This window comes from Nonomuraea sp. GTA35, from assembly GCF_041950525.1.
Taxonomy (GTDB): Bacteria; Actinomycetota; Actinomycetes; order Streptosporangiales; family Streptosporangiaceae; genus Nonomuraea.
The window spans coordinates 56,409-112,621 of sequence record NZ_JBGNUV010000023.1; the positions used below are offsets into that span (position 1 = coordinate 56,409).

At 72.0% G+C, this 56,213-nt stretch carries 49 protein-coding genes and 1 rRNA gene (1 of these 50 only partly in view); 27 read left to right on the forward strand and 23 right to left on the reverse strand.

What is annotated here, in order from left to right; genetic code table 11:
• The 3 genes in view from ACBJ32_RS54660 to ACBJ32_RS54670 are tightly spaced (each overlapping or abutting the next) and all read left to right on the forward strand, a layout consistent with a single transcriptional unit that may run on beyond the window.
• A protein-coding gene (locus ACBJ32_RS54660) for an ABC transporter substrate-binding protein (RefSeq protein ID WP_375133593.1) crosses the window boundary here: on the forward strand, positions 1-617 show its 3' portion. Its footprint begins 208 nt before the window's first position; only the last 617 of its 825 coding nucleotides appear in the window; its start codon lies off the left edge, out of view; the stop codon is at positions 615-617.
• A complete protein-coding gene (locus tag ACBJ32_RS54665; protein ID WP_375133594.1) occupies positions 614-1,192 on the forward strand; it encodes a carbohydrate ABC transporter permease in 579 nt (192 codons plus the stop codon). Before ACBJ32_RS54660 ends, ACBJ32_RS54665 begins: the two co-directional genes overlap by 4 nt.
• Positions 1,189-1,914 carry a carbohydrate ABC transporter permease gene (locus ACBJ32_RS54670; protein WP_375133595.1) on the forward strand — a complete coding sequence of 242 codons (726 nt, stop codon included), beginning with the start codon at positions 1,189-1,191 and terminating at the stop codon, positions 1,912-1,914. The genes ACBJ32_RS54665 and ACBJ32_RS54670 overlap by 4 nt, the downstream gene beginning before the upstream one ends.
• A 21-nt stretch (positions 1,915-1,935) precedes the next feature.
• Here the strand turns inward: ACBJ32_RS54670 and ACBJ32_RS54675 are convergent, their stop codons facing one another.
• On the reverse strand, positions 1,936-4,926 hold the full coding sequence (locus ACBJ32_RS54675) for an alpha-mannosidase (RefSeq protein WP_375133596.1): 2,991 nt from the start codon (positions 4,924-4,926) through the stop codon (positions 1,936-1,938).
• A 110-nt stretch (positions 4,927-5,036) separates the two neighbouring features.
• On the opposite strand from ACBJ32_RS54675, the gene ACBJ32_RS54680 reads away from it, so the two are divergent.
• Both ACBJ32_RS54680 and ACBJ32_RS54685 read left to right on the forward strand, forming a co-directional pair.
• The gene (locus ACBJ32_RS54680) at positions 5,037-5,642 is read left to right on the forward strand and encodes a VOC family protein (RefSeq protein WP_357876067.1); all 606 of its coding nucleotides are present in this window, start codon (positions 5,037-5,039) and stop codon (positions 5,640-5,642) included.
• 53 nt (positions 5,643-5,695) lie between these two features.
• Positions 5,696-6,085: a hypothetical protein gene (locus tag ACBJ32_RS54685; RefSeq protein ID WP_375133597.1), complete on the forward strand. Its 390-nt coding sequence runs from the start codon at positions 5,696-5,698 to the stop codon at positions 6,083-6,085.
• A 50-nt stretch (positions 6,086-6,135) separates the two neighbouring features.
• On the opposite strand, the gene ACBJ32_RS54690 is transcribed toward ACBJ32_RS54685, so the two are convergent.
• The gene (locus ACBJ32_RS54690; protein WP_375133598.1) at positions 6,136-6,942 is read right to left on the reverse strand and encodes an alpha/beta fold hydrolase; all 807 of its coding nucleotides are present in this window, start codon (positions 6,940-6,942) and stop codon (positions 6,136-6,138) included.
• 157 nt (positions 6,943-7,099) lie between these two features.
• Between ACBJ32_RS54690 and ACBJ32_RS54695 the strand changes: the two genes are divergently transcribed.
• Entirely contained in the window at positions 7,100-10,798 is a 3,699-nt protein-coding gene (locus tag ACBJ32_RS54695; protein ID WP_375133599.1) for a S8 family serine peptidase, read from the forward strand.
• On the opposite strand, the gene ACBJ32_RS54700 is transcribed toward ACBJ32_RS54695, so the two are convergent.
• Positions 10,783-11,331 (reverse strand): TetR/AcrR family transcriptional regulator, encoded by a 549-nt coding sequence (locus ACBJ32_RS54700; protein WP_375133600.1) that lies wholly within the window; start codon positions 11,329-11,331, stop codon positions 10,783-10,785. The genes ACBJ32_RS54695 and ACBJ32_RS54700 overlap by 16 nt on opposite strands.
• Before the next feature lie 71 nt (positions 11,332-11,402).
• Here ACBJ32_RS54700 and ACBJ32_RS54705 point away from each other — a divergent pair, with 71 nt between their 5' ends.
• The gene (locus ACBJ32_RS54705; protein ID WP_375133601.1) at positions 11,403-12,212 is read left to right on the forward strand and encodes an SDR family NAD(P)-dependent oxidoreductase; all 810 of its coding nucleotides are present in this window, start codon (positions 11,403-11,405) and stop codon (positions 12,210-12,212) included.
• A 121-nt stretch (positions 12,213-12,333) separates the two neighbouring features.
• Here the strand turns inward: ACBJ32_RS54705 and ACBJ32_RS54710 are convergent, their stop codons facing one another.
• The 9 genes from ACBJ32_RS54710 to ACBJ32_RS54750 form a co-directional block, all read right to left on the reverse strand.
• A complete protein-coding gene (locus tag ACBJ32_RS54710; RefSeq protein WP_375133602.1) occupies positions 12,334-12,990 on the reverse strand; it encodes a sensor domain-containing protein in 657 nt (218 codons plus the stop codon).
• Positions 12,991-13,065: 75 nt separating this feature from the next.
• Positions 13,066-13,797, reverse strand: coding sequence for a carbon-nitrogen hydrolase family protein (locus tag ACBJ32_RS54715; RefSeq protein WP_357876052.1), 732 nt, complete (start codon positions 13,795-13,797; stop codon positions 13,066-13,068).
• A 4-nt stretch (positions 13,798-13,801) separates the two neighbouring features.
• Positions 13,802-15,394, reverse strand: a complete 1,593-nt coding sequence (locus ACBJ32_RS54720; RefSeq protein ID WP_375133603.1) for an ABC transporter ATP-binding protein — start codon at positions 15,392-15,394, stop codon at positions 13,802-13,804.
• Positions 15,391-16,416, reverse strand: coding sequence for a serine hydrolase domain-containing protein (locus ACBJ32_RS54725; protein WP_375133604.1), 1,026 nt, complete (start codon positions 16,414-16,416; stop codon positions 15,391-15,393). The genes ACBJ32_RS54720 and ACBJ32_RS54725 overlap by 4 nt, the downstream gene beginning before the upstream one ends.
• Positions 16,413-17,573 (reverse strand): anhydro-N-acetylmuramic acid kinase, encoded by a 1,161-nt coding sequence (locus ACBJ32_RS54730; RefSeq protein ID WP_375133605.1) that lies wholly within the window; start codon positions 17,571-17,573, stop codon positions 16,413-16,415. The genes ACBJ32_RS54725 and ACBJ32_RS54730 overlap by 4 nt, the downstream gene beginning before the upstream one ends.
• Entirely contained in the window at positions 17,570-18,469 is a 900-nt protein-coding gene (gene murQ / locus ACBJ32_RS54735; protein ID WP_375133606.1) for an N-acetylmuramic acid 6-phosphate etherase, read from the reverse strand. Before murQ ends, ACBJ32_RS54730 begins: the two co-directional genes overlap by 4 nt.
• Positions 18,466-19,284, reverse strand: a complete 819-nt coding sequence (locus ACBJ32_RS54740) for an ABC transporter permease (protein WP_357876042.1) — start codon at positions 19,282-19,284, stop codon at positions 18,466-18,468. Before ACBJ32_RS54740 ends, murQ begins: the two co-directional genes overlap by 4 nt.
• Complete coding sequence (locus ACBJ32_RS54745; RefSeq protein WP_375133607.1) at positions 19,281-20,246, reverse strand: ABC transporter permease; 966 nt, start codon at positions 20,244-20,246, stop codon at positions 19,281-19,283. The genes ACBJ32_RS54740 and ACBJ32_RS54745 overlap by 4 nt, the downstream gene beginning before the upstream one ends.
• Entirely contained in the window at positions 20,243-21,790 is a 1,548-nt protein-coding gene (locus ACBJ32_RS54750) for an ABC transporter substrate-binding protein (protein ID WP_375133608.1), read from the reverse strand. Before ACBJ32_RS54750 ends, ACBJ32_RS54745 begins: the two co-directional genes overlap by 4 nt.
• A gap of 80 nt (positions 21,791-21,870) precedes the next feature.
• Here ACBJ32_RS54750 and ACBJ32_RS54755 point away from each other — a divergent pair, with 80 nt between their 5' ends.
• Positions 21,871-22,752, forward strand: coding sequence for a MurR/RpiR family transcriptional regulator (locus ACBJ32_RS54755; protein WP_375133609.1), 882 nt, complete (start codon positions 21,871-21,873; stop codon positions 22,750-22,752).
• On the opposite strand, the gene ACBJ32_RS54760 is transcribed toward ACBJ32_RS54755, so the two are convergent.
• Complete coding sequence (locus ACBJ32_RS54760; RefSeq protein WP_375133610.1) at positions 22,749-23,591, reverse strand: hypothetical protein; 843 nt, start codon at positions 23,589-23,591, stop codon at positions 22,749-22,751. The genes ACBJ32_RS54755 and ACBJ32_RS54760 overlap by 4 nt on opposite strands.
• 184 nt (positions 23,592-23,775) lie before the next feature.
• On the opposite strand from ACBJ32_RS54760, the gene ACBJ32_RS54765 reads away from it, so the two are divergent.
• Both ACBJ32_RS54765 and ACBJ32_RS54770 read left to right on the forward strand, forming a co-directional pair.
• Positions 23,776-24,669, forward strand: coding sequence for a sulfotransferase (locus ACBJ32_RS54765; protein WP_375133611.1), 894 nt, complete (start codon positions 23,776-23,778; stop codon positions 24,667-24,669).
• 91 nt (positions 24,670-24,760) lie between these two features.
• Positions 24,761-26,413, forward strand: a complete 1,653-nt coding sequence (locus ACBJ32_RS54770; protein ID WP_375133612.1) for an arylsulfatase — start codon at positions 24,761-24,763, stop codon at positions 26,411-26,413.
• 11 nt (positions 26,414-26,424) lie between these two features.
• Here the strand turns inward: ACBJ32_RS54770 and ACBJ32_RS54775 are convergent, their stop codons facing one another.
• Positions 26,425-26,547, reverse strand: coding sequence for a hypothetical protein (locus ACBJ32_RS54775; protein WP_375133613.1), 123 nt, complete (start codon positions 26,545-26,547; stop codon positions 26,425-26,427).
• Positions 26,548-26,707: 160 nt separating this feature from the next.
• Between ACBJ32_RS54775 and ACBJ32_RS54780 the strand changes: the two genes are divergently transcribed.
• Positions 26,708-27,226 carry a peptidoglycan recognition family protein gene (locus tag ACBJ32_RS54780; protein ID WP_357876026.1) on the forward strand — a complete coding sequence of 173 codons (519 nt, stop codon included), beginning with the start codon at positions 26,708-26,710 and terminating at the stop codon, positions 27,224-27,226.
• A 40-nt stretch (positions 27,227-27,266) separates the two neighbouring features.
• Here ACBJ32_RS54780 and ACBJ32_RS54785 read toward each other — a convergent pair whose 3' ends face one another.
• From ACBJ32_RS54785 to ACBJ32_RS54810, 6 genes are all read right to left on the reverse strand, one after another.
• Entirely contained in the window at positions 27,267-27,803 is a 537-nt protein-coding gene (locus tag ACBJ32_RS54785; protein ID WP_357876025.1) for an NUDIX hydrolase family protein, read from the reverse strand.
• 134 nt (positions 27,804-27,937) lie between these two features.
• A complete protein-coding gene (gene nrfD / locus ACBJ32_RS54790) occupies positions 27,938-28,939 on the reverse strand; it encodes an NrfD/PsrC family molybdoenzyme membrane anchor subunit (RefSeq protein WP_375133614.1) in 1,002 nt (333 codons plus the stop codon).
• A complete protein-coding gene (locus ACBJ32_RS54795) occupies positions 28,936-29,754 on the reverse strand; it encodes a 4Fe-4S dicluster domain-containing protein (RefSeq protein WP_375133615.1) in 819 nt (272 codons plus the stop codon). The genes nrfD and ACBJ32_RS54795 overlap by 4 nt, the downstream gene beginning before the upstream one ends.
• A complete protein-coding gene (gene fdh / locus ACBJ32_RS54800; RefSeq protein ID WP_375133616.1) occupies positions 29,754-32,981 on the reverse strand; it encodes a formate dehydrogenase in 3,228 nt (1,075 codons plus the stop codon). The genes ACBJ32_RS54795 and fdh overlap by 1 nt, the downstream gene beginning before the upstream one ends.
• Before the next feature lie 62 nt (positions 32,982-33,043).
• On the reverse strand, positions 33,044-34,459 hold the full coding sequence (locus tag ACBJ32_RS54805) for a rhamnulokinase family protein (RefSeq protein ID WP_375133617.1): 1,416 nt from the start codon (positions 34,457-34,459) through the stop codon (positions 33,044-33,046).
• Positions 34,456-35,457, reverse strand: a complete 1,002-nt coding sequence (locus ACBJ32_RS54810) for a LacI family DNA-binding transcriptional regulator (RefSeq protein ID WP_375133618.1) — start codon at positions 35,455-35,457, stop codon at positions 34,456-34,458. Before ACBJ32_RS54810 ends, ACBJ32_RS54805 begins: the two co-directional genes overlap by 4 nt.
• A gap of 139 nt (positions 35,458-35,596) precedes the next feature.
• Between ACBJ32_RS54810 and ACBJ32_RS54815 the strand changes: the two genes are divergently transcribed.
• The 5 genes from ACBJ32_RS54815 to ACBJ32_RS54835 all read left to right on the forward strand — a co-directional run bounded on the left by ACBJ32_RS54815 (position 35,597) and on the right by ACBJ32_RS54835 (position 42,486).
• Positions 35,597-36,649: a Gfo/Idh/MocA family protein gene (locus tag ACBJ32_RS54815; protein ID WP_375133619.1), complete on the forward strand. Its 1,053-nt coding sequence runs from the start codon at positions 35,597-35,599 to the stop codon at positions 36,647-36,649.
• A 171-nt stretch (positions 36,650-36,820) separates the two neighbouring features.
• On the forward strand, positions 36,821-38,749 hold the full coding sequence (locus ACBJ32_RS54820; RefSeq protein ID WP_375133620.1) for a beta-galactosidase: 1,929 nt from the start codon (positions 36,821-36,823) through the stop codon (positions 38,747-38,749).
• 196 nt (positions 38,750-38,945) lie between these two features.
• A complete protein-coding gene (locus ACBJ32_RS54825) occupies positions 38,946-39,263 on the forward strand; it encodes an L-rhamnose mutarotase (protein WP_357876010.1) in 318 nt (105 codons plus the stop codon).
• Between the two features lie 10 nt (positions 39,264-39,273).
• Positions 39,274-40,425 (forward strand): L-rhamnose isomerase, encoded by a 1,152-nt coding sequence (rhaI, locus tag ACBJ32_RS54830; RefSeq protein ID WP_375133621.1) that lies wholly within the window; start codon positions 39,274-39,276, stop codon positions 40,423-40,425.
• A gap of 18 nt (positions 40,426-40,443) precedes the next feature.
• A complete protein-coding gene (locus ACBJ32_RS54835) occupies positions 40,444-42,486 on the forward strand; it encodes a bifunctional aldolase/short-chain dehydrogenase (RefSeq protein ID WP_375133622.1) in 2,043 nt (680 codons plus the stop codon).
• A 6-nt stretch (positions 42,487-42,492) separates the two neighbouring features.
• Here ACBJ32_RS54835 and ACBJ32_RS54840 read toward each other — a convergent pair whose 3' ends face one another.
• Entirely contained in the window at positions 42,493-42,948 is a 456-nt protein-coding gene (locus ACBJ32_RS54840) for a hypothetical protein (protein ID WP_375133623.1), read from the reverse strand.
• Between the two features lie 241 nt (positions 42,949-43,189).
• On the opposite strand from ACBJ32_RS54840, the gene argC reads away from it, so the two are divergent.
• The 9 genes from argC to ACBJ32_RS54885 are packed head-to-tail and all read left to right on the forward strand — an operon-like array spanning position 43,190 to position 52,184.
• Positions 43,190-44,212: an N-acetyl-gamma-glutamyl-phosphate reductase gene (gene argC / locus ACBJ32_RS54845; RefSeq protein ID WP_375133624.1), complete on the forward strand. Its 1,023-nt coding sequence runs from the start codon at positions 43,190-43,192 to the stop codon at positions 44,210-44,212.
• Entirely contained in the window at positions 44,209-45,360 is a 1,152-nt protein-coding gene (argJ, locus tag ACBJ32_RS54850; protein ID WP_357876000.1) for a bifunctional glutamate N-acetyltransferase/amino-acid acetyltransferase ArgJ, read from the forward strand. The genes argC and argJ overlap by 4 nt, the downstream gene beginning before the upstream one ends.
• Complete coding sequence (gene argB / locus ACBJ32_RS54855) at positions 45,357-46,232, forward strand: acetylglutamate kinase (protein WP_375133625.1); 876 nt, start codon at positions 45,357-45,359, stop codon at positions 46,230-46,232. The genes argJ and argB overlap by 4 nt, the downstream gene beginning before the upstream one ends.
• Positions 46,229-47,395, forward strand: coding sequence for an acetylornithine transaminase (locus tag ACBJ32_RS54860; protein ID WP_375133626.1), 1,167 nt, complete (start codon positions 46,229-46,231; stop codon positions 47,393-47,395). Before argB ends, ACBJ32_RS54860 begins: the two co-directional genes overlap by 4 nt.
• Entirely contained in the window at positions 47,392-48,312 is a 921-nt protein-coding gene (gene argF / locus ACBJ32_RS54865) for an ornithine carbamoyltransferase (RefSeq protein ID WP_375133627.1), read from the forward strand. Before ACBJ32_RS54860 ends, argF begins: the two co-directional genes overlap by 4 nt.
• Positions 48,309-48,815 carry an arginine repressor gene (locus ACBJ32_RS54870; protein ID WP_357875992.1) on the forward strand — a complete coding sequence of 169 codons (507 nt, stop codon included), beginning with the start codon at positions 48,309-48,311 and terminating at the stop codon, positions 48,813-48,815. The genes argF and ACBJ32_RS54870 overlap by 4 nt, the downstream gene beginning before the upstream one ends.
• Positions 48,816-48,835: 20 nt before the next feature.
• Entirely contained in the window at positions 48,836-50,035 is a 1,200-nt protein-coding gene (locus ACBJ32_RS54875; protein ID WP_357875990.1) for an argininosuccinate synthase, read from the forward strand.
• Between the two features lie 32 nt (positions 50,036-50,067).
• Entirely contained in the window at positions 50,068-51,489 is a 1,422-nt protein-coding gene (gene argH / locus ACBJ32_RS54880; RefSeq protein ID WP_357875988.1) for an argininosuccinate lyase, read from the forward strand.
• A complete protein-coding gene (locus tag ACBJ32_RS54885; RefSeq protein ID WP_375133628.1) occupies positions 51,471-52,184 on the forward strand; it encodes a DNA-3-methyladenine glycosylase in 714 nt (237 codons plus the stop codon). The genes argH and ACBJ32_RS54885 overlap by 19 nt, the downstream gene beginning before the upstream one ends.
• Here the strand turns inward: ACBJ32_RS54885 and ACBJ32_RS54890 are convergent.
• A complete protein-coding gene (locus tag ACBJ32_RS54890; protein WP_357875984.1) occupies positions 52,124-52,525 on the reverse strand; it encodes a PH domain-containing protein in 402 nt (133 codons plus the stop codon). The genes ACBJ32_RS54885 and ACBJ32_RS54890 overlap by 61 nt on opposite strands.
• Before the next feature lie 87 nt (positions 52,526-52,612).
• Between ACBJ32_RS54890 and tyrS the strand changes: the two genes are divergently transcribed.
• The gene (tyrS, locus tag ACBJ32_RS54895; protein ID WP_357875982.1) at positions 52,613-53,881 is read left to right on the forward strand and encodes a tyrosine--tRNA ligase; all 1,269 of its coding nucleotides are present in this window, start codon (positions 52,613-52,615) and stop codon (positions 53,879-53,881) included.
• A 99-nt stretch (positions 53,882-53,980) separates the two neighbouring features.
• Here tyrS and ACBJ32_RS54900 read toward each other — a convergent pair whose 3' ends face one another.
• Positions 53,981-55,456, reverse strand: a complete 1,476-nt coding sequence (locus ACBJ32_RS54900; protein ID WP_375133629.1) for a glycosyltransferase family 39 protein — start codon at positions 55,454-55,456, stop codon at positions 53,981-53,983.
• Positions 55,457-56,152: 696 nt separating this feature from the next.
• Here ACBJ32_RS54900 and ACBJ32_RS54905 point away from each other — a divergent pair.
• A 16S ribosomal RNA gene (locus tag ACBJ32_RS54905) occupies positions 56,153-56,213 on the forward strand; the annotation flags it as partial.

A 56,213-nucleotide genomic window follows, 5' to 3' on the forward strand; every position in this document is an offset into this window, starting at 1 on the left:
CGCAGGCCGACCGGGCGGAATTCCAGCAGGGCACCTGGGACCTGGTGGCGTTCGAGGGCGGCACCTACGCGGTGCCCCAGGCGACCGGGCCCGTGGCGCTCTACAACCGGGAGGACTTGCTGAAGAAGTGGGACATCAAGGTTCCCACGACCTGGCAGGAATATCGCGAGGCGGCCATCAAGATCCGCAAGGCGGACCCGGGCGGCCAGGCCTCGGCCGGCTACGGCGGCTCGGCCACCTCGCTGCTGCGCGGCTGCGAGCACCCCGAGGAGGCGGTGGAGTTCGCGTTGTGGATCAACCGTGACCCGCGCAGCGTCGAGACGCTGATCAAGAGCGGCTACGGCTGGCCCGCGGCCATCTCCGGAATGTCGAACCCGCAGCTCACCAAGCCGTCGGCGTTCCTCGGCGGGCAGCAGACGGCCCAGCTCTTCACCGACTCCTCGAACCAGGTGCCCAAGGGCTGGGTGCGGTGGCCGACGTTCGACGACACGGTGAAGATCCTCAGCGACCGCTTCGAGAAGGCGCTCGGCGGCAGGAGCACGCTGGTGGACGCGCTGAAGGCGGCCGAGCGGCGCACCGTCGAGCAGATCAGGACGAAGGGGCTGAGAGCCGAATGAGCAAGCGTGCGGCGGCGGCGTTCCTCGCCCCGTTCCTGATCCTGTTCGCCGCGTTCTTCGTGGCGCCCATCGGCTACGCGCTGGTGCAGAGCCTGACCCGGGTGGAGCGCTCTGGCCTGCTCGGCCTGCGCGGCACCACCACCGAGTTCGCCGGGCCGGCCAACTACGTCGCCGCCCTGTCGGACGGCGACTACCTCGGCAGCATCGGCCGGATCCTGCTGTTCGCCCTGATCATCGTGCCGCTGATGGGGGTGCTGTCCACCGTGCTGGCGCTGGTGCTGGAGGCCGGCATGACGCGCCGGCCGCGGTTCTTCCGCACCTCGTTCTTCCTGCCGTACGGCATCCCCGGCGTGATCGCCTCGATCATGTGGGGCTTCCTGCACGCGCCCGGCACCTCGCCGTTCACGCCCGTCTTCACCGCGCTCGGCGCCGAGGCCGACCTTCTCGGCCCCGGCACCGTGTTCTGGTCGATCATGAACGTGGTGCCGCTGTTGACCGGCATGATCATCCTGGCGCTGGTGATCTCCGTGCTGTCGTTCGGATTCCTGCGGCTCGTGCAGAGGGGACGCCGATGAGAACCGCCATCAGAACGCGCCGGCTGGTCACGGTGCTGCCGGCCGTGCTGGCCGCGTCCTTCCTCATGCCGCTCTACTGGCTGGTCGTGGCCGCCACCAAGAGCACCGGCGACCTGATCAACTCCTCCCCGCTGTGGTTCGCGAACCCGCAGCTGTTCACCAACCCCGGCGAGCTCGTCTCCTTCGGCGACGGCATCTTCTGGCGGTGGGTGCTCAACTCCCTCGTCCACGCCGGCGTGGGCGCGCTCGGGGCCACGTTCATCTCGGCGTGCGCCGGGTACGCGCTCGCCAAGTGCCAGTTCCGGGGCAGGGAGGCATTGTTCAACGTCATCCTGGCCGGCGTGTACCTGTCGCGGGTCTACGCCACCACCGTGCCGGACGACGTGCTCGACGCGGCCCGCTCCGACGGCGCCGGCGAGTGGCGCATCTTCGTGCGGATCGTGCTGCGGATCATGTCGCCGGCCCTGGTGACGATCTTCCTGTTCCAGTTCGTGGCCATCTGGAACAACTGCTTCCTGCCCCTGGTGATGCTCTCCGACAACCACCTCTACCCGATCACGCTCGGGCTGACGAGCTGGCAGGGCTTCGCCGACCGCCAGCCGATCCTGCAGACGCTGACCGTGGTGGGCGCGCTGGTGTCGGTGATCCCGCTCATCGTGCTGTCCGGCGCGCTGCAGCGGTTCTGGCGCGCCGGACTCACGGAGGGCAGCGTGCGCGAGTAGGTTCACGCGCGCCCCTTCACCTCACGCGCGCTTCAGGCGGAGGGTGACCAGCTCGAACGGCCGCAGCGTCACCGGGATCTCGCCTCCCTGGCGCTGCGGCTCGCCCGTGGGCCGCTCCAGCAGATCCGTCGCGACCACCTCGGCGACGGGGAAGCCGGCCCGCAGGGTCGCCTTCGCCCGGCCGCCCCTGGACTCGTGGAAGCGTACGATCACGTCGCCGCTCTCGTCGTCGGCCAGCTTCACCGCCGTCACCACGACGGCGTCGTCGTCCACGGTGACCAGCGGCTCCACCGGGCCGGCGCCGGCCACGCGGCGCTCGGGCAGGTTGATGAAGTACCCCTCGCGCACCGCGTCACCGATCCCCGCGCCCGGCACCAGCGCGTGCCGGAAGCGGTGCGTCCCCTGGTCGGTCTCGGGGTCGGGGAAGCGCGGGGCGCGCAGCAGCGAGACGCGCAGCGTCGTGGTCGTGCCGTGCTCGTCCACCTCGCGGGTCACGTCGTGGCCGTAGGTGGAGTCGTTGACCACCGCCACGCCCCAGCCCGGCTCCTCCACGTGCAGGAAGCGGTGGTTGCAGGCCTCGAACTTGGCGGCCTCCCAGCTCGTGTTCGTGTGGGTGGCGCGGAAGGAGTGGCCGTACTGGCTCTCGGAGGCGTACCGGTCGGCGCGCACGTCCAGCGGGAAGGCCAGCTTGAGGAACTTCTCCGTCTCGTGCCAGTCGACCTCGGTGTCGATCTCCAGCCGCCCGCCGGCGAGGGTGAGCCGCTGGGTCACCGCCGACGCTCCGAACGAGCGCTTGACCACCACGCCGTCGCCGTCCAGCCGGACGTCCTCGGCCTCGGTGAGGTCGGTGACCGTGTGACGGTAGAACTCGTCCACGTCCCAGGCGTCCCACTTGTTGGGGAAGTCCTGGTGGAGCTGGAGCAGGTTGGCCGCGCGCCCCGGCGCGATCGTCTCCCTGCCGCCACGCAGGTCCCGGGCCGACACGACCAGCCCGCGCCCGTCGATCTCGACCCTGAGCAGCTCGTCCTCCAGCACGAAGCCGCCCTCCGCCGTGGGGCGCGCCCGCGTTCCCGGCGCGTGGCCGGCGGGCGCGGCACCGCCGGCGGGGACGCCGTGGCGGGCGTGCGGGGCGCCGTTGAAGATCAGCTCCTCCTGGCCCTCGCCCGCCAGCGCCCGCTGCGCGCCGTCGATGATCTCGTTCAGCTCCCGCGCCACCAGCTCGTACGTCCTGCGCGCCTCCCGGTGCACCCACGCGATCGACGACCCCGGCAGGATGTCGTGGAACTGGTGCAGCAGCACCGTCTTCCAGATCCGGTCGAGCCGCTCGTACGGGTAGGGCACGTCCGCCCGCACCGCCGCCGTGGCGGCCCACAGCTCGGCCTCCCGCAGCAGCGACTCGCTGCGCCGGTTGCCCTGCTTGGTCTTGGCCTGGCTGGTCAGCGTGGCGCGATGCAGCTCCAGGTAGAGCTCGCCGACCCACACGGGCGGCTGCGGGTACTCGGCCTCGGCCTTGGCGAAGAACTCCGACGGCGTCTCCCACGTGACCACCGGAGAGCCCTCCAGGTCGCGTACCCTGGCCGCCTTGGCCACCATCTCCCGCGTCGTGCCGCCGCCCCCGTCGCCCCAGCCCGTCGGGGCCAGCGAGTGCCGGGCCACGCCCTTGTCCTTGAAGTTGCGGGCCGCGTGCGCCAGCTCCCTGCCCTGCATCGAGCAGTTGTAGGTGTCGACCGGCGGGAAGTGCGTGAAGATCCGCGTCCCGTCGATGCCCTCCCACAGGAACGTGTGGTGCGGGAACGTGTTCGTCTGGCTCCACGAGATCTTCTGCGTGAGCAGCCGCTTCGATCCGGCCGCCTTGATGATCTGCGGCAGCCCCGCCGCGAACCCGAACGTGTCCGGCAGCCACACCTCCTCGTTGTCCACGCCGAACTCGTCGATGAAGAACCGCTTGCCGTGCACGAACTGCCTGGCCATGGCCTCCGAGCCGGGCATGTTCGTGTCGGACTCCACCCACATGCCGCCCGCCGGGACGAACCTGCCCGCCGCCACCGCCTTGGTCACCTTCGCCCACACCTCGGGCCGGTGCTCCTTCACCCACGCCCACTGCTGCGCCTGCGACATCGCGAACACGAAGTCCGGCTCGTCCTCCAGCAGCGCGGTCATGTTGGAGGTCGTGCGGGCCACCTTGCGCACGGTCTCGCGCAGCGGCCACAACCACGCCGAGTCGATGTGCGCGTGCCCGACCGCGCTGATCCGGTGCGCCGACGGCACCGCCGGCGAGGCCAGCACCCCGGCCAGCTCCGCCCTGGCCGCCGCCGCGGTGCCGCCGACGTCTTGCAGGTCGACCGCGTCCAGCGCCCGTTCCACGGCACGCAGCAGCTCCCAGCGGCGGGCGCTGTCGACCGGCAGCTCCAGCATGAGCTCGCCGAGCACCTCCAGGTCCATGACGAGCTCCCACACCGTCTTGTCGAAGACGGCCAGGTCCATGCGGGTCAGCAGGTACAGCGGGTCGCCGCCGGCCGTCTCCTTGTCGCCCATCGCCGTCGGCCGGAACGCGTCGTGGCCCAGGATGATCGGGTTGGAGGCGGCCTCGACGTGCAGCCGCACCTCCTCACCGCCCTCCGCGGACGAAGCGATGCGGACCCACTGGTTGCGCGGGTTGAGCCCCTTCACCGGCGTGCCGTCGGGCCGGTAGACCAGGCCCTCGCACTGGAAGCCCGGCTTGTCCGCGTCGAAGCCGAGATCCAGGATCGCCTCCACGATCCGGCCGCTCCACTGCCTGGGGACGGTGCCGGTGACGGTGAACCAGCTCGTCCCCCACGGCTTGCCCCACGCCTGGCCCACCGCGATCGGCTCGGCCTCGGCCGCCAGGCCCTCCGCCACCGGTACGGGCTCGTCGGGCGCGTGCCAGACGGCCACCTCCAGGGGGACGGACTCGGGATAGATCGCCGGGCGGATCCGCTCGTTCAGAACGCGCTTCAGCCGGGCTTCGACCAGATTGCGGTCGTCATGCATCAGGCGGGGCTCCTCATCAGTCAGGCAGTGGCCAACAGCACGTTAGGCATCCTGTTGCCGCCAGGGCAATGTCCCTTAACGGGGATAGTTGAAAGGCGTACGTTTGACGCATGGCTGCGACCCCGGAAACGGTGCACTGGCGCGGCGTGCACCACCTCGCCCTGGTGACCGCGGACATGGACGCCACCGTGCGCTTCTGGCACGGCGTGCTCGACGCCCGCCTCGTCACCACCCTCGCCGTCCCCGCGTTCAGGCACTACTTCTTCGAGGTGGGCACGGGCAACACCGTCGCCTTCTTCGAATACGCCGACCAGGAGCTCGACAGCTTCGCCAAGCCGGCCGGGGTGCCGTACGCGAAGGCGGCGCAGTTCGACCACCTGGCACTCCACCTGCCCGACGAGGACGCGCTGCTGCGGCTGCGCGACCGGCTCAAGGCGCACGGCTGCGAGGTGACCGACGTCATCGACCACGGCTTCCTGCGCTCGATCTACTTCAGCGACCCGAACGGCATCGCGCTGGAGGCCTCCTGGTGGACCGTCGACCCGACGGGACGCCCGGTGGACTACGCGGACGAGCGCCTGTTCGCCGACCCCGACCCGGTGCCCGCCGTGCGCGAGCTGCGCGAGCACGGGCGGCTGCACCACACGGTCGCCACCCGCCTGGTGGACGGCATCGTCGAGGACCTGCGCCGCGAGGGCATCACCCTGGACTCCTGACCGGGATGGGTTCACGCTCGTGCTACCGGATCCTTTCGTCGGCAGGAGGCGTCGTGAAGAAGGTCACCATCCTCGGCCAGGAGCCCGCCGTCATCCTGTTCATGGTGAACGCGCTGGTCGCGCTGCTGGTCGCGTTCGGGCTGGGCCTGTCGCAGGTGCAGGTCGCGGCGATCTCGACGATCGCCAGCGCCATCGTGTCGATCGTCGTCACCCTCATGACCCGGCCCATCGTGGTGTCGGCGCTGACGGGCGCGGTGACCACGCTCATGACGGCGGTGGCCGGGTTCGGCCTGGAGCTCACCGCGGACCAGATCGGCGCCACGGTGACGGTGCTGTCGCTGGTGCTCGGGCTGGTGCTGCGGGCCAACGTCACGCCGGTGTCGGGGCCGGTGCAGCCGCAGATCGACGCCGAGCTGATGCGCAGGCCGGCCGGACAGCCCTGACCACGGCACCGGTACGGGTGGCACGTCCGTACGAAGACCTCGACGGTTGATCACGCCAGGCAGGCGTGCAGCGCCTCGGCGAAGGCGGCAGGGGAGCGCAGGTAGCCGACGTGGTCGCCGGGCAGCTCCACGGCCTGCCTGCCGAGGTGCTCCGCCACGGCCAGCGCGGCCCGGTGGAAGAGCGTGCCCCTGTCGTCCGCCCCGTACGCCACGACCAGCGGGGCGCCGCGCAGCGCCGCCGCGTCGGGCACGTAGCGGCTGAAGGCGCGCAGCTCGTAGCGCAGGTTCGGCTCGGCGTTGGCCGCCATCCTGGTCAGCATGTCGCGCACCCATGCCGGGAGGCCGGGATCCGGCGGGCCGGGGGCCATGAGGCCGGTCTCCTCGCCGATCCGGCGCATCGCCGCGCCTGCCCCTTCGCGTTCGAAGAGGCCGAGAGCCTCGTCCGTCAACCGGCTCCAGCGATCGGCGTCGGGCAGCAGCTCGCAGACGGGCGGCTCGTGCGCCACCAGCCGCCGTACCCGGTCGGGCTGGCGGGCCAGCAGGTCGAGCGCGATCAGCGCGCCCGCGTGGGTGGCGAAGACGTGGGCGGGCGCGGAGCCTGCGGCCTGCAGGAGGCGTAGCGCGTCGTCGGCGTGCCGCTCGACGGGCCGCTCGCCGAACGGCTCCGACAGCGGGCTGCGGGAGTAGCCGCGCCGGTCGTAGGTGATGACCGTGTAGCGATCGGACAGGACCTCGGCCAGCGGGGCGGCCATCGCTGGGTCCGTGCTGCCGCCGAGCATCACCAGGAGGACCGGCCCCGAGCCGCGAACCTCGTAGAAGAGCCTGGCGCCGGGAACGTCGAGCATTCCAGTGTCCATGGTCAGCTCACTGTAAGCGGGGCGTGTTCGTTGGCCAACTCGGATGTGGCGGCTTTACGACAAGTCGGGATGTGGCCACGCCGATTACCTGGACACCGCCAGTTCAGGATGGCTAGGAATTCGGTATTCGTGCTTACCGATTCTCTGGAGGTCGTCCATGCGTGGCTTAAGGCGGGGGATGGTGGTGGCCGTCGCGGCCGTCATGGCGGCCTCGCCGCTCTCGGCTCCCGGCGCGTACGCCGCCACCGCTCCGGCGGCGGCGTTCACGCCGGAGGCCGAGGGCGGCGAGATCACCCTGATCACCGGTGACCGGGTGCAGGTGCGGGCCGTTGGCGGCGGGCACAGCACGGTGACCGTCACCCCCGCGCCCCGGGCCGACGGGTCGGTGCCGGCGTTCCAGGTGCTGGAGACCGAGCGCGGGGTGACGGTCATCCCCGACGACGTCGCCTCCCTGGTGCCCGAGCGGCTCGACACCGAACTGTTCAACGTGACGGCGCTGGCCGAGCAGGACTACGGCGCAGCCATCCCGCTGATCCTCACGTACGCGTCGCCGAACGCGACCAGGGCCGCGCTGCCGGCCGTCGAGCAGGTGCGCGCGCTGGAGAGCATCGGCGGCGCCGGCGTGCGGGTGGCGGCGGTGGACGCGGCGGCGTTCGGGGCGGAGCTGGCCAAGCTGGCCGCCCCGGCACCGCGGACGCGGGCCGCCGCGCCGCTGGCGGGCGTGGCGAAGGTCTGGCTGGACCGCGAGGTGCGAGCGGTGCTGGAGGACAGCGTGCCGCAGATCGGCGCGCCCGAGGCGTGGGCCGCCGGGTACGACGGCACCGGCACCACCGTGGCCGTGCTCGACACCGGCGTGGACGCCACCCACCCCGACCTCGCCGGCAAGGTCTCCGACCAGCGCGACTTCACCGGCGAGAACACCACCGCCGACCCGCACGGCCACGGCACCCACGTGGCGGGCACGGCCTCCGGCGTGGCGCCCGGCGTGCGGCTGCTCAACGGCCGGGTGCTGGGCGCCGACGGCTACGGGCAGCTCTCCTGGATCATCGACGGCATGGAGTGGGCGGCCGCCGAGAAGCACGCCGAGGTCGTCAACCTGAGCCTGGGCAGCCCGGAGGCGGGCGGCCCGCTCACCGACGCCGTCACCCGGCTCACCCAGGAGCACGGCACGCTGTTCGTGGTGGCCGCGGGCAACGACGGCTGCGACTCGTGCGTAGGCGCCCCCGGCGACGCGCCGGCGGCGCTGACCGTCGGCGCGGTGGACGGGCAGGACCGGCTCGCCCCCTTCTCCAGCAGGGGCCCGATCCTGGCCGACCAGGCGGTCAAGCCCGACGTCACCGCGCCGGGCGTGGACATCACCGCCGCCAGGCCGGGCGGCGGCCGGGTCGCCATGTCCGGCACCTCCATGGCCACCCCGCACGTCGCGGGCGCGGCGGCGCTGCTGCGCCAGGCACGCCCCGGCATCACGGGGAACGAGCTGAAGTCCCTGCTCATGGCCACCGCCAGGGCGGGCGGCGACATCCCGGTGGACGCGCAGGGCGCGGGCAGGATCGACGTGGCCGCCGCGATCAAGGGCTCGGTCGTCGCCTCGGCGGGCTCGCTCCACTTCGGCAGGCTCACCACGGGCGAGGAGAAGACGCTCACCATCGGCTACCGCAACCTCGGCCGGACCCCCGCCGAGCTGCCGCTGGCGGCCGGCGACGCGTTCACGGTCGAGCCTGCCACGCTCACCGTCCCCGCGGGCGGCACCGCCGAGGCGAAGGTCACGATCAAGGCGGGCAAGGCGGGGGCGCTGCGCCAGGAGCTGACGGCCGCTGGCACCCGCACGCTGCTGACCGCGAGCGTGGACGACAAGCGGGTCGAGCTGCGCGTCCGCGGCATCGCCAGGGACGGCCGCCCCGGCCGCGGCGGCTTCACCGTGCTGAACCTGGACGAGGGCACCCTCGTCGGCCGCGTGCTCCCCGGCGACCCCGCCCAGCCCTGCACCGACGCCAGGTACGGCTCCGGCACCTGCCTGCTCGTCAAGCCGGGCACGTACTCGGTGCTCGGCCACATCTTCACCATGCCCGCCACGCAGGACAGCACCGCCACCGGCAAACCGCTCAACGAGAGCCTGCTCGGCGACCCGGAGATGGAGATCACCGGGGACACCGAGGTCGTGCTCGACGCCCGCAAGGCCGTCGAGGTCAAGGTCGAGACCCCCGACCACGAGACCAAGCGGAACACGGGGGCCGCCGCCGCCCTCATGTGGTACCGCGCCGGCGAGCAGGGGAGCGCGCTGCGCGGCGGCACCACGATCTCGCCCGGCGGGCAGGTCGAGGAGCGCCTGTTCGTCCAGCCGACCAGGAAGGTCACCAAGGGCACGTTCGTGGTCGCCACCCGCTGGCGGCTCAAGGCCCCGGAGATCGCCTTCTCCACGCCCGGCCTCAAGCTGGCGCCCGAGTACGTGGACCCGGTCCAGTTCAGCGACTTCTCCACCGAGTACCCGCGCCTCGACGGCACCCGCCTGCTCCTGGCCGTGGACGCGGGCCGGGGCAGCGCCGAGGAGATCAAGGCCCGCGACCTGCGCGGCAAGCTCGCCGTCATCCGCCGCACCGACGGCGTGCCGGTCTCCACGCAGTCGAACGCCGCCGCCGCGGCCGGGGCCGCCATGGTGGCCGTCTACAGCGACCGCCCCGGCTCCGACGTCACCACCGGAGGCAACGGGGTCAAGCTGGCCGTCCCGACCGTGCGGCTGACCCACGAGGAGGGGCTGAAGCTGGTCGAACGGCTGCGCCGCCTCCCGGTGCCGATCGCGGCCGAGGGCATCGTGGCCAGCCCGTACGTCTACGACCTGTACCTGCGCGAGCAGGGCAGGGTCCGCGACTCGCTCACGTACGTGGTGCGCGCCAGGTCGCAGGCCAGGATCGAGACCGGCTACCACAGCCAGCTCGCCGGCGACATGACGGCCAACGAGGCCCGCTACGTGTTCGAGCCCTGGGACACCATGTCGATCTCGACGAACCACCCCATGGCCAAGGCGCCGCGCACCCGCGTCGACTACGTCACCCCCGACCCCGGCCTGCGGTGGAGCACGTCCGCGGCCACGCCGGAGCGCCCCTACAACAACATGTGGCCGCACCAGGACACCGTGCGGGTGGCGGTGTCGGCGCCGGAGATGCGCTCGTACGAGGCGGGGGAGCGGGTCGGCCGCACCGTGTTCAAGCAGCCGTTGCTGCCCGGCGTCAACCCGCGCAACCCGGTGCGCAGGGAGGGCGACAAGCTGCGGCTGTCGATGCAGGGCTTCGTGGACGCCGGGGGCAACTACGGCGAGGCGTACACCAGCCAGTTCGAGCGCGGGCTGAAGACCGACTTCCGGCTCTACCAGGGCGACACGCTGCTCTGGCAGACGAACTACCTGCCTTCCGGGTCGGGCACGCTGGCGCCGGAGAAGGCCTCGTACCGGATCGAGTACGACGTGGCGAACGAGTCGGAGTGGGCGAAGCTGTCCACCCGCACGCGGGGCGTGTGGACGTTCGCCTCCCAGCGGGAGACCGCCGTGGTCCCGCTGCTGGTGGCCGCCTTCGACGCGCCCGTGGACCTGACGAACCGGGCCGGGTCCCGCAGGCTCGGCCTGACGCTGCGCCACCAGGAGGGGGCCGAGCAGAGCGCGATCGGGCGCGTGTCGCTGGAGGTGTCGTACGACGACGGCGCGAGCTGGAAGCCGGCCCGGCTGCGCCCGGCCAGGGGCGAGCGGGCCTACGAGACGACGCTCGACCGGTCGCGCTCCGGCTTCGTCTCGCTGCGGCTGAACGCCTCCGACGTGAACGGCAACACGCTGACGCAGGAGGTGATCCGCGCCTACGCCCTGCGCTGAACGCCGTGCAAGAGGGTGTCGATCACCTTCGCGGCGATCGTGTCAGGGTCCTGACCCGCTGGGGGAGTGCCGTGCGCGGCCTCCCCCAGCAGCGCGAGGTAGACCTGCCTGGCCCAGACGAGGTCGGCGTCCGGTCCGAGCAGCTTGCCGAAGACCTCCTCGCACAGCGACATCACCTCCGCCTGCACGGCCTGCGCCTCGGCGCTGAGCGGCACCGGCCGGGCCAGCGTGAAGCGCCAGGCGGGCTTGATCTGCAGGATGCCGGCGGTGGCCTGGTGCAGCGCGACCAGCGGGGGAGCGGTGTGCGGGCGGGCGTCGTGCACCGCCTGGAGTATCTCCCGCCACGCGGTCACCTCCATGGCCTCGATCAGCGCCTCCCTGCTGGCGAACCTGCGGTGCACGGTGGCCCTGGCGACGCCCGCCGCCTCGGCGACCTGCTCCATCGTGGCCACCGGGCTGGCGCTCAGCACGTTCTCCGCCGCCGCCATGATCGCGCGCATGCTGCGCTCGGCGTCGGCCCGCATTCTCACCATGGAAGGAACACTACCGCCTAAAAGTGAGACGAAATATTGCAGTTCGCTGGAGATCTGCTACTTTCTTGCTCATGACAACCAAGGGAACCGCTCTCGTCACCGGCGCGTCCTCCGGCCTCGGCGCCGCGTTCGCCCGCAGCCTCGCCGCCCGCGGGCACGACCTCGCGCTGGTCGCCAGGTCCGCGCCGGCCCTCGAAGCGCTGGCGGACGAGCTGCGCCGCCACCACGACGTCCGCGCGGAGGTCATCGTCCAGGACCTGTCCGCGCCCGACGCCGCCTCCCGGGTCGCCGAGGAGAGCGCCGCCCGCGGTCTCACCGTCGACCTGCTCGTCAACAACGCCGGCTTCGGCACGGCGGGCCACTTCGACCGGATCGCCGCCGAGCGCGAGCACGACGAGCTCATGGTCAACGTCGTGTCGCTGGTGGGGCTGACGCACGCGTTCCTGCCGTCGATGCTCCGCCGCGGCTCCGGTGGCGTGATCAACGTGGGCTCCACGGCCGGGTTCAACGTGGCGCCGTACTTCGCGACGTACGCCGCGTCCAAGACGTTCGTGCTCAACTTCAGCCTGGCCCTCTGGAGCGAGCTGCGCGGCAGCGGCGTGAAGGTCCTCGCCGTCACGCCCGGCCCGGTCGAGACGGCCTTCTTCGACCGGATCGGCACCAGGAAGGCCGCCATCGGCGCCACGCCCGCCACCCCGGAGTCCGTCGTCACGGCCGCCCTGCGGGCCTTCGACCGCGACCGCGGCTACGTGGTGCCCGGCCGCGGCAACTTCGCGATGGCCCACCTGATGCCGCGCCGGCCCCGCAAGCTCGTGGCCCTCCTGGGCCGGCGCGTCACCCGCCAGGTGGCGGACGAGCTCACGCCCAGCGTGGCTCGCTGACCCGGCTCCTGCGGCGGCCGGCGACCGGGCTCGGCGGCGATGCGGGGGGCGTCGGCCGGCTCGCTCACGCCGGCGGACGCCCTGCGCTCAGCCCACCGTCACGCCGGCGGACGCCCTGCGCTCAGCCCACGGTCACGCCGGCCGGCACCCGCGCGGGGGCGGCCAGCGGGGCCCGGGTGAGCATGGCCTGGGCCAGGCTCGCCTTGACCAGGGCCGCGCCGCGCACCACCGGGACCAGCGTCAGCGCGAACAGCACGCCGATCGCGGTGTTGAAGACGACGAACGTCGTGTCGCCGCCGCCCAGGCCGAGCAGCTCGGGCAGGCTCCGGTCCACGCCGGGGATGGCGGCGATGATCCAGCCGTACAGGGGGAAGGTCAGGCCGGCCAGCGTGCCGATCCACCAGACGGCGGCGACGACGGAGGCGGCCAGCGAGATCGGGAAGGCGAGGATGCCGTACAGCAGGTCGAGCACGGCCTGCCCGCCGGCCAGCGGGTTCATCGTGCGGCGGAACCAGCCCGCCCAGGCCGGCGCGGGCCGGTACGGCGGGCGGGCCACGGGGCGGCCGAGCACGCCGGGCAGCGCGAACCGCTCGAAGTCGGCCAGGTTCCTGGCCGCGGCGGCGGTGGCGGCCAGGATCGGCAGGCCGACGAACACGACCGCGGTGCCCAGCCCGGCCGAGATCCCGGCCACGACGACGGCGAAGTGCAGGACGGCCATCGGCAGGCCGAGCAGGGTGTAACGGGTGTCGGTGGCGAGGCGGTGCCGGAGGGTTGTCATGGGGACGACGCTACGGGCCGGGCCCTCGCCCGCTCGATCCTGCGCGCGGCCCAAGGGATGGTAGGGGCAGCCCTACTACCGGAAGCCGCGATCGTCGCGGTCGCGGCGGAAGGCGTCCAGGCGGTCGAAGTCCAGCTCGTGCAGCGAGACGGGGGCGTCCGGCGGGCCGGTGAAGAAGCCCGCGGGCGTCCGCGGGCAGGGGTTGGCGAAGCCGGTGACCCCGGCGCAGGGGTGGCCGTGGTAGGTGGTCTCGTGGTGCCAGTCGCTGACCGCCACGTACGTCATGAACTCGTACGCCCGCGCCACGCTCATGTGCTGCCACAGCTCCCGGGCCGGGGCGGGGCCGTCCCAGCGGGTGACGGAGAAGGCGGGCACGAGCACGGCGTCGAGCCCGTCGTGCCCGGCCAGGCCGGCCGAGTACCACAGGTCGGCGCAGAGCAGCACGTGCAGGCGGCGGCCGTCCAGCTCGAAGCCCGCGCTCGGCCGGCCGGGGCGCACGCCGGAGCGCAGCTCCAGCCCGTACGGATGCACCTTGTCGTACTCCAGCAGTAACGTGCCCCGCCCGTCGAACACCGCGCCCCGGTTGACGGGCCCGTCGTAGTGCGAGCCCCCGACGACCGTCATGCCCGAGCCCTCGGCCAGCGCCCGGACCCTGGCCAGGTAGTCGGCGCGGGGCAGGCTGGAGCCCGCCAGCTCGGGCAGCAGCATCACATCCCCGGAGGAGGAGCCGAGCAGCTCCTCGACGGCGTCGAAGTTCGCGTGACCGTCGGGGGACCAGTGCGGGGGTTGAACCAGGAGGATCTTCACATCTCTACTGTGACCGGCCGGGGATGGCGGCGAGCAACTCCCGGGTGTAGTCGTCGGAGGGATGGTCGAAGATCTCCTGCGCGGTGCCGCTCTCCACGATCCGGCCGCCGCGCATGACGTGCACCGCGTGCGAGATCATCCGGACGACGGCCAGGTCGTGGCTGATGAACAGGTAGCTGAGCCCCAGCTCCCGCTGCAGCTCGGCGAGCAGCTCCAGGATCTGCGCCTGCACCAGCACGTCCAGCGCGGAGACGGCCTCGTCGAGCACGACCAGCTCCGGCGACAGGGCCAGGGCGCGGGCGATGGCCACCCGCTGGCGCTGTCCGCCGGACAGCTCGTGCGGCAGCCGCCCGGCCAGCGACGCGGGCAGCGCCACCTTCTCCAGCAGCTCGGCCGCCGCCTTCCGGCGCTCGGCCGCGGTGCCGACGCGGTGCACGCGCAGCGGCTCGGTGATCGACTTCTCCACCGTGTAGCGGGGGTCGAGCGAGGCGTACGGGTTCTGGAAGACGGGCTGGACCCGGCGGCGGAAGGCGAACAGGTCCTTCCTGCCCAGCGCGGTCAGGTCCGTGCCGTCGAAGCGAATGCCGCCCGCGGTCGGCGCGTCCAGGCCGAGCAGCAGGTTCGCGGTCGTCGACTTGCCCGAGCCGGACTCGCCCACGATCGAGACGGTACGGCCGCGCGGGACGGCGAACGACACCCCGTCCACCGCCGTGAACTCCTCCCCGGTGCCCCTGATCGGGAACACCTTGCGCAGCCCCTCCACCACGACCAGATCGGGCTCCTGCCGGGGAGGCTCGCTGACGCGTACGGACGACAGGCTCGGCACGGCACGCAGCAGCCGCCTGGTGTACTCGTGCGCCGGGTCGGACAGGATCCCGGCCGCCGGGCCGGTCTCGACGATCTCGCCCTGGTACATGACGGCCACCACGTCCGCCCGCTCGGCCGCCAGCGCCAGGTCGTGCGTGATGAGGAAGACGGCCGTGCCCATCTCGGCGGTGAGCTGCCCGAGCTGGTCGAGGATGCGCCGCTGCACGGTCACGTCCAGGGCCGAGGTCGGCTCGTCGGCGATGAGCAGCCTGGGCCGGCAGGCGAGCCCCATGGCGATCAGCGCCCGCTGCCGCATGCCGCCGGAGAACTCGTGCGGGTACTGCCCGATGCGCTGCTCCGGGTCGGGGATGCCCACCATGTCCAGCAGCTCGACCACGCGGGCCCGCGCCGCCCTGCCCGTGGCCACGCCGTGCACCTCCAGCGCCTCGGCGATCTGGTCGCCGATGCGCATGAGCGGGTTGAGGTTCGACATGGGGTCCTGCGGCACCAGCCCGATGCCGGCGCCGCGGATCGCGGTCATCTCGCGCCGGCTCGCCCTGGCCAGGTCGCGGCCCTCGAACAGCACCTGCCCGCCGGTGATGCGGCCGTTGTCGGGCAGCAGCCGGTTGACCGCGGCGGCCGTGGTCGACTTGCCGGAGCCCGACTCGCCCACCACGGCGACCGTCTGGCCCGGCTGGATCTCCATCGAGACGTTCCTGACGACGGTGACGTCCCGCTTGCGGGTGCGGAAGGCGACCGAGAGGTCGCGGATCTCCAGGAGCGGGCTCATGCGGTCCCCGATCGGTGTGCGATGTCCTGCAGCAGGGCGGTCCAGAGGTCGTCGGTGGGCGTGGGCGTGCCCTCGACGAGCAGGCGGTTGCTCGCCAGCGCCAGCGCGATGTCGCGGCCCGGCACGAACCCGACCGCGCAGCCCACGTGGCCGGGGTGGCCGAGGACGGTGACGGTCTCGCCGGGCAGCTCCAGCGCGTACCTGCGGAAGCCCAGCGCCTGCTCCTGGTCGGGGCCGGGGGAGAGGAACTCGCGGACGACCTCCGGCCGCCACAGGTGGTCGTACTCCTCGTACCTGGACAGGGCCAGGCCGTACTTCAGCAGGTCGGGCACCGTCGAGAACAGGCCCGCGTGCCCCGCGACGCCGTCGAGGGCGTGGTAGGCGTTGCCGTCGGCGACCTCCCCGAGCACCGGCTCGGTGCGCCAGCGGGCGAAGTCGCCGCTGCGGTAGGGCACCGGGTACGGGCGGCCGGTGTCGAGCATGGTCATCTCGACCCGGTCGTCCAGGGCGCTCATGGCCACCTCCGAGCCCGCCGGGCGGGCGTAGGTGGTCGAGGTCAGGCCCAGCGGCCGGGTGACCAGCTCGGCCAGCGCCCGGTCCAGGCGCAGCCCCGTCACCTGCGCGACGATCCTGCCCAGCAGGATGAAACCGAGGTCGGAGTAGTGGCGGGCGCGGCCGGGGCGGTAGCGGGGCGGGGGGAGCTGCGGCTGGATGTAGAGCGGCCACCACTCCCACAGGCCGCCGCGGTGCAGCAGCAGGTCCCGCACGGTGATCGCCTCGTACGACTTCGGCAGGTACGCGCTCAGCGGCGCGTCCAGGTCCACCAGCCGGTCGGACACCAGGCGGATGAGCATCGTGGTGGTGGCCACGACCTTGGTCACCGAGGCGAGGTCGTGGTAGGTGTCCATGGTCATCGGCGCCGCCCCGCCGCCCTCCCCGGGCACGGTCCGGTGGCCGGCGCACTCGTCGAGGTCGAACCAGGGGGTGCGGGCCGCCATGATCAGGCCGGGTGGCGCGTTCATGCCAGCCTCAGGGCTCGTGGCGGGGTGGTGACCGGCGCGGGCAGGACGAGCGGCCCGGCGCCCGGGGTCAGCGTGCCCAGGATGCGGGCGCTCGCGGCCCCCGTCCCGCCGGGCACCGTGCCGGGCAGGCCGTGCGCGGTGAGCCAGCCGATCAGCGCGAACGCGATCGCCTCCTTGTCGTCGGCGGGCGCGCCGAAGTCGTCGGACGGCGACACGCTCACGCCGGGCAGCGCGGCCCGCAGCCCCTCCATGACGACGGGGTTGCGGCATCCGCCGCCCGAGACGACCAGCGCGCCGACCGCGGCGGCCCGCACGTCGTGCGCGACGGTGCGTACGGTCAGCTCGGTCAGCGTCGCCACCAGGTCCGCGTCCCCGACCGTCACCCCGGCCCTGGCCAGGGCGGACTCCACGTACGCCAGGTGGAACAGCTCCTTGCCCGTGCTCTTGGGCGCGGCCAGCCGGTAGTACGGCTCGTCCAGCAGCACCTCCAGCAGCCGCTCGTGGACCCGCCCGGACGCGGCGATCCGCCCGTCCTCGTCGAACCCGCGCGGATGCAGCCCGCGGCTCGTCACCACGGCGTCGATCAGGGCGTTGGCGGGCCCGATGTCGTAGGCGTACAGGGTGTCGCCGCGCACCACGGTCATGTTCGCGATGCCGCCCAGGTTGAGCGCCCCGGCCCCGCCCTCGTACGCGCCGAGCAGCAGCCCGTCCAGCACGGACACCAGCGGCGCCCCGTGCCCGCCGGCCGTGATGTCCCTGATCCGCACGTCGGACAGCACGGGCGCGCCGGTCCGCTCGGCGATCCAGGCGGGCTGCCCGATCTGCAGGGTGCCGAGCGCGTGCGCGCCCTCCACCCAGTGGTAGACGGTCTGCCCGTGCGAGACGACCAGGTCGACGGGCCCGCCCGCCTCGATCGCCACGGCGGCGGAACCGGCGAAGCTCTGCCCGATGAGCGTGTCGAGCTCGCACACCTCCGCCAGCGTCGTCGGCGCGGGCGGCATCGCCGCGATCAGCCGCGCCCGCAGCTCCGCCGGGTACGGCGTGCTCGCCGTGTGCAGGACCCGGCCTTCGAGCACGCTCCCGACCAGCTCGAAGTCCACCACGGCGACGTCGATCCCGTCGTGCGAGGTGCCGGAGATCATCCCGAGAACTTTCATGACAGCTCCCCCAGAGCCGCGCGCAGCCGCCCGCCGGCCGCGGCCAGCCGGGCCTCCGCGTCCTGCGGCGACAGCTCGAAGCGGGCGGCCACGACCGCCTGCTTGACGTTGAACCCGTTCGCGTCCAGGGCCGCCAGCGCCTCCTCGCGCCCGCTCCCGGTGATCGTCCGCACCATGCGCACGGCCCGCTCGCGCAGCTTGCCGTTGCTGGCCTTCACATCGACCATGAGGTTGCCGTACGTCTTGCCCAGCCGCACCATCACGATCGTCGAGAACATGTTGAGCACCAGCTTCTGCGCCGTGCCCGCCTTGAGCCGGGTGGAGCCGCTGATCACCTCGGGCCCGACCAGCACCTCGACGGCGTGCTCGGCCGCCGCGCTGAGCGGCGTGCCCGCGTTGCACGACAGCCCCACGGTCAGCGCGCCGAGCTCGCGCGCCCGCCGCACGGCGGCCAGCACGTACGGGGTGCGCCCGCTGGAGGCCACGCCCACCACGGTGTCCAGCGGACCGATCCGGGCGGCGTCCACCGCGGCGGCCCCGGCCTCCTCGTCGTCCTCGGCCCCCTCGCAGGGGGAGACGATCGCGCTCTCGCCGCCCGCGATGATCGCGAAGACCTGCTCGGGCGGCGTGGAGAACGTCGGGGGGCACTCGGAGGCGTCCAGCACGCCCAGCCGTCCCGGCGTGCCCGCGCCCACGTAGACGAGCCGGCCGCCGGCCTCCATGCGCGCGGCCGTGGCCTCGATCGCCGCCGTGATGCTCGGCAGCGCCGCGGCGACGGCGGCGGGCACCGTGGCGTCTGCCGCGTTCATGGTCGCGGCCAGGTCGCCCACGCTCATCGTGTCGATGCCGGCGAAGCGCGGATCGGCCGACTCCGTGGTCAGTTCTGAGAGATTCACCGGCTACCTCGGTTCCGGGGGTCGAGAGTGTCACGCAGGCCGTCGCCGAGCAGGTTCAGCCCCACCACCAGCAGCACGACGACCACGCCTGGCGCGATCAGCGTCCACGGCGCGATGAACACCAGGCTGCGCGCCTCGAAGATCATCGAGCCGAGCGACGGCGCCGGCGGCGGGGTGCCCAGGCCCAGGAAGCTCAGCGACGCCTCGGTCAGCACCGCCCACGACAGCGACAGCGCCACCTGGACGACGATGATCGAGGTGATGTTCGGCAGCACGTGGCGGAGCATGATCTGCCAGCGGCTCTGGCCGGTGGAGACGGCCGCCTTCACGTACTCGATCTCCCTGAGCGAGAGCACCGGGCCGCGCGTGACGCGGATGAAGATCGGCACGTACACGATGGCGATGGCCACCGCGATCGTGAACCAGTTGCGGTCCAGCACCGAGGCCAGCGACAGCGCCAGCAGCAGCGGCGGGAACGCGAACAGCACGTTCGTCACCCCGCCGATCGCGCCGTCGGCCAGGCCGCGGTAGAAGCCGGACACCAGCCCGCCGAGCGTGCCGACCACGGTCGCGAACGCCACCGCGACCACCGCGATCAGCGCCGAGTTGCCGACCCCGGAGGCCACGCGGGAGAACACGTCCCGCCCGAACTGGTCGGTGCCGAACAGGTGCTCGCCCGACGGCGCCTGGAACCGGGACGGCGGATGTTGCGCGATCGGGTCGTACGGCAGCAGCCCCAGGTACGACAGCACCGCCACGACCGCCAGCAGCCCCAGGATCACGATGCCCGTCACCGCCGCTGGACTGCGCCTCATGACGCCCTCACCCGCGGGTCGATCACCCGGTAGAGCAGGTCGGTCAGCAGGTTGACCAGCACGAACGCCAGCGCGATCACGAGCACCGTGCTCTGCACCACCGCGTACTCCTTCTGCTGGATGCCCAGCAGCACCTGCCGCCCGATGCCGGGCACGGAGAAGATCTGCTCGACCACGACCGCCCCGCCCAGCAGGTAGCCGAACTGCAGCCCGGTCATGGTCACGATCGGCACGAGCGCGTTGCCCAGCACGTGCCGCGCCTGGAGCCGCCGCTCCGGCACGCCCTTGGCGCGGGCGGTGCGCACGAAGTCGTTCGAGCGCACCTCCAGGACGGCGGTGCGGGTGGTGCGCAGGATCGGCGCCGCGATGCCGAAGCCCAGCACCAGCGCGGGCAGCAGCATCTGCTGCAGGTTGAGCAGCGGGTCCTCGACGAGCGTGGCGAAGCCCTGCCCGTTGGGGTTGAACCCGAACGACGCCGCGAAGATCGACAGCAGCGTCGTGGCCAGCAGGAACGCCGGGATCGACAGCCCCGCCAGGCTCACGACCTGGCCGGCGGCGTCCCTGGCGGAGTTCGTCCGGGAGGCGGCCAGCATGCCGAGCGGCACCCCGATCAGCAGCGCCAGCACGATCGACAGCACGGCCAGCTCGAACGTCACCGGCAGCGCGTGCAGGGTCAGCTCCAGCACGCTCTGCTGGGAGCGGGCCGAGTAGCCGAAGTTGCCGGTGAACATGTTGCCCAGCCACGAGAAGAACTGCGTGACCAGCGGCTGGTCCAGCCCGTAGTACTGCTCGAGGGCCTGCCGCTGGGCCGGGGTGAGCGCGGCGGCCTCCGTGCCCAGCCCGGCCGTGATCTGGTCGCCGGGCAGGGCGCGCAGCATGACGAAGACGACCACGGCCACCCCGAACAGGATGCCGACCGTCTCCGCCACGCGCCGCAGCGGCCGGTTGCGCAGCAGCCTCATCCGACGGAGGTGGTCCGCAGGTACTGCAGCGAACCGCTGGCCATCGGCACGAAGCCGGTCACGTTCGCCGTCGTCGCGGTGTAGGTGTAGCCCGAGAACAGCCAGATCCAGGCGGCGTTGGCCTCCAGGTGCTCGCCGGCCTTGTCGTAGATCGCCTTGCGCGCGGCCTGGTCGGTCGTCGCCTTGCCCTGCGCGAACAGCTCGTCCAGCTCGGGGGAGCTGTAGCCGGCGACCTTGTTCAGGTTGCCCTTGCTGGTGAAGTAGCGGCCGTAGGAGCCGTCCGGGTCGGGCCGCCCGCCGTTGAGCGCGACGGCCGCGTCGAAGTCGGCCGCCACCCAGCGGTCCACGAACGCGCCCGACTCCAGCACCTCCAGCTCCAGGTTGATCTTCGCCTCGGCGAGCTGGGCCTTGAGGTTCTGGGCCTCGTTGACGGAGGTGGCGTACTCGCCCTGGGACACGATCGTCTTGACCGTCACGCCGCCGGACTTGCCGGCCTTGCCGAGGTACTCGGCGGCCTTGGCCAGGTCGCGGTTCGGGCAGGGGCGCCTGTTCGGGTCCGACTTGAACGCCGGGGCGGTGATCGGCCCGGTCACCTCGCCCTCGCCGAGCGCGGCGGTGTCGAGCACCTGCTTGCGGTCGATCGCGCACTGCATCGCCAGGCGCACGTTGACGTCCTTGAGCTCGCCGCGCTGCGCGTTGAGCTGGAGCACGTGGTAGTTGAGCTGCGGGGTCTTGGCCACGGTGATCGTGCCGCCGCCCTCGGCGGTCTGCGCGACGAGCGGGTCGTTGAAGACCGCGAGCTGCACGTTGCCCGACTGCATGGCCGACACGATGGACGACTCGTCGGGGATCACCCGGAACTCGACGGAGGCGGACTTCGGCTTCTCCGCGCCCCAGTACTTGTCGTTCCTGGTGAGTGTGATCGACTGGCTGGCCACCCGCTTGCCCAGCGTGAACGGTCCCGTGCCGTTGGGCGTGGCGTTCAGCTTCTCCTCGGTGTCGTCGGAGGAGAGCATGGCCATGTTGACCGTGGCGAGGTTGGCGGGCAGCGCGGCGTCGGGGCCGGTCAGCTCCAGCACCACCGTGCTCGCGTCGGGGGCCTCGACGGACTTCACCGACGCCAGCGACGCCCGGGCGACGGCCGCCGTCTTCTCGTCCATGATCTTGTCGAGGGAGAACTTGACGTCCTTGGAGTCGAACGCGCTGCCGTCGGCGAACGTGACGCCCTGCCGGAGCTTGAGCGTCAGCTTCTTGCCGTCGTCCGAGGGCTCCCAGGACTCGGCGAGGCCGGGGACCACGTTCAGGTCCTTGTCGAACTCGGTGAGCGTGCCGTACAGGTTCTGCAGCACGTTGACGGCCGTGAACTGGGTGGCCTTCCAGGGGAAGAGCGTGTCGGGGTCGGAGGTCACGCCGACCACCAGCGTGCCGCCCCCCTGACCGGCCGGCTTGCTGCTGGGGGCTGGCCCGGAGGAGGACGAACAGGCGGTGAGGGCGAGGGACAACGCGGCGGCGAGGCCGGCCGCGGAGAAGGCGCCACGGGGCATGTGGTCTCCTTCGGGCAGTAGGTCATAAAATTACGCAGACCCTACCACCGGGGTATTTTCTTTCCAGCGACGGGGTGACGATGACCGAGGACGCCGAGACGCTGCTGATCCGCATCCGCGCGGCCGTGCCCGCCCTGCGGCCGTCGGAGCGGCGCATCGCCGAGCTGTTCGCCGGCGACCCGGGGAGCGCCGCCAACCTGTCCATCGCCGAGCTGGCCGCCCGCTGCGAGACCTCGACGACCTCCGTGGTGCGCTTCTACCAGCGCATGGGCTACGCCCACTACAAACATTTCCGCATCGACCTGACCAGGGCCGTGGCCAGGGAGGAACTGGCCGCCGCCAGCCTGCCGGAGGTGTCGGGCGACATCGACAGGAACGACAGCCTGGAGGGCATCGTCTCCAAGGTCGCGATGAACGAGACGCTCTCCATCGCCGACACGGCCCGCATGCTGGACATGGAGGCGCTGGGCGAGGCGGTGGCCCGGCTGCTGGCCGCGCGCCGGATCGACACCTTCGGCGTGGGGGCGAGCGCGCTGGTCGGGCTCGACCTGCAGCAGAAGCTGTCACGCATCGGCCGCACCGCGATCAACTGGCACGACTCCCACTCGGCGTGGACCTCGGCGGCCACGCTCGACCCCGGCTGCGTGGCGGTGGCCGTCTCGCACAGCGGCGCCACCGTGGACACCGTCGAGTTCCTCGCCATCGCGCGCAAGACCGGGGCCGCGACCGTGGCGATCACGAACTTCCGCGAGTCGCCGCTGGCCCGCGCCGCCGACGTGACGCTCACGACGGCGGCGCGGGAGACCAGGTTCCGCTCCGGCGCGCTGGGCAGCCGCATCGCCCAGCTCATGGTGGTGGACTGCCTGTTCACCGGGGTCGCGCAGGCCTCCTACGACGCGTCGATGGAGGCGCTGCGCAACACGTACGCGGTGGTGCACGACCGGCGGGTCAAGCGGCCCTAGGGGCGCTGGACCGTCTCGCAGTCGAGGTTCACGTTGTCGCGCGCCCCGGCGTCCACGACGGCCACGTCGGTGCCCTCGCCGCAGGAGGACCGCAGGTCGCCGGTGCCGTCCCGCAGGTCGATCACGTCGTTGCCGCGGCCCGCGGACAGCGTGTCCACGCCGTTGCCGCCGGTGAGCTTGTTGTTCAGGTCGTCGCCGGTGAGCGTGTCGCCGAAGGAGCCGCCGACGACGTTCTCGGCCTGGACGTTGTCCTCGTCGGCGGGGCGGGTGCCGTCGGCCTCGCGCCCGTCGTTGTGACGGAAGTCCAGGCTGACGCGGACGCCGTCGTTCCCGTTCGGGCCGGTGGCCGGCACGCCCTGGTAGTCGGCGGTGTCCTCGCCGGGGCCGCCGGAGTACAGGATCCGGCTGGTCGCCGCGCCCACGGTGCCCTTGGACTGGCCGGGGCGGAAGACGTCGTTGCCGCCGTCGCCCTCGACGTAGCCCTGCAGCGGGACGAGCGAGGTGAACCTGTCGGCGCCCTCGCCGAGCCGGGCGAGGATCCGCGTGATGCCGGCCGAGCAGCGTACGGTGGTGAGGTCGCCGGGGGCCGAGACGCAGCCGGCGCCGGGCGTGATGTTCACCGAGTCGCTGATCCGCAGCACATTGGTGCCCGTCTCCAGCGTGATCAGGACCCTGTTGGCGTCGGCCGAGCCGGTGTAGTCGAGCTGGAGCAGGCCGCCGCTGACCGCCCGTACCGAGGCGGACGAGGTGCCCGCCGCCGCCGCGTGACCGGTCGCGGGGAGCGAGGGGAGCGCGGCGAGCGCGCCGATGGCGAGGCCGCCGAGTAACGAAAGGTGCATGGCTCGACGCTTGAGCGTGTACATGACGCCTCCTCATGGAGAGATTGAAACTTTGACTGCTCCATGGTGGACCGGAACTTTGTTCTGCTCTGCGTCTTTGTGCACGGATGATCTGTCTTCCTCGCAACATCTTCACAGGCCGGATTCACCTGCGGTTCACTGGGCGGCCCTACCTTGTAGCCCCATGAACTGGAGGTACCGGGCCAACGCCACCCTTGAGGGCCTGACGGGATACACGCTGTCGCGCAAACTACGGAAGGAGCCGCCCAAACCGCCGCCCCCGCCCAAGGTTCCGCTGGAGTTGCAGCGGCTGCCGGGTGACAAGGTCCGCCCGCCCGCCGATCCCGCGCACGACCGGCTGCTGCGCGAGCCGGCCTTCCTGCTGTCGTCCGTACGGTCCGGCTCCACGCTGCTGCGCGTCATGCTCAACAGCCACTCCCGGATCCACTCGCCGATCGAGACGCACTTCAGGCGGGTGACGGTGGGTCTGGGCACCGACCCCGTACGCCAGGCCATGGAGCTGCTCGGCCACACCCACAGCGACATCGAGCACCTGGTGTGGGACCGGCTGCTGCACCGCGAGCTGACCCGCAGCGGCAAGACGATCATGTGCGAGAAGACGCCCAGCAACGTCTTCGTCTGGCGGCGCATCGCCACCTGCTGGCCGGACGCGCGCTTCATCTTCCTGCTGCGCCACCCGATGTCGATCGTGCAGTCCTGGCACGAGGCCGACCCGGTCAAGCGGCCCATGAGCGAGGCCGTGCCGCGCACGCTCAACTACATGAAGTACCTGGAGGAGGCCCGTACCCACCTGGAGGGGCTGACCGTGCGGTACGAGGAGCTGACCGCCGACCCCGAGGGCCAGCTCCGCCGGATCTGCCTGTTCCTGGGCGTGGAGTTCGAGCCCGTCATGCTGGAGTACGGCAAGAAGGACCACGGTGGCTTCGTCAAGGGCATCGGCGACTGGCGCGACAAGATCCGCAGTGGCACCGTCGTCGCCGGCCGGCCCCTGCCGACCCCCGACGAGATCCCCGTTGAGCTGCACGACATCTGCCGGACATGGGAATATCTCGCCTGACAGGCGGCTCACCGCATCGGTTGCCACTCTGTGACAGAGTTCGCCTGCGATTTGCCCGCCATTCGCCCAAGGCTCCGATATGTTGCCGTTCGTGATCAACGGGCCTTCGCGCCGAGCTTTACTCGCCGGTACCTTCGCCGGCCTCGCCCTGCCCGCGGCGGTGTCGACCGCACTGCCCGCGCAGGCCGAGGCCCCCGCACGTCGTGGCAGCCTGCCCAGGCGGCCGAACATCCTGCTCATCCTGGCCGACGACCTGGGCTGGGGGGAGATAGGCAGCAACGGGCAGCGCATGATCCACACCCCGAACCTGGACCGGCTGGCGGCCGAGGGCGTGCAGTTCAAGGCCGCGTACGCGGGGGCGCCGCTCTGCGCGCCGTCGCGCTGCTCGCTGCTCACCGGCCTGCACGCCGGACACAGCACCGTGCGGGAGAACCCGGAGGGCGGGCCGCAGCACTCGCTCACCGACGCGGACCTCACCTTCGCCGAGGTGCTGCAACTGTCCGGCTACCGCACCGCCTGCATCGGCAAGTGGGGCTTCGGCCCCGAGGAGCCCGGCCAGGCCTCGCACCCGAACATGCGCGGGTTCGACGAGTTCTTCGGCTACATCGGCCACAGGCACGCGCACCAGTACTACCCCAAGTACCTCTGGCACAACGGGCAGAAGGTGCAGCTCGACGGCAGTCAGTACGCGCCGCACCTGTTCAGGCAGCGGGCCGTCGAGTTCATCAACGCCGGCGGTGACCAGCCGTTCCTGCTCTACTTCGCCAGCACGCTGCCGCACTCGCCGAGCGTCATCCCCGGCGACGCCGGCGAGTACGAGGACAAGCCGTGGAGCGGTCCGAACCGCCGCCACGCCGCCCAGGTGGCCAGGCTCGACACCGACGTCGCCGCGCTGATCAGGTCCCTGCGTGACGCGGGCCTGGCCAAGGACACCCTCGTGCTGTTCACCAGCGACAACGGGCCGCACAGGGAGAAGGGCGTCACGCCCTGGCTGTTCGACTCCAACGGCCCCTACCGGGCCGACAAGCGCGACGTGTACGAGGGCGGCATCCGCGTGCCGCTGATCGCCTGGTCGCCGGGGCTGCGCCCGCGGGTGGAGCGGCAGCCCGTGGCGTCCTGGGACATCCTGCCGACGCTGGCCGACCTGGCGGACACGCCCGTCCCCGCCAACCTCGACGGCCTGTCCTTCCGCGGCCTGCTCACCGGCGAGGGCGCGCCCAGGCACACCCACCTCGTCTGGAACCGGCCGCGCAAGGCCCAGGCCATTCGCCGGGGCCGGTGGAAGCTGGTCAGGTTCGATCCGAACATCGCCGGCGCCGGGCCCGAGGGCCGCATCGAGCTGTACGACCTGACCAAGGACCCGGGGGAGCGCCGCGACCTCGCCGCCGCCAGGCCCCAGATCACCCAGGAACTGATGGAGCTGCTCGACAGCTCGATCGGGGAGGACCCGCGCCTGCCGTACGGGCTGCGCACCGAGCTCACCGGCGGGCAGGTCGTGGTCACCCTGCACAACGGCTCCGCCGTGCCTTGGACCCAGGTCGAGCTCGGCCTCGACGGCAAACGCAAGGCGCGGGCGCACACGGTCGCCCGCGTGGACCCTGGGATGGCCATCTCGGTCGGCTTCCCCGCGCCGTCCACCGGGCGGATCACGGCACGGGCCGGCTTCCGGGCGAGCGGCCGCTCGCACGTCTTCCGCCGGGCCCACCGGGACGTGGAGGCACCGATCACGCTGACCAGCCAGTGATCACCGGCTGATCACGCCCTGCCCTGCCAGGCGACCGGCCACGGCGCGCTGTGTCCGGTCGCCGAGCCGTCGGCGGCCACGGCGGTGGTCACGGCGGTCAGGATCAGGAAATATCGCAACACCCGGCGGAACATGCTCCGAGCGTTCCCGGCCCCCTGTTTCCCCGGCGTTAACCGAAGCCCCGCATGGAACCCTCACCACGACGGCACCTCACTCTAGTGACGAAGAGTGATGACATCGCTACCGAAAGTTGACACTCTGATAGCGAGGACATTCCTGCGAGGAGAGGAACACATGAATCTGGTCACCCGTGCGGAGTGGCACGCCAAGAAGCCGACCAGCGACTACGTCCGGCTGTCCGCCACCCAGGGCATCAAGATCCACTACACGGGCGGGAAGGTGCCCGCCGACCTCGCCGACTCCGGCAACCACGACCGCTGCGTCGACCTGGTCCAGGACATCCAGCGCATGCACATGTCGGGGGGCCGCGGCGAGAAGTACATCGACCTGGGCTACAACATGGTGTGCTGCCCCCACCGGCGCACGTTCATGGGCCGCGGCCCCCACGCCCTGCCGGCCGCCAACGGCGCGGGCCTCAACTCCGGCCATTACGCGGTGCTCGCCCTGGTCGGCAGCTCGGGGCTGACGGAGCCGAACGACGACCTGCTCAACGCCCTGGTCGACGCCATCGAGTACCTCCGCGAGCACGGCGACGCGGGCCGCGAGGTCAAGGGCCACCGCGACGGCTACGACACCTCCTGCCCCGGCGACCCCCTCTACCGCTGGCTCCGCGACGGCGCCGAACGCCCCTGACCCCGGCGCGGGCGCCGGCCCGCGCTCAAGGACCGGCGGCTCAGGGCAGGCAGCCGACGTGCGCCAGGGCCTGCTTCAGCAGCACACCCTGCCCGCCGGCCATCTCCTCCTGCACCATCGGCGAGGCCGCCTCCTCCGGCGTGAACCACACCAGGTCGAGCGCGTCCTGCCGGGGCCGGCAGTCACCCGCGACGGGCACGATGTAGGCCAGCGAGACGGCATGCTGGCGCGGATCGTGGTAAGGCGTGACGCCGGGCGTGGGGAAGTACTCGGCGACGGTGAACGGCTGCGGGGAGATCGGGATGCGGGGCAGCGCCACGGGCCCGAGGTCCTTCTCCAGGTGCCGCAGCAGCGCGTCGCGGATCCGCTCGTGGTGGAGCACCCGCCCCGAGACCAGCGCCCGGCTGACCGTGCCGTCCGGCAACATGCGAAGCAGCAGGCCGACGCGGGTGACCACGCCGGTGTCATCGACGCGCACCGGCACGGCGTCGATGTAGAGGATCGGCATCCGGCCCCGCACCGATTCCAGTTCTTCCGGTGCGAGCCAAGCAGGCGTGGTTTCGGTCTTTTCGGTCATCTGCTGATCGTACGGCGCGAGAGGTCAGCGGTGGGCCAGAGACCGGTCAGGAGGCGTGCGCCCGGCCACCCAGGACGCCGTGCAGATGAACAGCACGATGCCGACGAACGGCAGATACTCCACGATCTTGCGCTTCATGTCAGGTCACGCTCCGCTCTCGCCTGTGCCAGCCGCCTGCGCTGCGGCTGGACGGTGTGCTTGGGGTCGTTGGCCGACTCCATGCCGGCCCGGAAGATCCCGAACCTGGTGCAGGCCGACCCGGCCAGCAGAGCGGCGCCCGCCGCGACGGCCGCGACCCTGCTGCGCCGGCCCACGCTCGCCCCGGCCAGCGCGCCGGCCAGCGACAGTGCCTCGCCGAGCCGCAGCAGCCTGCTGCGCTTGAGCGGCTCGGCCAGCGGCCCCAGCCGCCGCTCCATCCGGGCCGCCGCCGCCACCTCCACCGCCGCGCCCAGCAGCGCCGCCCGCCGCGCCGGGCCCGCCTCCGACAGCGGCGCGGCCAGCATGCCGAGCCCGCCCGCCGACGCCGCCGCCGACCCGGCGAACAGGAACGGCATCTCCCGGTACGCCTCGTGCCAGACCGGCACGGCGGTGTCGCAGATCAGCGCCGCCGTGTACGTGGCCACCGCGGGGCCCACGATCCCGGCACCCACGGTGGCGGCGCGGCCGAGGCCGGGGAACAGCCCGGTGACGTCGGTGGCCGCGGCGGCGCCGGCGTGCGGGCCGTACACGCTGAGGATCCACGTGCCGACGCTCATCGGCGAGGTCACCTTGAACACCCGCAACATGTTCACGAAGCGCTCGGGGCGGCCCAGGTCGTGGATGAGCGCGTAGAGCGAGCCGCCCAGCGCGCCCAGCGCCCCCACCTTGGCCGCCCTGGCCAGGCGCGGGCGGCCGGTCAGCTCGGCGGCGGCGGCCAGCGTGGACGACGCGCCCGCCAGGCCGCCCAGGAACAGGTAACCGGCGATGTCGGGCGCCTGCCAGGTCGGCTCGTTCAGCACCGGCCGCCCGTAGTAGGAGTCGAAGGTGGCCTTGGGCACCATGAGCCGCTCGCGCCTGCGGCCCGCCGAGCCCGGCGTGGCCTGGCGCTCGCCGCGCAGCTCCGGCGAGCCGTCCATCCGCACATCGGTCTGGCTCATCGCCGCCTCCACGCCGTCGCCGCCACCCCGGCGAGCAGGGCCACCGCCGCCACCCCCACGTGCCGCCACATCGACGGCAGGTCCCTGGTCGTCGCCACCGGATCGGGCGGCAGGCCGTACACCTCGGGCTCGTCCAGCAGCAGGAAGAACGCGCCCATCCCGCCCACGCCGTCGTCCGGGTCGTGCCCGTACAGGCGGGCGGAGCCCACCCCGGCCGCGCGCACCTGCTCCAGCCGCCGCTCGGCCCGCTCGCGCAGCTCGTCCAGGTCGCCGAACTGGATGGAGTCGGTCGGGCACGTCTTGGCGCAGGCCGGCTCCTCGCCGGCGCCCAGCCGGTCGTAGCACATCGTGCACTTGGCCGCCGTGCCGCTGGTCTCCCGCTTGCCGATCACCCCGAACGGGCACGCGGGCACGCAGTAGCCGCAGCCGTTGCAGATGTCCTCCTGCACCACGACCGTTCCGTACTCGGTGCGGAACAGCGACCCCGTCGGGCACACGTCCAGGCAGGCCGCGTGCGTGCAGTGCTTGCACACGTCGGAGGCCATCAGCCAGCGGAAGTCCAGCTCGCCCACCCCGGGCTCCTGGTGGCCCAGGGGCCGCCGCTGCTCGACGAACGCCACGTGCCGCCAGGTGTCGGCGCTCAGCTTCATCGTGTTGTCGTACGACCAGCCGGTGAAGGTCAGGCCGTCGTCGGGGACGTGGTTCCACTCCTTGCACGCCACCTCGCACGCCTTGCAGCCGATGCAGATGCTGGTGTCGGTGAAGAACCCCACCCGGCCGCTGTCGCCGAGCCGCTCGTCCAGGTCGAAGGCCATCACGCCTCCATTCCGGTGTCGGCGCTCACGCCGGCGCGCCGCTGGTAGGCCCGCACCAGCTCGGGCAGCGCCGGGCCGCGCGGCCGCCGGCCCGGGCGGATGTCCGCCGACAGGGCCTTGACCTCCTGGATGTGCGAGTTCGGGTCCAGCGAGATCGACGACAGCTCGTTGGCCGCATCACCCTTGGCCAGCCCGTTCGGGCCGAAGTGGAACGGCAGCCCGATCTGGTGCAGCGTGCGCCCGTCGAGGTGCAGCGACGGGATGCGGTCGGTGACCAGCACCCTGGCCTCGATGGCGTTGCGCGCGGTGACGATCGTCGCCCAGTCGCCGTGCACCAGCCCCCGCTCGGCCGCCAGCGCGGGCGAGACCTCGCAGAACATCTCCGGCTGCAGCTCCGCCAGGTACGGCGTGAACCGGCTCATGCCGCCCGCCGTGAAGTGCTCGGTCAGCCGGTACGTCGTCACCACGTACGGGTAGACCGACGCCCCCGGCTCGTCCCCGCTCGGCTGGTACCGGTTGTGCTCGTGCGGGTAGAGCTTGCGCGCCGGGTTGCGCTGCCGCCCGTACAGCGGGTTGGCCACCGGCGAGTCCTGCGGCTCGTAGTGCGTGGGCAGCGGCCCGTCCACCACCCCTGCGGGCGCGAACAGCCAGCCCTTGCCGTCGGCCTGCATGATGAACGGGTCGATCCCCGACAGCGCCGCCACCCCCGAGGCGTCGGGCGGCGGCCGGTAGCCGGGGCTCTTGCCGGCCTCGAAGTCGGGCACGTCGTGCCCCGTCCACGTGCCCGCCTCGGCGTCCCACCAGACCAGCCGCTTGCGCTCGCTCCACGGGCTGCCGTCGGGCCTGGCCGAGGCGCGGTTGTAGAGGATGCGCCGGTTCGCCGGCCACGCCCACGCCCACTCGGCGGCTATCCAGTCCTGCTCGGCGGCGGGCTTGCGGCGGGCGGCCTGGTTGACGCCGTCCTTGCGGACGCCGCAGTAGATCCAGCAGCCGCAGGCCGTGGAGCCGTCGTCCTTCAGCTCCGCGTAGCCGGACAGGGGCCGGCCGCCGGCGTCCCAGCCGTTGATCTCGGCCAGCACCGCCTCCGCCGACGGCTCGGCCGTCTCGCCGCTCACCGGGTAGTCCCACGTCAGGTCGAGCACGGGCGCGTCGATCGGGTCCCGCGAGCCGGCCAGCTTCTCGCGGACGATGCGGCCCAGGTGGTACATGAACCACAGGTCGCTGCGGGCGTCGCCCTGCGGCTCGACGGCCCGGTGGTGCCACTGCAGCAGCCGGTTGGTGTTGGTGAAGCTGCCGTCCTTCTCGGTGTGGCAGGCCGCGGGCAGGAAGAACACCTCGGTACGGATGTCGGCGGTCCTCAGCTCGCCGGTCTCGATCTCCGGGCCGTCCTTCCACCAGGTGGCGCTCTCGATCAGGTTGAGGTCGCGCACGACCAGCCAGTCGAGGTTGGCCATGCCCAGCCGCTGCATCCTCGCGTTGGCCGAGCCGACCGCCGGGTTCTCGCCGAGCAGCAGGTAGCCCTTGCAGGTGCCGTCGAGCTGCGCCAGCACCGTGTCGTACGTGCTGTGCGAGCCTGTCAGGCGCGGCAGCCAGCCGAACCGGTAGTCGTTGTCCGGCTGCGCGGAATCGCCCCACCACGCCTTGAGCAGGCTGATCAGGTAGGCGGGCATGTTGGCCCAGAAGCCCTGGTGCGGCGCGTCGCCCTGCAGGAAGTCGCGCAGCCGCTCGTTCTCGTGCGCGTGCGGCATCGGGATGTAGCCGGGCAGCAGGTTGAACAGCGTCGGGATGTCGCTGGAGCCCTGGATGCTGGCATGGCCGCGCAGCGCCTGGATCCCGCCGCCGGGCCGGCCGATGTTGCCCAGCAGCAGTTGCAGGATGCAGGCCGCCCGGATGAACTGGGAGCCGTCACTGTGCTGGGTCCAGCCGACCGCGTAGACGAACTCGGCCGTCCTGTCCGGTCCCGAGTTCTCCGTCAGGTGGCGGCACACCTCCTCGAACAGGTGCCGCGGCACCCCGCACACCCGCTCGACCATCTCCGGCGTGTAGCGGGCGTAGTGGCGGCGCAGCACCTGCAGCACGCAGCGCGGATGGCGCAGCGTCTCGTCCCGGTGCGCCTGGCCGTCCAGCGGCGCCCCGGTGCCGCCCTGCACCTCGGAGCGGCCGGGCGGGGAGCCGCCCGTCCGCTTCCGGTACTCCTGGTCCCGCTCGCCCGAGGCGGCGACCGTCGTCATGCCCTCGTACTGCCAGGAGTCCACGTCGTACGAGCGGCCCTCGGCGTCGAAGCCGGAGAACAGGCCGTCCAGGTCCTCGGCGTCGCGGTAGTCCTCGCGCAGGATCGTGGCCGCGTTGGTGTAGTTGACCACGTACTCGTGGAAGTACAGCTCGTTCTCCAGCACGTGGTTGATGATCGCGCCGAGGAAGGCCACGTCGGAGCCGGCCCGGATGGGCACGTGCAGGTCGGCCAGCGCGCTCGTACGGGTGAAGCGCGGATCCACGTGGATGACCACCGCGCCGCGCGCCTTGGCCTCCATCACCCACTGGAAGCCCACGGGATGCGCCTCGGCGAAGTTGGAGCCCTCGATGATCACGCAGTCGGCGTGCTGGAGGTCCTGCATGAACGTGGTCGCGCCGCCCCGCCCGAACGACGTGCCCAGCCCCACCACGGTCGAGCTGTGGCAGACGCGGGCCTGGTTCTCGATCTGCACCACGCCGAGCGCCGTCAGCAGCTTCTTGATGAGGTAGTTCTCCTCGTTGTCCAGCGTGGCGCCGCCCAGGCTGGCGATGCCCATGGTCCTGGCGGTGCGCAGGCCGTCCCGCTCCTGCTCCCACGTCTCGCGCCGGGTCGCGATGATCCGGTCGGCGATCATGTCCATCGCCGTGGCCAGGTCGATCTCCTGCCAGTCGGCCGCGCCCGGCGGCCGGTGGAGCGCCTGGTACTGGCGGCGGGAGTCGGTGGTGAGCTGGAGGCTGGCCGCGCCCTTCGGGCACAGCCGGCCGCGGCTGATGGGGGAGTCGGGGTCACCCTCGATCTGGACGACCTTCCCGTCCCGCACGAACACGTTCTGGGCGCAGCCCACCGCGCAGTACGGGCACACCGACTTCACCACCCGGTCGGCCGTGGCCGTACGCGCCCGCAGCCCGGCCGTCTTCGCCGATCTCGCCGCCGGGCCCCGCGCCGTCCGGTCCGCCCCCGTGAGCTGCCGCAGCAGCGGCCACCCGAACTCCATGACACCCCCCGATGCCCCCGGCCCGAGTCCTGCCCTGGACAGGCCGGGGGAAAACCGGCAGGTCAGAACACCCGGGAGGCCGCCTCGTCCCAGGCGGCACGGTCGCCGGACGGCTCGTAGCGGCGCAGCGGCTGCGAGGAGGCGACCAGCGCGCGCATCTCCCCGAGATCCGACACCAGCCCGGCCGCCCGCGCCTGCACCAGCACGTTGCCGAACGTGGTGGCCTCCCCGGGCCCCGCCACCACCGGCAGCCCGCAGGCGTCGGCGGTGAACTGGCACAGCAGCTCGTTGCGCGAGCCGCCGCCCACCAGGTGGACGACCTCGACGTCGCGGCCCGACAGCTCCATCGCCTGCCGCACGGCCAGCCGGTGCCCGAGCGCCAGGCTCTCCAGCACGCACCGCACGTACGCGGCGGGGGAGGCGGGCGGGCGCTGGCCGGTGCGGCGGCACTCGGCGGCGATCCTGGCCGGCATGTCGCCCGGCGGCAGGAAGGCGGGCTCGTCCGGGTTCACCACGGCGGCGAACGGCCGCTCGGCCGCCGCGGCCTTCAGCAGGTCGCCCAGGTCGGCGCCCGGCCAGGCGCGCAGGCACTCCTGCAGCAGCCACAGGCCCATGACGTTGCGCAGGTAGCGGACGGTGCCGTCGATGCCGGCCTCGTTGGTGAAGTTCGCGGCGCGGCTCCCGGGGGTGAGCACCGGGCCGGGCAGCTCCACCCCGGCCAGCGACCAGGTGCCGCACGAGACGTAGGCGAACGCGGAGCCGGTGGCGGGCACCGCGGCCACCGCCGAGGCGGTGTCGTGCGAGCCGACCGCGCGGACGGGCGCCGACCAGCCGATCTCCCCGGCCACGTCCCTGCGCAGGCCGCCGACCAGGTCTCCGGGCTGCCGCAGCGGCGGGAAGAGGCCCGCCGGCAGGCCGAGCTGCTTGATCAGCGGTAACGCCCACTCGCGCGTGCGCACGTCGAGCAGGCCCGTCGTGGAGGCGTTGGTCACCTCGGCGCCGAGCTCGCCGGTCAGCCAGTAGCCGATCAGGTCGGGGATGAGCAGCATCGTGGCCGCGTCGCCGAGCCGCCGCTCCGTCAGGAGCTGGTAGACCGTGTTGAACGGCAGGACCTGCAGCCCGGACACGTCGTACAGGGTCTCCGCGCCGACCGAACCGGCCACCCGCTCCGCCACGCCGGCCGTGCGGTCGTCGCGGTAGTGCACGGGGTTGCCCAGCATGGCGCCCGACTCGTCGAGCAGCGCGTAGTCCACCGCCCACGAGTCCACGCCGATGGAGGAGACCGGGCCCGCCGCGCGCAACCCGGTGAGGATCTCGCGGTAGAGGCCGAGGATGTCCCAGTAGAGGTGGTCGGCGACGCGTACCGGGCCGTTCGGGAAGCGGTGCGCCTCGGTCAGGCTCAGCCCGTCGGACAGGTCGGCCAGCATGACCCGGCCACTGGAGGCGCCGAGGTCGACGGCGGCGAAACGGCGGCTCATTGGGTGGACTCCCTGGCGACGAGCTCCGGCTGGAACATGATGTGCTGGTGCGCGTGCGTGTCGGGGTTGTCGCACTCGTCCAGCAGCAGCTCGGTGGCGATGCGGCCGAGCTGGTACGTGGGCTGGCGCATCGAGCTGAGCGACACGGTGGAGGCGGCGGCGAAGTCGATGTCGTCGTACCCCATCAGCGCCACCTCCTCGGGCACCCGCACGCCCGAGCGGAGCAGGGCGCGCAGCACGCCCAGCGCGAGCAGGTCGTTGGCGCAGAAGACGGCCTCGGGCAGGCCCTCGGCGATCAGGTCGGCGGCGGCCTTCTCGCCCGCGCGGGCCGTCATCGTGGCGGCCTCGGCCACCCGCAGGTCGTCGGGGTCCAGGCCGGCCGCGCGCATCGCGAGCTTGGCGCCCTCGCGCCGCTCCACGCACTGGCGGATGGTCAGCGGGCCCGTCACGTACGCGACGGTGCGCGCGCCCTTGGACAGCAGGTGCGCCACGGCGGCCCGGCCGCCCGCGACGTCGTCCACGGCCACCGCGCACTGGTCGGGCCGGTGCGCGGGATGGTCCACCAGCACCACGCTGATGCCGTGCTCGCGCAGCCGGTCGAGCCTGGCGGGGTCCTCGCCCGACGGGGTGATCAGCACGCCGCGCACCCGGTGCTCGGCCAGCACCCGCAGGTTGCGGTCCTCCTTGTCCTGCGACCCGGCGGAGTTGCCGAGGATCACGGCGTACCCCAGCTCGCTGACGACGTCCTCGACCCCGGCGGCCACCTCGGTGAAGAACGGGTTGCCGATGTCGATCACGCTCAGGCCGATCGTCCTGCTGTGCCCCGCGCGCAGCGTCGAGGCGGAGCCGTGACGGACGAACCCCAGCTCGCTGATGGCCGCCTCCACCCGCTCGCGCGTCGCGGGGGCGACTTTGCCGGGCCGGTTCAGTACGTTGGAGACCGTGCCCGGGGAGACGCCGGCGTGCGCGGCGACGTCCTTGATGCTGACCATGGCCATGAAGCTAAATTAAAACGTACTAACGGACGGTGCGCCAGTCGCGGCACCGGTGGGACCGCAAATCCGCGTTGACATCGTCGTGAGACGCCGCCTAACCTCGCGCGCCGGAAGTAAAACGTTTCTATAAGAGGGGGCGCTCGTGATCCGCGCTGCCATCGTAGGGGCCGGCGCCATCGCCGCGCACAGCCACATGCCCGCCCTGCGGGCCCACGGCGACCGGGTCGAGCTGGTGGCCGTGGCGGACGTGGACGGGACCAGGGCCCGATCGCTGGCCGGCGGCGCGGCGGCGGTGTACACGGACCTGGAGGAGCTGCTCGCCGCCGAGCGGCCCGACCTGGTGATCGTCTGCACGCCGCCGTACCTGCACGCCGGGCAGGCCGTCGCGGCCCTGTCGGCGGGCGCGTGGGTGTGGTGCGAGAAGCCGGCCGCGCTCTCGCTGGCCGAGCTCGACCGGATGGCGGCGGCCGAGGGCCCCGGCGGGCCGTACCTGTCGGTCGTCTACCAGCAGCGCTTCGGCTCCGGCGCCGAGCACCTGCGCGCGCTGGGCGGGGCGCTGGGCCGCCCGATGCTGGCGCTGTGCCAGACGACCTGGCACCGGGGCGAGGAGTACTACGCGGCGCCGTACCGCGGCACGTGGGCCGCCGAGGGCGGCGGCACGACGGTGCTGCACGGCGTGCACCAGATGGACCTGATGCTGTCGGTGTTCGGCGACTGGGCGGAGATCACGGCCATGGCCGGGCGGCTGGACCGGCCGATCGAGACCGAGGACGTGTCGCTGGCCATGGTGCGCTTCGAGAACGGCGCCATGGGCTCGGTCGTCACCAGCGTGCTGTCGCCGAGGGAGGAGAGCTACCTGCGCTTCGACTTCGCCGACGCCACGGTGGAGCTGCGCCACCTGTACGGCTACGGCAACGCCGACTGGACCTCCACCTCGCCGCTGTGGAGCCCGCCCGAGGACGTCCCCAGCAGCCACGCCACCCAGCTCGGCCTGCTGCTGGACGCCTACGAGCGCGGCGAGCGCCCGCCGGCCTCCGGCGCGGACGCCAGGCGGGCCATGGAGTTCGTCACCGGCCTGTACGCCTCCGCCTTCACCGGCCGCCCGGTGCGGCGCGAGGAGATCACCGAGGAGAGCCCGTTCTACCACCGGCTCGACGGCGGCATTGAATCGTTCTTCACCGCCGCGACCCCGTGAGTCACGAAAAGCATCCCGGGCCGCCCCCGAAACGCCCGCGCTGACCTGGGGGGACAGCATGCTCAGGCGGCGCGGGTCTTGTGCGCAATACGGCCGGAACGTTTTAATCCCCCGTAAACATAGGCGTAACGGACTGTGAGCGCTAACAGTTATCTCGAAAGGCAGACATTCATGCCGGATGGCATCGCGTACGGCGGCGACTGGAATCCCGAGCAGTGGCCCGAGGAGACGTGGGAGCAGGACGTCGCGCTGATGCGCGAGGCCGGCGTCAACCGGGTCAGCGTCGGGATCTTCTCCTGGTCGTCGCTGGAGCCCGTCGAGGGCGTGTTCGACTTCGGCTGGTTCGACCGGGTGATGGACCTGCTGGCCGAGAACGGGATCGGCGCCAACCTCGCCACCCCCACCGCCTCCCCGCCGCCGTGGTTCTCGGACGCCTACCCGGAGGCGCTGCCCGTGGACGCCGACGGGCGGCGCCTCTACCACGGCAGCAGGCAGGGCTTCTGCCCCAGCTCGCCCATCTACCGCGAAAAGGCCCTGCGCATCGCCGAGCAGGTGGCGCTGCGCTACCGCGACCACCCGGCGCTGGCCCTGTGGCACGTGCACAACGAGTACGGCTGCCACAACGCCCGCTGCTACTGCGACACCTCGGCCGCCGCCTTCCGCGCCTGGCTGCGCACGCGCTACTCCTCGCTCGACGCGCTCAACGAGGCGTGGGGGACCGCGTTCTGGTCCCAGCGCTACAGCGACTGGGCGCAGATCCTGCCGCCCCGCGCCACCCCCAGCTTCCCCAACCCGGGCCAGCAGCTCGACTTCCGCAGGTTCAGCTCCGACGCGCTGGTCGAGCTGTACGTCGCCGAACGCGACCTGCTCAAGCAGCTCACCCCCGACGTGCCCGCCACCACCAACCTGATGGCCGGCGCGCACTGGGACATGGACTGCTGGGCCTTCGCCGCCGAGCTGGACGTGGTCTCCACCGACCACTACCTGATCGGCGCCCGCCGCGAGCGCCACATCGACCTGGCCTTCGCCGCCGACTACGCCCGCTCGCTGGGCGGCGGCCGGCCGTGGCTGCTCATGGAGCACTCCACCAGCGCGGTCAACTGGCAGCCGCGCAACCTCGCCAAGACCCCCGGCGAGCTGCGCCGCAACTCCCTCCAGCACCTGGCCAGGGGCGCGGACGGGATCATGTTCTTCCAGTGGCGCCAGTCCAGGGCGGGCGCCGAGAAGTGGCACTCGGCGATGGTGCCGCACGCCGGCACCGACACCAAGATCTGGCGCGAGGTGGTGGCGCTCGGGGCCGAGCTGGCGGGGCTCTCCGGCGTGGCGGGCAGCACGGTCAAGGCCGACGTCGCCCTGCTCCTCGACCACTCCAGCGTGTGGGCGCAGGACCACCCCGCCCAGCCCACCTCGGAGCTGGACCCGGTGGAGGAGGCCAAGCGCTGGCACGCCGCGCTGTGGCGGGCCGGCGTCACCTGCGACCTGGCCCACCCCGAGGGCGACCTGACCGGTTACCGCCTGGTCGTGGTGCCCCAGCTCTACCTGGTGAGCGACGCGGGGGCGGCCGGCCTGGAGGAGTTCGCCCGGCGGGGCGGGGTCGTGGTCGTGGGCCCGTACAGCGGGATCGTGGACGAGCACGACCGGGTCCGGCTGGGCGGCTACCCGGGCGCCTGGCGGGACCTGCTCGGGGTGAGCGTCGAGGAGTTCTTCCCCCTCGACGCGCCGATCCGGCTGGCGTCGGGCGCGACCGGCGGCGTGTGGAGCGAGGCGGCGCGGGTCACCACCGCCAAGGTGCTCGACACGTACGCGAGCGGGGAGCCCGCCTGGACCCGCAACGAGTTCGGCGACGGCTCGGCGCACTACCTGACCACCCTGCTCGACGACGCCGCGCTCGCCGAGGTCCTCGCCACGGCCTGCCGCGAGGCGGGGGTGTCGCCCGAGGCCACGAGCGTGCCGGGGGTCGAGGTCGTCCGGCGCTCGCACCCGGACGGGCGCTCCTTCCTGTTCGCCGTCAACCACACCGCCGAGGACGTCACCGTCACGACCGCCGGCGGGGACACCGTCACCGTCGCGGCCGGCGACGCGGTGGTGATCCCCGGCTGACCCGCCGAGACCCGGCCGCAGGCGGGCGTACGGGCTTCCCCCCAGGCCCGCTCACCCGCCCGCGAGGTGCGTTAAAACGTGTCACCCCCCGGAGCGGGTTCTGCCACCGCATCGGGGGCCGCTGGTCCATTGACAGCGAGCACCAGTAATCATAGTTTCCTGCACGACGGATTAAAACGTTTTGAAGGGAGTGTCAGTGCAACGCGTCTGCTTCCTGCTGAAAGTCCGCCCAGAGCGGCTGGCGGAGTACCGCGAACGCCACCGCGACGTCTGGCCGGAGATGCGAGAGGCGCTGTCGCGCACCGGCTGGCACAACTACTCGCTCTTCCTCAGGGACGACGGCCTCCTGGTGGGATACCTGGAGACCGAGGACTTCGAGGCCGCACAGAAGGCGATGGCCGGGACCGAGGTCAACGCCCGCTGGCAGGCCGAGATGGCGCCGTTCTTCGAGGGCCTCGACGGCCGCCCCGACGAGGGCATGGTCCCGCTGACCGAAGTGTTCCACCTGGATTGATCGGGGAGTAATGACTGACATCAAGGCCGCGCTGCGGTCGCAGCGCATCGAGACGCCGTCCTGGGCCTACGGCAACAGCGGCACGCGGTTCAAGGTGTTCGCCCAGCAGGGCGTGCCGCGCGACCCGTACGAGAAGCTGGCCGACGCCGCCCAGGTGCACGCCTACACCGGGATTGCTCCCACCGTCGCCCTGCACATCCCGTGGGACAAGGTGGACGACTACGCCGACCTGGCCCGCCACGCCCGCGAGGCGGGCGTGCAGATCGGTGCGATCAACTCCAACGTCTTCCAGGACGACGACTACAAGCTGGGCAGCGTCACCCACCCCGACGCGCGGGTGCGCCGCAAGGCCACCGACCACCTGCTCGAGTGTGTGGACATCATGGACGCCACCGGCTCCGACACGCTGAAGCTGTGGTTCTCCGACGGCATCAACTACCCGGGCCAGGACGACATCAGGGCCCGCCAGGACCGCCTGGCCGAGTCGCTGGCCGAGGTCTACGACCGCCTGGGCGAGGGCCAGCGTTTCCTGCTGGAGTACAAGCTGTTCGAGCCGGCCTTCTACGCCACCGACGTGCCCGACTGGGGCACCGCCTACGCGCACTGCGTCAAGCTCGGCCCCAAGGCGCAGGTCGTCGTGGACACCGGCCACCACGCCCCGGGCACCAACATCGAGTTCATCGTCGCCTTCCTCCTGCGCGAGGGCAAGCTCGGCGGCTTCGACTTCAACTCCCGCTTCTACGCCGACGACGACCTCATGGTGGGCGCGGCGGACCCGTTCCAGCTCTTCCGCATCATGTACGAGGTCATCAGGGGCGGCGGGTTCACCGACGAGGTCGCGTTCATGCTCGACCAGTGCCACAACATCGAGCCCAAGATCCCCGGCCAGATCCGCTCGGTCATGAACGTGCAGGAGGCCACCGCCAAGGCGCTGCTCGTGGACCGCGACGCGCTGAGCGCCGCGCAGAACGAGGGCGATGTGCTGGGCGCCAACGCCGTCCTCATGGACGCCTACAACACCGACGTGCGGCCGCTGCTCGCCGAGCTGCGCGAGGAGCAGGGCCTCGCGCCCGACCCGATGGCCGCCTACGCCACGTCCGGATACTTCGAGAAGATCGCCGCCGAGCGCGTCGGCGGCAACCAGGCAGGCTGGGGGGCCTGAAGCACCATGTCCAACGCCATGTCCAACGTCATCAACGAACTCATCGAGCGTTCCCACCGCCTGGGCGCCGACCCGCGTAACACCAACTTCGCGGGCGGCAACACCTCGGCCAAGGGCACCGAGCCCGACCCCGTCACCGGCGAGGACGTCGAGCTGCTCTGGGTCAAGGGCTCCGGCGGCGACCTCGGCACCCTGAAGCAGGCCGGTCTCGCCGTGCTCCGCCTCGACCGGCTGCGCGCGCTCAAGGGCGTCTACCCGGGCGTCGAGCGCGAGGACGAGATGGTCGCGGCCTTCGACTACTGCCTGCACGGCAAGGGCGGTGCCGCGCCGTCCATCGACACCGCCATGCACGGCCTGGTCGAGGCCGGCCACGTCGACCACCTGCACCCCGACGCGGGCATCGCGATCGCCACCGCCGCCGACGGCGAGGAGCTGACCAGGCGCGTCTTCGGCGACAGGGTCGTGTGGGTGCCGTGGCGCCGGCCCGGCTTCCAGCTCGGCCTGGACATCGCCGCCATCAAGGAGGCGAACCCGCAGGCCATCGGCTGCGTCCTGGGCGGTCACGGCATCACGGCCTGGGGCGACACCTCGCAGGAGTGCGAGGCGCGCTCGCTGGAGATCATCCGCACCGCGGAGGCGTACCTGGCCGAGCACGGCCGCCAGGACCCGTTCGGCTCGGTGATCTACGACACGCTGCCCGAGGCCGAGCGGCACGAGCGGGCCGCGGCGCTGTTCCCGCTGATCCGCGGCCTGGCCTCGACCGACATCCGCGTGGTCGGCCACTACACCGACACCCCCGAGGTGCTCGACTTCGTCTCCCGCGCCGAGCACCCGAGGCTCGCCGCGCTGGGCACGTCCTGCCCCGACCACTTCCTGCGCACCAAGGTCGCGCCGCTGGTGCTGGACCTGCCGCCGGACGCGCCCCTGGAGCAGGTCGCCGAGCGGCTGCGCGAGCTGCACGCCGCCTACCGCGAGGAGTACACCGCCTACTACGACCGGCACGCCACCCCCGACTCCCCGGCCATCCGGGGCGCGGACCCGGCGATCGTGCTGGTGCCGGGCGTCGGCATGTTCTCCTTCGGCAAGGACAAGCAGACCGCCCGCGTGGCCGGCGAGTTCTACGTCAACGCCATCAACGTCATGCGCGGCGCCGAGTCCGTCTCCACCTACGCCCCCATCCCCGAGTCGGAGAAGTTCCGCATCGAGTACTGGGAGCTGGAGGAGGCCAAGCTCCGCCGCATGCCCAAGCCCAAGCCCCTGGCCACCAGGGTCGCGCTGGTGACCGGCGGCGGCTCGGGCATCGGCGCGGCCACCGCCCGCCGGCTGGCCGCCGAGGGCGCGTGCGTGATCGTGGCCGACCGCGACCTGGGCGCGGCGGAGAAGGTGGCCGCCGAGATCGGCGCGAGCGCGTACCGCGTCTCGGACGTCGCCGTGGCCGTCGGGGTGGACGTCACGTCGGAGGAGCAGATCGTCGCCGCGGTACGCGCCGGCGTGCTCGCGTTCGGCGGCGTCGACCTGGTCGTCAACAACGCCGGCCTGTCGCTGTCGCGCGCGCTCCTGGAGACGACGCTGGCCGACTGGGACCTGCAGCACGACGTGATGGCGCGCGGCTCGTTCCTGGTCTCCCGCGAGACGGCCAAGGTCATGATCGACCAGGCCATGGGCGGCGACATCGTCTACATCTCCTCCAAGAACTCCGTCTTCGCCGGCCCGAACAACGTCGCCTACGGCGCCGCCAAGGCCGACCAGGCCCACCAGGTGCGCCTGCTGGCGGCCGAGCTGGGCGCCCACGGCATCCGCGTGAACGGCGTCAACCCCGACGGCGTCGTGCGCGGCTCCGGCATCTTCGCCTCCGGCTGGGGCGCCAACCGCGCGGCCGTGTACGGGGTCGAGGAGGACAGGCTCGGCGAGTTCTACGCCCAGCGCACCCTGCTCAAGCGCGAGGTCCTGCCCGAGCACGTGGCCAACGCGGTCTTCGCGCTCACCGCCAGCGACCTGAGCCACACCACCGGCCTGCACGTCCCGGTGGACGCCGGCGTGGCCGCCGCCTTCCTGCGGTAGGAGGCGCTAGGAGCAGGCCGCCACCATACCGGCGAGCATCAGCACGACCCCGGCCGCCGTGACCAGGATCCCTCCGGTCACGGCGGCCCGGCGCCCCCTGCGCGCCCCCAGCCAGTACATGACCACGTACGGCAGGAACCCCAGCCCGCCCAGCCCCACCCCCGGCAGCGCCAGCGCCGCCAGCACGCCCTTCGTGCCCGCCGGTACGGCCCGGTCGCCCTCCGGCGTGAGCTGGGCCCGCAACAGGTCGCCCGCCTCGGAGTCGGGGGAGGCGGCCACCTCCACGACCGCGTCCCCGTTGTCGGGCGTGAACTGCCCCCTGCAGTCGTACCGGCCCTCGCCCAGGTCCTCGCACGAGACGACGCGCAGCGTCCCCGGCGTGCCCGCCCGCCCCGTGGCCAGCTCCAGCTCCCCGGCGGCCAGCACCATCGGCGCCAGGCAGACCCCCAGCCACAGCAGCACGAGAACGCAACGCCCCCAGGGCCCGGGGCCTCTGCCACGTGTACCGGACGGCGATTCGGACAAGAACTCGGTCATGGCCTCCATCCTGGCGCCCCCGTCTTGGAGCTCACCTGCACGTGACAAGTCTCACGATGCGGGCGGCAAGGGCGCTCTGGCTTGCATGTTCATCCTCTAGAGTGCATTATTTTCACAAGCAAGGTCATGAGCTATGATGCATAAACATGCATTCGGGAGGGGTGGCATGAGAGCAGCGGTCGCGGGAGCCAGCGGCTACGCCGGAGGGGAGCTGCTCCGCCTCCTGCTCGGCCATCCCGAGTTCGAGATCGGCGCACTCACCGCCGCCTCCAGCGCCGGCAGCCGCCTCGGCGCCCACCAGCCCCACCTGCCGCAGCTCGCCGACCGGGTCATCGAGGACACCACGGCCGGCACCCTCGCCGGCCACGACGTGGTCTTCCTGGCGCTGCCGCACGGCCACTCGGCCGCCGTCGCCGCGCAACTGGGCGAGGAGACGGTCGTGGTCGACTGCGGGGCCGACCACCGGCTCACCGACCCGGCCGCCTGGCAGGAGTTCTACGGCGGCGAGCACGCCGGCACCTGGCCCTACGGCCTGCCCGAGCTGCCCGGCCAGCGCGAGCTCCTCAAGGGCGCCAGGCGCATCGCCGTGCCCGGCTGCTACCCGACCTCCGTGCTGCTCGCCCTGGCGCCCGCGTTCGCCGCCGGCCTGGCCGGGCCCGACGTGGTCGTGGTGGCCGCCAGCGGCACCAGCGGCGCCGGCAAGTCCCTCAAGCCGAACCTGCTCGGCAGCGAGGTCATGGGCTCGGTCAGCGCGTACGGCGTGGGCGGCGTCCACCGGCACACCCCCGAGATGGAGCAGGGCCTGTCGGCCGTCGCGGGCACGCCCGTACGGGTGTCGTTCACCCCGACGCTGGCCCCCATGAGCCGCGGCATCCTGGCCACGTGCTCCGCCCCCGCCGCGCCCGGCGTCACCGGTGAGTCGCTGCGGGCCGCCTACGAGGTGGCGCTGAAGGACGAGCCGTTCGTGCGGCTCCTGCCCGAGGGCCTGTGGCCGGCCACCTCCATGACGTACGGCGCCAACACCGCGGCGCTGCAGGTGACGCTCGACCCGCGCGCGAACCGCGTGGTCGCCGTCATCGCCATCGACAACCTCACCAAGGGCACCGCCGGGGGCGCCCTGCAGAGCGTGAACCTCGCCCTCGGCCTGCCGGAAGAGCTCGGCCTCCCCACGACAGGAGTTGCTCCATGAGTGTCACTGCCCCCCTGGGGTTCAGAGCCGCGGGTGTCGCCGCCGGAATCAAGTCCGGCGGCGCCCGCGACCTGGCCCTCGTCGTCAACGACGGGCCCAGCCGCGCCGCCGCGGGCGTCTTCACCGCCAACCGCGTGAAGGCCGCGCCCGTGCTGTGGTCGCAGCAGGTCCTCGCGGGCGGGCGGCTGCGAGCGGTGGTGCTCAACTCCGGCGGAGCCAACGCCTGCACCGGGCCGGAAGGCTTCCAGGACACCCACGCCACCGCCGAGAAGGTCGCCGAGGCGCTGGAGGACTCCGCGGGCGAGATCGCGGTCTGCTCCACCGGCCTGATCGGCGAGCGGCTGCCGATGGACGAGCTGCTGTCCGGCGTCGAGACCGCCGCGGGCCAGCTCTCCCGCGACGGCGGCCTGGCCGCCGCCGACGCCATCCGCACCACCGACACCGTCTCCAAGATCTCCTTCAAGCGCGGCACCGGCTACATGGTCGGCGGCATGGCCAAGGGCGCCGGCATGCTCGCCCCCGCCCTGGCCACCATGCTCTGCGTGATCACCACCGACGCCGACCTGACCAGCGAGGAGCTCGACGCCGCGCTGCGCAAGGCCACGTCGGTGACGTTCGACCGGCTCGACACCGACGGCTGCATGTCCACCAACGACACCGTGCTGCTGCTGGCCAGCGGCGCCGCCGGCGTCAAGCCCGACCTGGCCGAGTTCGAGCAGCGGGTCATCGAGGTCTGCGCCGACCTGGCCCGGCAGCTCCTGGTGGACGCCGAGGGCGCCTCCAAGGCCATCGCCATCGAGGTGGTCGGCGCCGCCTCCGAGGACGACGCCGTCAAGGTCGGCCGCTCCGTGGCCCGCTCCAACCTGCTCAAGTGCGCCATCCACGGCGAGGACCCCAACTGGGGCCGCGTCCTGGCCGCCGTCGGCACCACCGACGCGGTGTTCGAGCCCGACCGGCTCAACGTGGCCATCAACGGCATCTGGATCTGCCGCGGCGGCGCGGTCGGCGACGACCGCTCCAAGGTGGACATGCGCCCCCGCGACGTGACGATCACCATCGACCTGTCGGCGGGCCCGCACACCGCGACCGTGCACACCACCGACCTGACGGCCGACTACGTCCACGAGAACTCGGCGTACTCCTCATGAGGCTGACCACCGCGCAGACCAAGGCCGAGGCGCTGATCGAGGCGCTGCCCTGGCTGACCCGCTTCCACGGCGCGACCGTCGTCATCAAGTACGGCGGCAACGCCATGACGGAGGAGGCCCTCAAGGAGGGCTTCGCCGAGGACGTCGTCTTCCTGCACCAGGCCGGCCTGCGCCCGGTCGTCGTGCACGGCGGAGGCCCGCAGATCAGCAGCGCGCTGGCCAAGGCGGGCATCCCGTCCACGTTCACCGCCGGCCTCCGGGTCACCACGCCCGAGGCCATGCAGGTCGTCAGGATGGTGCTCACCGGCCAGGTCAACCGCGACATCGTGGGCCTGGTCAACCGGCACGGCCCGTTCGCGGTCGGCATGTCGGGCGAGGACGCCCACCTGTTCACGGCCGTGCGCAAGCACGCCATCGTGGACGGGCAGCCGGTCGACATCGGCCAGGTCGGCGAGATCATCAAGGTCGATCCCGGCGCCGTGAACGCCCTGCTCGACAACGGCCGCATCCCGGTCATCTCCAGCGTGGCCAGGGGCGACGACGGAGAGATCTACAACGTCAACGCCGACACCGCCGCCGCCGCGCTGGCCGTGGCGCTCCAGGCCCACAAGCTGATCGTGCTGACCGACGTCGAGGGCCTGTACGCGAGCTGGCCCGACGACACCGACGTGATCGACCTGCTCACCGCCGACGAGCTCGAAGCGATGATGCCCACACTGTCCAGCGGCATGGTGCCGAAGATGGAGGCGTGCCTGACGGCCGTGCAGGGCGGGGTGCCGCAGGCCCACGTCCTCGACGGCCGCGTGCCGCACTCCCTGCTGCTGGAGATCTTCACCAATGAAGGAATCGGAACGATGGTGATGCCCTCATGAGCCTGTTCGAAAGGTTCGAAAGCGCCTTCATGCCCAACTACGGCGTCCCCCCGGTCGCCCTGGCGCGAGGCGAGGGCTCCCGCGTGTGGGACGTGGACGGCAAGCAGTACCTCGACTTCATCGCCGGCATCGCGACCAGCTCGCTCGGCCACGCCCACCCGGCCCTGGTCGAGGCCGTCTCCAAGCAGGTCGCCACGATCGCGCACACCAGCAACCTGTTCCTGCACGAGCCCGAGGTGCTGCTGGCCGAGCGGCTGCGCGCCCTGCTCGACGCCCCCGTCCGGGTCTTCCTCGCCAACTCCGGCACCGAGGCCAACGAGGCGGCCTACAAGCTCGCGCTCAAGTACGGCAGGCGCGAGGGCCGCTCCTACTTCGTGGCCGCAGAGAACGGTTTCCACGGCCGCACGATCGGCGCCCTGTCCCTGACGGGCAAGAAGGCGATCCGCGACCAGTTCGGACCGTTCCCCGTGCCCGTCCGGTTCGTCCCCTACGGCGACGCCGACGCGCTCAAGGAGGCCGTGACCGGCGACTGCATCGCCGTCTTCCTCGAGCCCACCCAGGGCGAGGCCGGCGTCGTGCCGCCGCCCGACGGCTACTTCGAGGCGGCCCGCGAGATCTGCGACTCGACCGGCGCGCTGCTGGTGGCCGACGAGATCCAGTCGGCCATCGGCCGCAGCGGCCACTGGTTCGCCCACCAGGCCGACGGCGTCGTCCCCGACGTCCTCACCCTGGCCAAGGGCCTGGGCGGCGGGCTGCCGATCGGCGCCTGCGTCGGGTTCGGCGACGTGGGCAAGCTGTTCGAGAAGGGCGACCACGGCTCGACGTTCGGCGGCAACCCGGTCTCGTGCGCCGCGGCGCTGGCCGTGCTCGACACCCTCGACCTCGACCACGTCAGGTCGGTGGCGGCGCGGCTGCGTACCGGGCTGGAGGCCGTCCGGGAGCCGCTGCTCAAGGGCGTGCGCGGCCGCGGCCTGTGGCTGGCCGCCGTGCTGGCCGAGCCCCGCTCGGCCGAGGTGCAAAAGGCCGCCGCGAACGCCGGCTTCCTGGTCAACGCCCTGCAGCCCGACGCCGTACGCATCGCGCCCCCGCTGATCGTGACGGCCGACGAGGTGGACGCGTTCGTTGCCGCGTTCCCCGCGATCCTGGCGGAGGCTTCCCAGTGACCAGGCATTTCCTGCGTGATGACGATCTGACCCCCGCCGAGCAGGCGGAGGTGCTCGACCTCGCCGCCGCCATGAAGAAGGACCGGTTCGGCTACCGCCCCTTCGAGGGCCCGCAGACCGTCGCCGTCCTGTTCGACAAGCCGTCGGCCAGGACCCGCATCTCCTTCCACACCGGCATCGGCGAGCTCGGCGGCCTGCCGCTGATCGTCGACAACGTCTCGGTCCTCATGGGCCGCGGCGAGCCGACCGCCGACATCGCCCGGGTGCTCGACCGGCAGGTGGCCGCCATCGTCTGGCGCACCACCGGCCAGGAGCTGATCGACGAGATGGCCGCGCACTCGCGGGTGCCGGTCGTCAACGCGCTCACCGACGAGTTCCACCCCTGCCAGATCCTGGCCGACCTGCAGACCGTCCAGGAGCAGCTGGGCCGCACCGCCGGGCTCACGCTCACCTACGTCGGCGACGGCGCCAACAACATGGCGCACTCCTACCTGCTCGGCGGGGCCACGGCCGGCATGCACGTGCGCATCGCAGCCCCGCCCGGCTACCAGCCCGACGCGGTCATCCTCGACCAGGCCGCCGCCATCGCCGCCCGGACAGGCGGCTCGGTGGTGGCGCTGTCCGACCCGGCGGCCGCCGCCCAGGGGGCGCACGTGATCGCCACCGACACGTGGGTTTCGATGGGCCAGGACGGCAAGGAGGAACGGGTGGCCGCTCTCATGCCGTACCAGGTGAACTCCGAACTGCTGCAGCACGCCGCGCCCGACGCCGTCGTGCTGCACTGCCTGCCCGCCTACCGAGGCTACGAGATCACCCCCGAGGTGCTCGACGGGCCGCAGAGCGTGGTGTGGGACCAGGCGGAGAACCGGCTGCACGCCCAGAAGGCCCTGCTGCACTGGCTAGTCTCCCGCACATGATGATCCCGATGACCAAGGCCGCGCGGCAGGCGAAGATCACCGACCTGCTGCAGCGGAAGGCCGTGCGCTCCCAGCCCGAGCTGGCCAAGCTGCTCGCCGAGAGCGGCGTGGAGGTCACCCAGGCCACGCTCTCGCGTGATCTCGACGAGCTCGGCGCGCTCAAGCTGCGGGCCGACGACGGCTCCCTCGTCTACGCGCTGCCCGGCGAGGGCGGCGGCCGCATCCCGCTCACCCGGCTGGGCAGCGGCGAGAGCCCCGCCGCCCGCCTGCACCGCATCGCGGAGGAGCTGCTCGTCGGCGCGGAGGCCTCGGCCAACCTGGTCATCGTGCGGACCCCGCCGGGCGCGGCGCAGTTCCTCGCCTCGGCCATCGACCACGCCGACTGGGAGTCCATCCTCGGCACGGTCGCGGGCGACGACACCATCCTCGTGATCAGCCGCGACCCGGCGGGCGGCCAGGCCCTCGCCGAGGCGCTGCTGAAGGCCGCCGACCGGCGAAGCTAGAAGACTTTGGAGATTGGAAAATGCCCGACAGAGTAGTGCTCGCCTATTCAGGCGGCCTCGACACCTCGGTCGCCATCCCGTACCTCGCCGAGAAGATGAACGCCGAGGTCGTCGCCGTCGCCGTGGACCTCGGCCAGGGCGGCGAGGAGATGGACGTCATCCAGAAGCGCGCCGTCGACTGCGGCGCCGTCGAGTCTGTCGTGGTGGACGCCAAGGAGGAGTTCGCCGCCGACTTCTGCGTGCCGGCCCTGCAGGCCAACGCGCTCTACATGGACCGCTACCCGCTGGTCTCCTCGCTGTCGCGCCCGCTGATCGTCAAGCACCTGGTGTCTGCGGCCAAGCGGTTCGGCGGCACGATCGTCTCCCACGGCTGCACCGGCAAGGGCAACGACCAGGTCCGCTTCGAGGCCGGCCTGGCCGCCCTGGCCCCCGACCTGCAGGTCATCGCCCCCGCCAGGGACTTCGCCTGGACACGTGACAAGGCCATCGAGTACGCCGAGGCCAAGGGCCTGCCCATCGAGACCTCGAAGAAGAACCCGTTCTCCATCGACCAGAACCTCTGGGGCCGCGCCGTCGAGACCGGCTTCCTGGAGGACATCTGGAACGGCCCCACCGAAGAGGTCTACTCCTACACCGCCGACCCGGCGCAGCAGCGCGAGCCCGACGAGGTCGTGATCACCTTCGAGCAGGGCGTCCCCGTCAAGCTCGACGGGCGCTCGCTCACGCCGTACCAGGTCGTCGAGGAGCTCAACCGGCGCGCAGGCGCGCAGGGCGTGGGCCGCATCGACATGGTCGAGGACCGCCTGGTGGGCATCAAGTCGCGCGAGGTGTACGAGGCGCCCGGCGCGATCGCCCTCATCGCCGCCCACATGGAGCTGGAGAATGTCACCGTCGAGCGCGACCTGGCCCGCTTCAAGCGCGGCGTCGACCAGCGCTGGAGCGAGCTCGTCTACGACGGCCTGTGGTTCTCGCCGCTCAAGAGCGCGCTCGACGCGCTCATCGCCGACGCGCAGAAGCACGTCAACGGCGACATCAGGATGACCCTGCACGGCGGCAGGGCGACCGTGACAGGGCGCCGCTCGCACGACTCCCTGTACGACTTCTCACTCGCCACCTACGACACGGGCGACACCTTCGACCAGTCCCTGGCCAAGGGCTTCGTCCAGCTGTTCTCCCTCCCCGCTAAGATCGCGGCGGCCCGGGACGCGAGGAAGGGCTGAGTTGCACTATGGTCTCGGGGGACGCGAAGGAGATGACGGTGAGTGATGGCAAGCCGATGCGGCTGTGGGGCGGACGCTTCGAGAGCGGCCCGTCCGACGCGCTGGCCCGGCTGTCGGTGAGTGTGCACTTCGACTGGCGGCTGGTGCCGTACGACCTGGCGGCGTCCAGGGCGCACGCCCGCGTGCTGCACAGAGCGGGGCTGCTGACCGCCGAGGAGCTCGAGCGCATGATCGGCGCGCTCGACGACCTGGAGCAGGCCTGCAAGGCGGGCGAGTTCCGGCCGACGGTCGCCGACGAGGACGTGCACACCGCGCTGGAGCGCGGCCTGCTGGAGCGGCTCGGCTCGCTCGGTGGCAAGCTCCGCGCCGGCCGCTCGCGCAACGACCAGATCGCCACCGACCTGCGCCTGTACCTCCGCGACCACGCCCGTTCGGTCGTCTCCCGGCTGGTCGAGCTGGAGACGGCGCTCATGGCCCAGGCCGAGCAGCACGCCGAGACGGCCGCGCCCGGAATGACGCACCTGCAGCACGCGCAGCCCGTCTCCTTCGGCCACCAGCTCCTGGCCCACGTGCACGCCTTCGCGCGCGACATCGACCGGATCACCGACTGGGACAAGCGCGCCGCGATCTCCCCGCTCGGCTCCGGCGCCCTCGCGGGCTCCTCGCTGCCGCTCGACCCGCAGGCCGTCGCGGAGGAACTGGGCTTCGCCGCCGCCGCGCCCAACTCGATGGACGCCGTCGCCGACCGCGACTTCGCCGCCGAGTTCCTGTTCGACGCGGCCATGATCGGCGTGCACCTGTCGCGGCTGGGCGAGGAGATCGTCCTGTGGGCCTCGCAGGAGTTCCGCTGGATCGAGATGGACGACGCCTACTCCACCGGCTCGTCGATCATGCCGCAGAAGAAGAACCCCGACGTGGCCGAGCTGGCCCGCGGCAAGTCAGGGCGGCTGATCGGCAACCTGATGTCGCTGCTCACCACGCTCAAGGGCCTGCCGCTGACCTACAACCGCGACCTGCAGGAGGACAAGGAGCCGGTGTTCGACGCGGTCGACACGCTGCTGCTCGTCCTGCCCGCGATGGCCGGCCTGGTCGCCACCATGCGGGTCAACACCGCGCGCATGGAGGCCTCCGCCCCCGACGGTTACGCCCTGGCCACCGACCTGGCCGAGCTGCTCGTCCGGCGCGGGGTGCCGTTCCGCGACGCGCACGAGGCCGTCGGCCACCTCGTCGTGTGGTGCCAGGTCAACGACAAGGACCTCGGCGAGCTGACCGACGACGAGCTGGCCAAGGTCTCCTCCCACCTGACGCCCGACGTCCGCGACGTGCTCAGCGTCCCCGGCGCCCTGGCCGCCAGAAAGGCCCACGGCGGTACCGCACCCGACCGCGTCCGCGACCAGCTCGTCGCGCTGCGCGAGGCGGTCGACGCGCAGGCGGCATGGGCCGCGGGGAGCTGAGCTTCGAGCGCGGCGGCGAGCTGAGCCCGGCGCCGCTGCCGCGCGGCTTCTTCGACCGGCCGTCCCACGAGGTGGCGCCCGACCTGCTCGGGCGCGTGCTCGTGCACGGGCCCGTCGCCGTACGCCTGACCGAGGTCGAGGCGTACGGCGGCCCCGGCGAGGACCCGGCGGCGCACACGTACCGGGGCAGGACACCCCGCAACGCGGTCATGTTCGGCCCGCCCGGGCACCTGTACGTGTACTTCACCTACGGCATGCACTTCTGCGCCAACCTCGTCTGCCTGCCCGACGGCTCGGGCTCGGCCGTGCTGCTGCGGGCGGGCGAGGTGGTGGCCGGTGAGGCGGAGGCCCGCGCCCGGCGTACGGCGGCCAAGCCGGTCGCCTTCCGGGACCTGGCGCGGGGGCCCGCCCGGCTGGCCGTCGCGCTCGGCCTGGAGCGCGAGCACAACGGCCTCGACGCCATCCTCGAAGGCTCGCCCGCCGGCAGACCGCACGCGTCGGCCACCATGCTCGAAGGCCGGCCCGCCGACCCCGGCCAGATCAGGTCAGGCCCGCGCACCGGCATCTCGACGGCCAAGGACACGCCGTGGCGGTTCTGGATCGACGGCGACGAGACCGTCTCGCCGTACCGCGCTCACGTGCCCCGCCGCCGCAGCGCCGCCGCCACCTCCGTGGGGGAGGTGCCCAGGTCGTGAGCGCTGAAGATGTGCAGGTTGTCGCCGGTGTCGATCTCCAGCATCTCGCTGCGCAGCCCCCAGCGCCTGCGCACGTCGACCTTGATGTCCCAGATCGACTCCCACGGCACGTGCCGCCTGCCCGCGAACCCGTGCACCACGGTGATCCCGCTCGGGTCGGCCGCCAGCCGTACGGGGACGAGCACGTCACGCAACCCCATCGCACCCACCAGCACGGCCGCGGGCACGGCCAGGATCACACCCCGGAAATCCCCCTCGAACCACCAGTAAACGGCGAGCCCGGCACACACCAGAGCCCCTAAGATCTTGAAAACGGCCAGCTCGCGACGGACCCTCCACATGGACACCCAGCGTATCCAAGTGGCGCGCATGCGCACCGATCGGGCAGGCTAAAGGCATCCGCATCCGAACAGGAAAGCCAGATCACCGTGACCGACATCCTTGACGACCTCGCGTGGCGAGGCCTGATCGCCCAGTCCACCGACCTCGACGCGCTGCGCGCGTCCATGGCCAAGGCACCGATCACGGTCTATTGCGGCTTCGACCCGACGGCGGCGTCCCTGCACGTCGGACACTTCGTGCCGCTGCTGACGCTGCGCCGCTTCCAGCTCGCCGGTCACAACGCGATCGGCCTGGTCGGCGGCGCCACCGGCCTGATCGGTGACCCGAGCGGCCGTAACACCGAGCGCTCGCTCAACTCCACCGAGGTCGTCGCCGAGTGGGTGGAGCGCCTGCGCGGCCAGGTCGGCAGGTTCCTCGACTTCGACGAGTCGCGCCCCAACCCGGCCCGCCTGGTCAGCAACCTCGACTGGACCGGCGAGCTGAGCGCGATCGAGTTCCTGCGCGACATCGGCAAGCACTTCCCGGTCAACCGCATGCTGGCCAGGGAGTCGGTCTCCGCCCGCCTGGCGGGCGAAGGGCTCAGCTACACCGAGTTCAGCTACCAGATCCTGCAGTCCAACGACTTCCTGGAGCTGTACCGCCGCTACAACTGCACCCTCCAGGTCGGCGGCAGCGACCAGTGGGGCAACATCACCGCCGGCGCCGACCTGATCCGCCGTGTCGAGGGCGCGCACGTCCACGTCGTCACCCTGCCGCTGATCACCAAGGCCGACGGCACCAAGTTCGGCAAGACGGCGGGCGGCGCGCTCTGGCTCGACCCCGCCATGACCTCGCCGTACGCCTTCTACCAGTACTTCCTCAACTCCGACGACCGCGACGTGATCCACTACCTCAAGGTGTTCACGTTCCGCTCCCGCGAGGAGATCGAGGAGCTGGAGAAGGCCGTCGCCGAGCGGCCCTTCGCCCGCGAGGCCCAGCGCACGCTGGCCGAGGACCTCACCGAGCTGCTGCACGGGCGGCAGGAGCTGGACGCCGTGCTGGCCGCCTCCAAGGCGCTGTTCGGCCAGGGCGCTCTGGAGGAACTGCCCGCCTCGACCCTCGAGGCCGCGCTGGCCGAGGTGCCCAAGGCCACCGTGCCCGCCCTCGGGGCCTCGTTCGTCGACCTGCTGGCCGACAGCGGGCTGGTCGAGTCGAAGTCGGCTGCCCGGCGGGCGGTCAAGGAGGGCGGGGCGTACCTCAACAACCGCAAGATCACCGACGAGGCGTACGTGCCGGTGGCCGACGACCTGCTGGCCGGGCGCTTCATGGTGCTGCGGCGCGGCAAGAAGTCGATCGGCGGCGTCGCGGTCGGCTGACCGTCCTTGGCCGAGCGGGTCCTTCGCACTGCGGAGGGCCCGCTTTCGCGGTGCCCGTGGGCGTCTGGACGATGAGGGGCGGTCAAACCGACTGGTTCATCAGCCGGCTCCCCGACGCGTGAACAACGCCACCGTCAGCCCGGGCAGATCACCGGAGTGCTTGGCCGCACTGAGCTCGAACCCGGCCCTCTCCACCTCCGCGACCCGAGCGATGGAGCCCGCCTCCAGCCCCGACTGCTTCGTCCCCCGCCACACGACCCAAACCCGCTCGCGCCCCTCCAAGGCCCCCGAGACATCGGACCCCTCCGGATAACCGAATCCATCGGGATCAGGCGCGCTCCCCGCCAGCAGCACGTCCACCGGCATGAGCGAGTCGGCGTAGTAGTCGAACCCCGCGCGCAACTGGCTCTGCCCGTAGACGATCGCGTCCTCGGGCTCGGCCTTGATCACCCGAAGCGCCCACGGAATGTTCTCGAACCGCCCGTTCTCCTCCCGCACCTCCGCGTGCTCGGAGAACGCCAGCCCGAACCCGACGACCACGACCAGCACCGCCGCCACCACCTGGAACCGGGGCAGCCCCGCCACCGCCAGCCCGGCCAGCAGCGCCAGCGCGGGAGCGGTCACGAACAGATACCGATCCACGTAAGCCGGTGTGACCAGCACCGACACCGCGAGCAGCAGCACCGGAGGCAGCACCAGCCAGCCCACCAGCACCGGCGCCCACACCTTGTCGCCCTGCCCCTGGCTCTTGCCTGCCGCCCGCCACAGCACCACCGCTCCGGCCAGCGCCATCGCGAACAGCACGACCCCGAGCGTGGCGGCCCCCGCCGCCATCTTCGGGAACTTCAGCCACACCTCCGGCCCTCGCTCCGGGATCCAGCTGATCGCGTGCCGTTCCCCGTACCCGATCAACCCCAGCACGCCGGCGGGCACACATCCGACGGCCAATGCGCTCAGCATCCGCACCGCCACCGCCCGCCGCAGCAGCAGGAGCTGGGCGGGCAGGACGAGCACCGCGAACAGGTGCGTGGAGCACACGAGCGCCACCGCCACCCCGTACAGCACCCACCGCCGCGCCGCCCCCGGCCGCTCGACGGCGCGGTGCAGCGCCCAGAACGAGAGCACGACCGCGGCCGCCGCGAACGCGTACGACCTGGCGAACGCCCCGTAGTAGGAAACCGAAGGCAGGACGGCGAAGACACCGGCGCCGATCACCCCCGCCCGTGTGCTGTGCAACCGCCGGCCCAGGTCGACCAGGAACCACGCCGCCACCCCGATCGCCACCGCCGACGGCAACCGCAACCACAGCTCCGACGTGCCGGCCTTCGCCCAGAAGTGCATGAACAGGTAGTAGGGCAGGAAATGGCCGTCGATGTGGCGGGCCAGCTCGAACATCCCGGACAGTGAACGCGAGGCGGCGCTGATCGTCGCGAGCTCGTCGCCGTTCAGCGTGGCGGAACCCGTCCCGGAGAACCCGGCCACCGCGCCCACCAGCGCCATCCACCAGGGAGACGAGGAGCGCAGGCGTTCGGCCGGGCGGCGAACTGGCGGAGCCAGTGTGGCGGCAGTGGTCACCGGGGCAGGATACGCGGCGGGCGCCGGATAGATGGCGAATGTGATCGTTCAGCCACTTGTGAGGTTACTGAGCAGGTCTGGGGGCGGAGCAGTGCGTCAGACCTCGGACCTCCGACCGGCTGATTGCGGACGTGCCCCGGCGCGGAACGGCGTTGCTTGTCCTGCCTTCGGCATCAGCGGGACACCGGGAGCGGCGTCCTTTGCGATCACGCATCCACGGCGGGCCGGCCGGATCCCTCGCGAGGCGATTTGACGTCTCGCGGATCGCGACCTAATCTTTCACTTCGCCCCGGGAGTGAGCCGGACGCCGGTCAGGCGGACGGGCCCCAGGGTAAGCCCCTTGAAACAAACGAGCCAACCCGGCAGAGCCGCTTCGGCGTGCTTGAGCATGGGCGGCTTCTGGGCGCGCTCGGATCCCCGGAAAATCGGTTGATTCGACACGAGCCGGATGCCACGGTAAGTTAGGGGGGTTGCCTCGGAGTCGGGGCACGCAATCTTGGAAGATCGAACCGCTTCCGGTCAAGTCGCAGGATTTGACACGGAAACGAGCGATCTGATAAGATTAAGACGAGCGAGATGTACGCGTCCGTTTCTTGAGAACTCAACAGTGTGTTAAAAGCCAGTGCATGATTTCATGCAACACCTCGTCAAGAATTGTTTCTTGATGGATTTTGCTCGGATGAATAATCCAGACATTGTTTGGAGAGTTTGATCCTGGCTCAGGACGAACGCTGGCGGCGTGCTTAACACATGCAAG

Excerpts from the sequence above, each read along its gene's own strand:
- ACBJ32_RS54665 (WP_375133594.1), top strand. The coding sequence starts at position 614 with ATGAGCAAGCGTGCGGCGGCGGCGTTCCTCGCCCCGTTCCTGATCCTG.
- argC (WP_375133624.1), top strand. The coding sequence starts at position 43,190 with ATGAGAGCAGCGGTCGCGGGAGCCAGCGGCTACGCCGGAGGGGAGCTG.
- nrfD (WP_375133614.1), bottom strand. The coding sequence starts at position 28,939 with ATGAGCCAGACCGATGTGCGGATGGACGGCTCGCCGGAGCTGCGCGGC.
- ACBJ32_RS54810 (WP_375133618.1), bottom strand. The coding sequence starts at position 35,457 with ATGGCCATGGTCAGCATCAAGGACGTCGCCGCGCACGCCGGCGTCTCC.
- ACBJ32_RS54820 (WP_375133620.1), top strand. The coding sequence starts at position 36,821 with ATGCCGGATGGCATCGCGTACGGCGGCGACTGGAATCCCGAGCAGTGG.
- ACBJ32_RS54720 (WP_375133603.1), bottom strand. The coding sequence starts at position 15,394 with ATGAGCCCGCTCCTGGAGATCCGCGACCTCTCGGTCGCCTTCCGCACC.
- argB (WP_375133625.1), top strand. The coding sequence starts at position 45,357 with ATGAGGCTGACCACCGCGCAGACCAAGGCCGAGGCGCTGATCGAGGCG.
- ACBJ32_RS54860 (WP_375133626.1), top strand. The coding sequence starts at position 46,229 with ATGAGCCTGTTCGAAAGGTTCGAAAGCGCCTTCATGCCCAACTACGGC.
- ACBJ32_RS54730 (WP_375133605.1), bottom strand. The coding sequence starts at position 17,573 with ATGAAAGTTCTCGGGATGATCTCCGGCACCTCGCACGACGGGATCGAC.
- ACBJ32_RS54805 (WP_375133617.1), bottom strand. The coding sequence starts at position 34,459 with ATGAGCCGCCGTTTCGCCGCCGTCGACCTCGGCGCCTCCAGTGGCCGG.
- ACBJ32_RS54710 (WP_375133602.1), bottom strand. The coding sequence starts at position 12,990 with ATGACAACCCTCCGGCACCGCCTCGCCACCGACACCCGTTACACCCTG.
- argJ (WP_357876000.1), top strand. The coding sequence starts at position 44,209 with ATGAGTGTCACTGCCCCCCTGGGGTTCAGAGCCGCGGGTGTCGCCGCC.
- rhaI (WP_375133621.1), top strand. The coding sequence starts at position 39,274 with ATGACTGACATCAAGGCCGCGCTGCGGTCGCAGCGCATCGAGACGCCG.
- ACBJ32_RS54780 (WP_357876026.1), top strand. The coding sequence starts at position 26,708 with ATGAATCTGGTCACCCGTGCGGAGTGGCACGCCAAGAAGCCGACCAGC.
- ACBJ32_RS54745 (WP_375133607.1), bottom strand. The coding sequence starts at position 20,246 with ATGAGGCTGCTGCGCAACCGGCCGCTGCGGCGCGTGGCGGAGACGGTC.
- ACBJ32_RS54765 (WP_375133611.1), top strand. The coding sequence starts at position 23,776 with ATGAACTGGAGGTACCGGGCCAACGCCACCCTTGAGGGCCTGACGGGA.
- ACBJ32_RS54705 (WP_375133601.1), top strand. The coding sequence starts at position 11,403 with ATGACAACCAAGGGAACCGCTCTCGTCACCGGCGCGTCCTCCGGCCTC.
- ACBJ32_RS54670 (WP_375133595.1), top strand. The coding sequence starts at position 1,189 with ATGAGAACCGCCATCAGAACGCGCCGGCTGGTCACGGTGCTGCCGGCC.
- ACBJ32_RS54675 (WP_375133596.1), bottom strand. The coding sequence starts at position 4,926 with ATGCATGACGACCGCAATCTGGTCGAAGCCCGGCTGAAGCGCGTTCTG.
- ACBJ32_RS54875 (WP_357875990.1), top strand. The coding sequence starts at position 48,836 with ATGCCCGACAGAGTAGTGCTCGCCTATTCAGGCGGCCTCGACACCTCG.
- ACBJ32_RS54690 (WP_375133598.1), bottom strand. The coding sequence starts at position 6,942 with ATGGACACTGGAATGCTCGACGTTCCCGGCGCCAGGCTCTTCTACGAG.
- ACBJ32_RS54740 (WP_357876042.1), bottom strand. The coding sequence starts at position 19,284 with ATGAGGCGCAGTCCAGCGGCGGTGACGGGCATCGTGATCCTGGGGCTG.
- fdh (WP_375133616.1), bottom strand. The coding sequence starts at position 32,981 with ATGGAGTTCGGGTGGCCGCTGCTGCGGCAGCTCACGGGGGCGGACCGG.
- ACBJ32_RS54680 (WP_357876067.1), top strand. The coding sequence starts at position 5,037 with ATGGCTGCGACCCCGGAAACGGTGCACTGGCGCGGCGTGCACCACCTC.
- ACBJ32_RS54890 (WP_357875984.1), bottom strand. The coding sequence starts at position 52,525 with ATGTGGAGGGTCCGTCGCGAGCTGGCCGTTTTCAAGATCTTAGGGGCT.
- ACBJ32_RS54870 (WP_357875992.1), top strand. The coding sequence starts at position 48,309 with ATGATGATCCCGATGACCAAGGCCGCGCGGCAGGCGAAGATCACCGAC.
- ACBJ32_RS54785 (WP_357876025.1), bottom strand. The coding sequence starts at position 27,803 with ATGACCGAAAAGACCGAAACCACGCCTGCTTGGCTCGCACCGGAAGAA.
- ACBJ32_RS54700 (WP_375133600.1), bottom strand. The coding sequence starts at position 11,331 with ATGGTGAGAATGCGGGCCGACGCCGAGCGCAGCATGCGCGCGATCATG.
- ACBJ32_RS54885 (WP_375133628.1), top strand. The coding sequence starts at position 51,471 with ATGGGCCGCGGGGAGCTGAGCTTCGAGCGCGGCGGCGAGCTGAGCCCG.
- ACBJ32_RS54835 (WP_375133622.1), top strand. The coding sequence starts at position 40,444 with ATGTCCAACGTCATCAACGAACTCATCGAGCGTTCCCACCGCCTGGGC.
- ACBJ32_RS54725 (WP_375133604.1), bottom strand. The coding sequence starts at position 16,416 with ATGAACGCGCCACCCGGCCTGATCATGGCGGCCCGCACCCCCTGGTTC.
- ACBJ32_RS54760 (WP_375133610.1), bottom strand. The coding sequence starts at position 23,591 with ATGCACCTTTCGTTACTCGGCGGCCTCGCCATCGGCGCGCTCGCCGCG.
- ACBJ32_RS54755 (WP_375133609.1), top strand. The coding sequence starts at position 21,871 with ATGACCGAGGACGCCGAGACGCTGCTGATCCGCATCCGCGCGGCCGTG.
- ACBJ32_RS54775 (WP_375133613.1), bottom strand. The coding sequence starts at position 26,547 with ATGTTCCGCCGGGTGTTGCGATATTTCCTGATCCTGACCGCCGTGACC.
- ACBJ32_RS54695 (WP_375133599.1), top strand. The coding sequence starts at position 7,100 with ATGCGTGGCTTAAGGCGGGGGATGGTGGTGGCCGTCGCGGCCGTCATG.
- ACBJ32_RS54750 (WP_375133608.1), bottom strand. The coding sequence starts at position 21,790 with ATGCCCCGTGGCGCCTTCTCCGCGGCCGGCCTCGCCGCCGCGTTGTCC.
- argH (WP_357875988.1), top strand. The coding sequence starts at position 50,068 with ATGACGGTGAGTGATGGCAAGCCGATGCGGCTGTGGGGCGGACGCTTC.
- ACBJ32_RS54795 (WP_375133615.1), bottom strand. The coding sequence starts at position 29,754 with ATGGCCTTCGACCTGGACGAGCGGCTCGGCGACAGCGGCCGGGTGGGG.